Origin of the sequence: Streptomyces sp. NBC_00986, assembly GCF_045162565.1 — a bacterium.
In the GTDB taxonomy this organism is placed as follows: domain Bacteria; phylum Actinomycetota; class Actinomycetes; order Streptomycetales; family Streptomycetaceae; genus Streptomyces.
Genome location: NZ_CP108733.1, coordinates 3,733,206 through 3,790,876, shown reverse-complemented (window position 1 = coordinate 3,790,876; position 57,671 = coordinate 3,733,206). Strand labels below are relative to the sequence as shown.

The window sequence follows — 57,671 nt, the reverse complement described above, 5'->3', positions numbered from 1 at the left end:
GGACGTTGCTGTCTTCGACGTGTCCGAGACTCCTTTCCTCAAGTGGGGTGTGGATCAGCCGAAGTTCGGCTGGTGGATCCAGGCCGTGGCCGTCGACCCGTACGACTCGAAGCACGTCGTGTACGGCACCGGCGCCACGCTCTACGGCACCCGTGACCTCACCCACTGGGCACCGCAGATCCGTGGGCTGGAGGAGGCGTCCGTGATCCAGCTGATCTCGCCCCCGGTCGGGGAGGCGCACCTGATCAGCGCCTCGCGGGACATCGGCGTGATGTACCACGAGCGGCTCACGGCGTCTCCGTCGCGCGGCATGGCGACGAATCCCGTGTTCGGGTCGGCGACCGGGATCGCGCAGGCCGCGGGCAGGCCGTCGTACGTCGTCCGTACGGGCTTCGGCGACAGCGGCAACGGTGCGTACTCCCGCGACGGCGGGCGGAGCTGGGCGCCCTTCGCTGCCCAGCCCGACATCGCCGGGGACTCACCGGGGCCGATCGCCACCAGCGCCGACGGCGGTACGCTGCTGTGGTCCTTCGTGCACTGGGACGGCACGAAGTACCCGGCTCACCGCTCGGCGGACAACGACACGACCTGGTCCGAGGTCTCCTCCTTCCCGAAGGGCGCCACGCCGGTCGCCGACCCGGCCGACCCGACGCTCTTCTACGCATACGACACCGACACAGGAACGCTGTACGCCAGCACTGACAGTGGCCGTTCGTTCGCACAGCGTGCGGGTGGACTGCCCGCCGGCGACAGCCAGTTCCAGCTGGTCGCGGCGCCGGGGCGGTCCGGTGACCTGTGGTTGAGCGTCAAGTGGAACGGGCTCTACCGGTCCCTCGACGGGGGCGTCAGCTTCTCGAAGGTCGCCAGTTGCTGGGCCTCCTACACCCTCGGCTTCGGCAGGGCCGCCCCCGGCGCCGCATACCCGGCCATCTATCAAGTCGGCTCGACCGAGACCATCACCGCCGTCTACCGCTCCGACGACGAGGCGAAGACCTGGGTGCGCATCAACGACGACCAGCACCAGTGGGGTTGGGTCGGGCAGGCCATCGTCGGTGACCCGCGCGTCCACGGCCGCGTGTACCTCGCCACCAACGGGCGCGGCATCCAGTACGGGGAGCAGATCTGATGCCTCAGCTCAGCGATGCCACGCGCGGGCGCATCCTCTTCGGCGGTGACTACAACCCCGAGCAGTGGCCCGAGGAGACCTGGCACGAGGACGTCCGGCTGATGAAGGACGCCGGCGTCAACTCCGTCACCCTCGGTGTCTTCTCCTGGGCCAGGATCGAACCCGAGCCGGGAGCACGGGAGTTCGGCTGGCTCGACCGGCTGATGGATCTGATGCACGGGAATGGGATCGGCGTCGTCCTCGCCACGCCCACCTCCTCCCCGCCGCCGTGGCTGGGGCGCCTGCACCCGGAGACCTTGCCCCGCGATGCCGACGGCCGTATCGAATGGTGGGGCGGGCGGCAGCACTTCTCGCACTCCAGCGCCGTCTACCGCGAGCACGCCGCCGCCATCACCGAGGCCCTGGCCGCCCGTTACGCAGGCCACCCCGCGCTCACGATGTGGCACATCAACAACGAGTACTGCACCTTCGACTACGGCGACGAGGCCGCCGTCGCCTTCCGCCGCTGGCTGCGCGCGAAGTACGACACGCTCGACGCCCTCAACTCGGCCTGGGGAACGGCCTTCTGGAGCCAGGGCTACGACACCTGGGACGGCGTCCTGCCCCCGCGTCACGCGCACTACCTCAACAACCCCACCCACGTGCTCGACTTCCGGCGCTTCACCTCCGACATGCTCCTGGAGTGCTACACCGCCGAGCGTGACATCGTCCGTCGGCACACCCCGCACCTCCCGGTCACCACCAACTTCATGCCGCTGTGGGTGGGGCAGGACGGCTGGCGCTGGTCCGAGCAGGAGGACGTCGTCTCGGTCGACCTGTATCCCGATCCGCGCGATCCGCTCGGCGCCCAAAGTGCCGCACTCGTACAGGACTTGACCCGTTCGCAGGCACACGGGCCCTGGATGCTCATGGAACAGGCCGCTGGACCCGTCAACTGGCGCGGCGTGAACCACCCGAAGCCACGCGGCCTCAACCGCCTCTGGTCCCTACAGGCCGTGGCCCGGGGCGCGGACGCCGTCTGCTACTTCCAGTGGCGCCAATCCCGGCAGGGCGCCGAGAAGTTCCACTCCGGGATGCTCAGTCACGCGGGGGAGCGGGGCCGCACCTTCCGGGAGGTGAAGCAGCTCGGCGCCGAACTCGCGCGGATCGGCAGTGAGGTGACGGACACTCACATCACCGTCGACATCGCGATCCTGCACGACTGGAACGCCTGGTGGGCCGGTGCGCAGGACGGCCGTCCCTCCACCGAGGTCGACTACCCGGACGTCCTCCGCGCCTGGCACCGCGCCCTCTGGGAGTCCCACCTCACCACCGACTTCGCCCACCCCGAACACGACCTGTCCGCCTACAAGTTGGTCGTCGTCCCGCAGCTCTACCTCCTCACGGACACCGCGATCGACAACCTCCTCGCGTACGTCCGAGGCGGCGGCACCCTCGTCTCCGGCTTCCTCACCGGCATAGCCGACGAGGACGATCGAGTACGCCCCGGTGGCATGGACGCCCGTCTCCGCGGACTGTTCGGCATCCGCACCCTGCACGAGTGGTGGCCGCTGGACGCGGGGGAGACGGCGGAGTGCGAGGGGTTCCGCGGGACGCTGTGGTCCGAGGAGATCGAGCCGGAGGACGACGGCGTCGACGAGGTGATTCCCTACAAAGGCGGGGAGTTGGACGGCCTGCCCGCGGTACTGCGCAGGGGCCGGTCCTGGTACGTCTCCACGCTCCCCGAGCCGGACGCGTTGCGAGACCTGCTCGCCCGTGTCGCCACCGACGCGGGGGCGCGTCCGGTGCTCGCCGGGCTTCCGCAGGGCGTCGAGGCCGTACGGCGTGGGGAGTCGCTGTTCCTGCTCAACCACGGCCGCGAACCAGTCACCGTCGATATCCCCGGCACCCACCGGGACTTGCTCACCGACACGACCGCCGAGGGCGAGATCACCCTCGGCCGTTACGGTGCGGCAGTGTTGCGCCCATGATCAGCGAACCCGTACCGGCCACGCCTCCGGCCCCCGGCCCCGCACACGCCACCTGGGAACCTCTCCCCGCCACCCGCTGGGAGGACGCCTTCCTCAGCGGCAACGGTCACCACGGCGTCCTCGTGTTCGGTGATCCGAACGACGACCGTGTCATCGTCACCCACCACACCCTCGTCCGCCCGAACGGCGCCGAACACACCCGGCCCCCACACCTCGCCGCCGAACTCCCCGCGCTCCGGGCCCGGTTGCTCGCCGGGGACCTCGCCGCCGCCGAGGGATTCACGGACGGCCGCCCGCTCCAGTGGGTGCAGCCCTTCCACCCGGCCTTGCAGCTGCGGCTGCGCAGGCAGTCCGGTGCGACAGGCGGTCGCGACTATCGCCGTACCGTCGACTTCACCACCGGCGAGGTCACCGCCATTGGTGAGGCCACCGATACTCACGCGGACTGGTGCAGCCGCGTCTTCGTCTCCCGTGCCGACGACGTGATCGTCCAGCACATCACCGCCCCCGACCTCACCCTCGACCTCGCCCAGGACCATCAACTCCCGGGTGTGCCAACAGGGTTGGGCGTCGGTCACGGCACTCTCCTCACCTCCGACGGTGCCGTTCTCACCCTCCGCGTCCGCTATCCCGACAGCGACCGCGCTTACACCGGAGTCACCCTCGCCGTGGTCTCCGGCGGTACAACACGGCTCACCTCGGCGGGAGTTCGGATCGCCGGGGCCACCGAGGTCCTTCTCCTCACCCGAGTCCGACGCCACACCGGCGAGCTGGACGTCGTAGAAGAGACCCGCGCTCTAAGGGAGTTGGTCGACGAGGGGGCGCACTCCTACGACTCGTTCCTCGACCGGCACCTCGCCCTGCACCGCACCGCCTACGCCCGCGTCACTCTCGACCTCCACGCCGACGACGCCGAACGCGCTCTCCCCGGAAGCGAGTTGCTGAAGCGGCCCCGCAGCACCGCCCTCATCGAACGGCTCTTCGCCGCCGGCCGGTATCACCTCCTCTCCTCCAGCGGACTGTTCCCGCCCCGGCTCACCGGACTGTGGACCGGCGACTGGAACACGGCCTGGTCGGGGGCGTTCACCAATGACGCGAACCTCAACCTCCAGACCGCCTCCGCCGCGAGCGCCGCCCTTCCCGAAGTCACCGACGCCCTCGCCTCCTTGATCCATCGTCAGCTCGACGACTGGCGGGAGAACGCCCGTGCCGTCTTCGGTGCCCGGGGTGTCGTCGCGCCCGCGCACAGCGACGGGGAGTCCGGGCTGTCGTACCACTTCAGCCGTGAGTACCCGCTGCACCTGTGGACCGCCGGCGCCGACTGGCTGCTCAAGCCGCTCGTCGACCACGACGAGACGCGTGGTGCACGTGATCCGCGTACCGCTGCCGTACTCGCCGAAGTCGCCCTGTTCTACGAGGACTTCCTCACCGCGCCTGATACCGCCCCCGAGGGCCACGTGGTTGTCGTCCCCTCCTACTCGCCCGAGAACCGTCCCGCGAACGCCAACGCCAGCTGGGGCGCGATCAACGCGGCGATGGACCTCTCCGCCGCCCGGCACGCACTCCACACGGCTGCCGCCTACCACCCGGGTACGCCGGAGGCCCTCCGGTGGCTCGCTCTCGCCGACCGGCTGCCGCCGCACCGGGTCAACTCCCAAGACGCGCTTGCCGAATGGGCCTGGCCGGGCCTCGACGACACCTACGACCATCGCCACCTCAGTCATCTCTACGGTGTCTGGCCGCTCGACGAGATCAACCCGTACGACACCCCTCAGCTTGCTGCCGCCGCTCACCGCGCGCTCCAACTCCGGGGCGCCGAGAACGATTCCGCGCACGGGCACCTCCATCACGCGCTCGTCGCGGCCCGGCTCCGGGACGGCGAGCGGGTCGCGCACGCTCTCGGGCAGGTTCTCGACGGTGACTTCTTCCATGCCTCGCTGATGAGCGCGCACTACCCGAACCGTGACGTCTACAACGCGGACGCCGCGCACACCCTGCCCGGTGTGCTCGTCGAGGCGCTCGTGCAGTCCACCCCGGACCGGCTGGTCCTGCTGCCCGCGCTGCCTGCGGCGTATCCGCACGGTCAACTCACCGGCGTACGCACGAGGTTCGGGGCGGAGGTCGATCTGAGCTGGACGCCCCACTCCGCCACGGCGCTGATCCGGCCGTCCCGTACCCACCGCGTCGAACTCCGGACTTCCTCCGGCACGGAGCCGCTCGACCTCGTCGCCGGAGAAGACCGCGTCCTCATCCTGGGGCCGCGGTAGCCACTCGCACCTCCCCCCACCCATGGAAGGGACACCATGGCAACACGCAAGCCAGGCCGCGTACTTACGGCCGTTCTCGCCCCCGCACTCGCGCTCGGCGCCACCGTCGCGCTCGCCTCGGCCCCCGCCTCCGCCGCCGTCTGGAGCTCCTGCGACCAGTGGGGCACCACGACCCTGAACGGCTACACGCTCTACAACGACATCTGGGGCTCCGGCGCCGGCAGCCAGTGCATCTGGGCCAACTCCGGTACCAACTGGGGTGTCAACGCCAACCACCCCAACACCGGCGGCATCAAGTCCTACCCCAACGCCAAGAAGGTGATCAACAAGTCGATCACCTCGCTGGGTTCGCTCACCAGCAGCTACAACGTCACGGTCCCGTCGTCCGGCGCGTACAACACGTCCTACGACATCTGGGACACCAACTACGACTACGAGATCATGCTCTGGATGAACAAGACCGGCGCCGTCGGCCCGCTCGGCACCTCGCAGGGCACCCTCACCCTGGGCGGTCACACCTGGACCGTCTACAAGGGCAACAACGGCGCCAACGACGTGTTCTCGTTCGTGCGCACCTCGAACTCCAGCTCCGGCACCGTCAACGTCCTGCCGATCCTGAAGTGGATCAAGGACACCAAGGGCTGGTTCGGCAACGTGACCATCGGGGACCTTCAGTTCGGGTTCGAGATCACGTCCTCGTCCGGCGGCCTGAACTTCACCACCAACAGCGAGAGCGTCAGCAGTAGTTGACCCACCCGGGCACCTCGGTGCCCAGCTCAGCCGCCCGGTCCTCGTACTCCGCGAGGGCCGGGCGGCGCCACGAGGAGCGCGGCGACCCAGCAGCCCAACGCGGCCAGTACGAGGCCGAACACCGCCGGATTTACGTACCCGGGAACGGTGTTCGCGACGTAACTCCCGCCGTCCGACGTCTCGCAGACGAACCGGAGCGGGACGAAATCCACCGAGTAGTCAGTGACGCTCTGGACCTTCTTGTCGTACTGCCAGCCGGTCGTACGGCAGGGCCGTAGCGGCGACGAGTCGGTGCCACCGTCCTTCGCCTCCAGCAGTGCGCCGACGATGTGCAACAGACCCCAGAGATACAGGGCGAACGCGGCGAGGCCCGCAACGATGGCGAGCTTGCGTAACACCATCGGAGGAGTCCAGCAGAACAAGATCGGTACGGCTGTGACGGAGGCCACAGTTCCGCGCAACGGAAGCGTCACGGCCCGGAGGGGAGGCCCGACTCCCCTCCGGACTCCGCTACTCCGTCACCGGCAACGTCGCCCCGTCCCGCAGGAACAGCGGGATCCGGTCCAGCGGCGCGTCGACCGTGACCGCCGTACCGCCCTCGTACGTCTCGCCCGTCCACGCGTCCGTCCACCACGCGCCCGCCGGGAGGTACGCCGTGCGGACCGTGGCGCCCGCCGTCAGCACCGGGGCGACCAGCAGGTCCGGGCCGAAGAGGTACGCGTCGTCCACCGACCAGGTCGCCGGGTCCCCGGGGAATTCGAGGAACAGCGGCCGCATCACCGGCAGCCCCTCCTCGTGCGCGGCGCGCATCACGTCGAGGACGTACGGCTTCAGGCGTTCGCGCAGTCTCAGGTACTTCTCCAGGATCGGCAGGGCCCGATCGCCGTACGACCAGACCTCGTTGGGGCCGCCGGTCATGTCGGGGCCCAGCGGCATGCCCGGGTCGCGGAAGCCGTGCAGACGCATCAGCGGGGACAGCGCGCCGAACTGGAACCAGCGGACCAAGACTTCCTGGTACGCCGGGTCGTCCGGGTCGCCGCCGTGGAAGCCGCCGATGTCCGTGTTCCACCAAGGGATGCCGGAGAGCGCGGTGTTGAGGCCCGCGGCTATCTGGCGGCGCAGGGTCGGGAAGTCGGTGCCGATGTCACCCGACCAGAGCGCGGCGCCGTGGCGCTGACTGCCCGCCCACGCCGAGCGGTTGAGGGTGATGACCTCGTCGTCACCGACGCCTTCGGCGCGCAACCCCTCCGCGAACGTACGGGAGTTCTCGGCCGGGTAGATGTTGCCGACCTCCAGGCCCGGGCCCGCCCAGTAGCGCAGGTTCTCCGGGAAGCCCGGCTTCAGCTCGGGCTCGCACGCGTCCAGCCAGAAGGCCGTGATGCCGTACGGGACAAGGTAGTTGTCGCGGATCTTCGACCACAGGAAGTCCCGGGCCTCGGGGTTCGTGGCGTCGTAGAAGGCCACCTGGACCGTCGACGCGACCCCCTTGTCCGGCCAGTCGGCGTGGGCCATCGGGCCGTACTGGGTGCCGATGAGGTAGCCGCGCTGTTCCAGGACGGAGTGGTTCTCGCTGAGGGGGGAGACGGAGGGCCAGACGCTCACCACCAACTTCACGCCCAACTCGTCCAGTTCACGGACCATCGCCGCCGGGTCGGGCCACTCGGCCGGGTCGAACTTCCAGTCGCCCAGGTGCGTCCAGTGGAAGAAGTCGCAGACGATCGCGGAGAGTGGGAGGTCCCGGCGCTTGTACTCCCTTGCCACGGCGAGGAGTTCGGCCTGGGTGCGGTAGCGCAGCTTGCACTGCCAGAAGCCCGCCGCCCACTTGGGGAGCATCGGCGTACGGCCCGTCACCGCGCTGTAGCGGCGCTGCCCGTCGGCCGGGTCGCCCGCGGTGATCCAGTAGTCGATCTGGCGGGCCGAATCCGCCACCCAGCGCGTGCCGTTGCCGGCCAGCTCCACGCGGCCGATCGCCGGGTTGTTCCACAGCAGGGTGTAGCCCCGGCTGGAGACGAGCACCGGGATGCCGACCTCGGCGTTGCGCTGGACCAGGTCGAGGACCAGGCCCTTCTGGTCCAGCTTGCCGTGCTGGTGCTGCCCGAGGCCGTACAGCTTCTCGTCCTCGTACGCGGCGAAGCGCTGCTCCAGGCGGTGGTGGCCGTTGCCGACCGCCGTGTAGAGGCGCGAGCCGGGCCACCAGAAGTGGGCGCGGGCCTCGGCGAGGAGTTCGCTGGAGTCGTCGGTGCGCAGGAAGCGGATCAGGCCCTCGGCGTCGACCTCGACGGTCAACTCGCCCACACTCAGGGTCCCATGGCCGTCCTCGATCTTGACGGTGGCCTCGGTGGCCGGTGCCTCGTCCAGGAGCGCGCCGGGCAGCCCGTCGAGCAGCGGGCCGCCGAGCCTGGCCCTGACCCGTACCGCGTCCGGCCCCCACGGTTCGATCCGCAGGGTCTCCTGACGGCCGCTCCACTCCAGCGCGCCGTCCCGCTCACGGAAGGTGCCGACAGTGGGCGACGACTGCGCGAGGCTGACCGCACCCGCGCCCTGACTGATCTGGTTTTCGGCAGGCTGATTCACGAGAGGGCTCCTGTGAGGAGAGCAGACGGAGGAGTGCGGACAGGCGAGTTGCGGACATGGCGGTGCCCTGGCGGCGGCACAGGGTGGAGCTCTGAGGTCGGAAAAGGGTCAGGACGACGCGGCGGGCGCCGGCCCCGTACTCGCCCGCATCGTCAACTCCGGGGTGATCAGCACGACTTCGTCGCTGCCGCGGCCGTCCAGCTTGGCCACCAGGTGTTCCACGGCGTAACGGCCCATCTCCTGCGCGGGGATGGCGACGGACGTCAGCCGCACGGAGGCCTGGGTGGCGACCTGGTCGGGGCAGACCGCGACCACCGACACGTCCTCCGGCACGGCCCGGCCCTGCTGGCGCAGCAGGGCGAGCAAAGGCTCGACCGCCGACTCGTTCTGCACGACGAAGCCCGTGGTGCCGGGGCGTTCGTCGAAGATCCGGGCCAGGGTCGTCGTCATCGCGTCGTACCCGCCCTCGCACGGCCGGTGCAGCACGCGCAGGCCCAACTCCCGTGCCCGGGACCGGAGTCCGTCGAGGGTGCGCTCGGCGAAACCGGTGTGCCGTTCGTAGACCGCGGGGGCCTCGCCGATGACAGCGATGTCGTGGTGGCCGAGTTTGGCGAGGTGTTCGACGCAGAGTGCGCCGGTCGCGCCGAAGTCGAGGTCGACGCAGGTCAGTCCGGTGGTGTCGGCGGGGAGGCCGATGAGCACGGAGGGCTGGTCGGTGCCGCGCAGCAACGGCAGCCGCTCGTCGTCGAGTTCGACGTCCATCAGGATCATCGCGTCGGCGAGGCCGCTGCCGGTGACCCGGCGCACCGCGTCGGGACCCTCCTCGCCGGTGAGCAGCAGCACGTCGTAGCCGTGCAGGCGGGCGGTGGTCGCCACGGCGATGGCGATCTCCATCATCACCGGCACGTACATGTCGGTGCGCAGCGGCACCATCAGCGCGATGATGTTCGACCGGCTGCTGGCCAGGGCGCGGGCGCCCGCGTTCGGGTGGTAGCCCAGCTCGCGGATGCTCTGCTCGACCCGCTGCCGGGTGGCTCCGGAGATGGACCGCTTGCCGCTGAGGACATAGCTCACCGTGCTCGCCGAGACTCCGGCGTGCTGGGCGACCTCGGCGAGGGTGACCATCCAGCTCTCCAAGCTTTGTGAAGCGCTTCGACAGTGCGCGTTGCTGACAAGGGCGGGTGAGGGTGGTTCGACATTAGCTTCAGGCGGTGTGGGTGTCCATAGGTTGTCGAAGCGCTTCGACACTTTCTCGAAACACCGGGCTCGACTGTTCGGGAAACCCCGGCCCTGCGAGATTCTCCGCGCCGGGGAGGCAACCTCCGGGCGGGTCGGCGGCCACTGAGAGGTCGTAGACGAACCGTCCCCCGGAAGGACCCCCGATGCAACACCGCAGACCACGCCTGTCCAAGAAGCGGAAGACGCTGGTCGCCACCGCGGTGGCTCTCACGGCGCTCGCCGGTGTCACCGTCGCCCAGGCGGGTGAGTCGAGCGAGAAGTGCACGGCCGACGACACCGTCACGCTCGGCAAGTACTACGTGAACAACAACCAGTGGGGGCGCGACAAGGCCACCGGCAGCCAGTGCGTGTGGGACAACTCCCAGTCGGGGTCCACCATTTCGTGGGGCACGTCCTTCAGTTGGGCCAACAGCGGCAAGGGCACCGACGCCGACGTGAAGACGTTCGCGAGCACCGTCCTCGGCTGGCACTGGGGCTGGAAGGTCGACAAGGCGACCACCGGGCTGCCGGTCCGGGTCGGTGACCGCAAGCCGGTGAAGACGACCTGGGACTTCTCGCTCAGCTCGAACCCGGGCACGCTCGACGTCGCGTACGACCTGTGGCTGCACTCCAAGAACACCGCCGACTGGGCGGACCAGCCCACCGACGAGATCATGATCTGGCTCGACCGGCAGGGCGGCGCTGGCCCGCTCGGCACCAAGTACGGCAGCGTCAGCCTCGACGGCGCGATGTGGGACATCTACCGGGGCAACATCGGCTGGAACGTGTACTCCTTCGTGCGCACCGCCAACACCACCAAGGCGACCCTGAACATCGACGACTTCACCCAGGCACTCGTCCGGCGCAAGCTGCTGAGCAACGACAAGTACCTCTCCGGCATCGAGTCCGGCACCGAGGTCTTCAAGGGCTCGGGGCGCCTTGACACGAAGGCGTACTCCGTCGACATCGGCTGAACGGACGCGCGAAGGGTGGCTGCTTCGCGGTGGATCGGGTACATACGATCGGGTAGCACCCGTCGGTAACCGCCATGGTCCGAGGGCCCGATTCGCGGCGAGGTGAGCCTCATGTCCGCTCCATCCAGCAAACCCACCGTCACCGAGCGAGAAGCCCGGCAGGTGGCGGAAGCGGCCCGGGAACAGGACTGGCGCAAGCCCAGCTTCGCCAAGGAACTGTTCCTCGGCCGCTTCCGGCTCGACCTGATCCACCCCCACCCCCTCCCGCCCGCCGAGGACTCCCGGCGCGGCGAGGAGTTCCTCGCGAAGCTGCGCGTCTTCTGCGAGACGCAGATCGACGCCGCCCTCATCGAACGCGAGGCGCGCATCCCCGACGAGGTCATCAGCGGCCTCAAGGAGATCGGCGCCCTCGGCATGAAGATCGACACCAAGTACGGCGGCCTCGGCCTCACCCAGGTGTACTACAACAAGGCGCTGGCCCTCGCGGGCTCCGCCTGCCCCGCGGTCGGCGTGCTGCTCTCCGCTCACCAGTCGATCGGCGTACCGCAGCCGCTGAAGCTGTTCGGCACGGACGAGCAGAAGGCGGAGTTCCTGCCGCGCTGCGCCCGCACCGCCATCAGCGCCTTCCTGCTCACCGAACCGGACGTCGGCTCCGACCCGGCGCGGCTCGCGACCAGCGCGGTGCGGGACGGGGACGCGTACGTCCTCGACGGGGTGAAGCTCTGGACCACCAACGGCGTGGTCGCCGACCTCCTGGTCGTGATGGCCCGGGTGCCGAAGACCGAGGACAGCAAGGGCGGCATCACCGCGTTCGTCGTGGAGACGGACTCGCCCGGCATCACCGTGGAGAACCGCAACGCCTTCATGGGCCTGCGCGGCATCGAGAACGGCGTCACCCGCTTCCACCAGGTCCGGGTCCCCGCCGCGAACCGCATCGGCCCCGAGGGCGCGGGCCTCAAGATCGCCCTCACCACCCTCAACACCGGCCGCCTCTCCCTCCCCGCGTCCTGCGTCGCGGCCGGCAAGTGGTGCCTGAAGATCGCCCGCGAGTGGTCGGCGGCGCGTGAGCAGTGGGGCTGGCCGATCGCCGAGCACGAGGCCGTGGGCGCGAAGATCTCCTTCATCGCGGCGACGACCTTCGCCCTGGAGGCCGTACTCGACCTCTCCTCGCAGATGGCCGACGAGGACCGCAACGACATCCGCATCGAGGGTGCGCTGGCCAAGCTCTTCGCGTCCGAGATGGGCTGGCTGATGGCCGACGAGCTGGTCCAGATCCGCGGTGGCCGAGGCTTCGAGACGGCGGAGTCCCTCGCGGCCCGCGGTGAGAAAGCGGTCCCCGCCGAACAGGTCCTGCGCGACCTCCGGATCAACCGCATCTTCGAGGGCTCGACGGAGATCATGCACCTCCTCATCGCCCGCGAGGCCGTCGACGCCCACCTCAAGGTCGCCGGCGACCTCATCGACCCGGACAAGTCCCTTCAGGACAAGGCGAAAGCGGGCGCCAACGCCGGCGTCTTCTACGCCAAGTGGATCCCGAAGCTGGTCGCGGGCAGCGGCCAACTCCCGGGCACCTACGGCGAGTTCCGCCACGGCATCGACCTCTCCCGGCACTTGCGTTATGTCGAGCGCAACGCCCGCAAACTGGCCCGCTCCACCTTCTACGCCATGTCCCGCTGGCAGGGCCGCATGGAGACCAAGCAGGGCTTCCTGGGCCGGATCGTCGACATCGGCGCGGAACTCTTCGCGATGAGCGCGGCCTGTGTACGGGCCGAACTCCTGCGTACCCAGGGCGATCACGGCCGCGAGGCCTACCAACTCGCCGACGCCTTCTGCGAACAGTCCCGCATCCGCGTCGAGGAACTCTTCGGCCGCCTGTGGACCAACACCGACGACATCGACCACAAGGTCGTCAAGGGCGTCATGGGCGGCGCGTACACATGGCTGGAGGAAGGCATCGTCGACCCGTCGGGCGAAGGACCCTGGATCGCCGACACGACCCCGGGCCCGTCCAAGGCGGACAACCTCCACCGACCGGTCAACTAGCCGTCGTTCAGCAGTACTTGTCGCTCGGATCCCGCGTCGTCCACGAACAGGTGTCGACCTTGCTGCCGTTGGACTTCGTCAGCGTCGCCGTGTCGCTGGTGTTGTTCCAGATGTAGGCGCCGCTGCCGTGGTACGTGTTCGACGCGGTGTCCGTGCCCTTGCCCGTGTGCACCTTGATGTACTTGCCGGCGCCGATCTTGATGTTCTTGAAGGTGTAGCGGTGGTTCGAGACGTCCTTGAGGACATAGCCCTTGAGCGAGATCGCCGACCGGCTGGTGTTCTTGATCTGCACCCACTCGCCGTTCAGGCTCGTGTTGGACCGGTTGTCCGAGCCCGGGCTGTCGAACCAGACGTGGTAGATCGTGACCCCGCCGGCGGCCTCGGCCGGGGTGCTGAGCAGGGTGCCGGTGAGTATCGCGGCGCCCGCGAGTGCGGGCAGGGCAGCGCGTATCCGCATGGAGAATCCCCCCAGGATGTCGTCCACTGGCCGGTCGTCCACCGGCGCAGGACTGAAGTGTTATCACACGACCTTCACGCCGTATTCACAAAGGGGGATTTCCCTTCAATCACCGACGAGAGCCGATAAGCCACCCGCCCGAGGGAACCGCTGTCCACCCGGGCACCCGTTGCGGCAACAATGGAGGGATGAGCGACAGTCCAGCACCCCTCGCCGACCCACATCTCGTCTACGACCCCGTCGTGGGCGACGGTCCCAAGGCCCTGGTGATCCTCGGGTCCACCGGGTCCATCGGCACGCAGGCCATCGACCTGGTGCTGCGCAACCCGGACCGCTTCAAGGTCACCGCCCTTTCCGCGAACGGCGGCCGGGTCGGGCTCCTCGCCGAGCAGGCGTACCAGCTCAGGGTGCGGACGGTCGGGGTCGCCCGCGAGGACGTCGTGCCGGCACTGCGCGAGGCGCTCGCCGCGCAGTACGGCGCGGGGGAGCCGCTCCCGGAGATCCTCGCCGGTCCTGACGCGGCCACCCAACTCGCCGCCTCCGACTGCCACACCGTGCTGAACGGCATCACCGGGTCCATCGGGCTCGCGCCCACCCTCGCCGCCCTGGAGGCGGGCCGCGTCCTCGCGCTCGCCAACAAGGAGTCGCTCATCGTCGGCGGCCCGCTGGTGAAGGCGCTGGCCAAGCCGGGCCAGATCATCCCGGTGGACTCCGAGCACGCGGCGCTCTTCCAGGCCCTCGCGGCCGGTACCCGCGCCGATGTCCGCAAGCTCGTCGTCACCGCGTCCGGCGGCCCCTTCCGCGGCCGTACGAAGGCGGACCTCGCGCGAGTGACCGTGGAAGAGGCCCTCGCGCACCCCACCTGGGCGATGGGCCCGGTGATCACGATCAACTCGGCGACCTTGGTGAACAAGGGGCTGGAGGTGATCGAGGCGCACCTGCTGTACGACATTCCCTTCGATCGCATTGAGGTGGTCGTGCACCCGCAGTCGTATGTCCACTCGATGGTGGAATTCACGGACGGTTCGACACTCGCCCAGGCGACGCCCCCCGACATGCGCGGGCCGATCGCCATCGGGCTCGGCTGGCCCGAGCGGGTCCCGGACGCGGCGCCCGCGTTCGACTGGAGCAAGGCGTCGACGTGGGAGTTCTTCCCGCTCGACACCGACGCTTTTCCGTCGGTCGGGCTGGCCCGGCATGTGGGACAGCTCGCGGGCACGGCTCCGGCGGTGTTCAATGCGGCGAACGAGGAGTGCGTGGAGGCGTTCCGCGCGGGCGCGCTGCCGTTCAACGGAATCATGGAGACGGTGACACGGGTGGTCGAGGAACACGGGACACCGGCCACGGGAACTTCCCTGACCGTGCCGGACGTCCTCGAAGCGGAGACCTGGGCACGCGCCCGGGCCCGCGAACTGACAGCGCAGACGACCACGGCGAACGCGGAGGCGCGTGCATGACAGCCCTGATGATGATCCTCGGCATAGTCGTCTTCGCGGTCGGCCTGCTGGTTTCGATCGCCTGGCACGAGCTGGGACATCTCTCGACGGCGAAGCTCTTCGGCATCCGGGTGCCCCAGTACATGGTCGGCTTCGGCCCGACCATCTGGTCCAAGCGGAAGGGCGACACCGAGTACGGCTTCAAGGCCATCCCGTTCGGCGGCTACATCCGTATGATCGGCATGTTCCCGCCCGGGCCCGACGGCAGGATCGAGTCCCGCTCCACCTCGCCCTGGCGCAGCATGATCGAGGACGCCCGCTCGGCGGCCTTCGAGGAGCTGGAGCCCGGCGACGAGTCCCGCCTGTTCTACACACGCAAGCCCTGGAAACGGGTCATCGTGATGTTCGCGGGCCCCTTCATGAACCTCATCCTCGCCGTCGCGCTCTTCCTCACCGTCCTGATGGGCTTCGGCATCTCGCAGCAGACCAACACGGTCAGCTCGGTCTCCGAGTGCGTCATCGCGCAGAGCCAGAACCGCGACACCTGCAAGAAGACCGACAAGGCGTCCCCGGCGGCGGCAGCGGGCCTCAAGGCCGGCGACAAGATCCTCAGCTTCAACGGCGTCAAGACGACGGACTGGAACAAGCTCTCCGACCTCATCCGCGCCGCCCCCGGCAAGACGGTCCCGATCGTCGTGGAGCGCAAGGGCCAGGACCTGACCCTCCACGCGAAGATCGCGTCGAACCAGGTCGCCAAGAAGGACTCCAGCGGCCAGATCGTCCAGGGCCAGTACGTCACCGCCGGCTTCCTCGGCTTCAGCGCGGCCACCGGCATCGTCCGCCAGGACTTCGGCGACTCGGTCACCTGGATGGGAGACCGCATGGGCGAGGCCGTCGACTCCATCGCGGCCCTCCCCGGCAAGATCCCGGCCCTGTGGAACGCGGCCTTCGACGGCGCCCCCCGCCAGGCCGACTCCCCGATGGGCGTGGTCGGCGCGGCCCGAGTGGGCGGCGAGATCTTCACCCTGGACATCCCACCGACCCAGCAACTGGCCATGGCCCTGATGCTGGTGGCCGGCTTCAACCTCTCCCTCTTCCTCTTCAACATGCTTCCGCTGCTCCCGCTCGACGGCGGGCATGTCGCGGGCGCGCTGTGGGAGGCGCTGCGGCGGAACCTGGCGAAGGTGCTCAAGCGGCCGGACCCGGGCCCGTTCGACGTGGCGAAGCTGATGCCGGTGGCGTACGTGGTGGCCGGGATCTTCGTCTGCTTCACCCTGCTGGTCCTGGTGGCGGACGTGGTTAACCCAGTCAAAATCTCCTAGCCATTCGTAGTTCGTGGCGGCCCGGCATCTTCTGTGCCGGGCCGCTCTCCATTGAGTGGGTTTACGGCCGGGATGTGCTCGGGCCCGCACGGTTGACGTAATCTCGAAGCCTGGAGCCCGCTGTTCCGGGACCGGGGCCTTGATCCACGACTTGGGGTTGCACAGCAGATGACTGCGATTTCTCTCGGCATTCCGTCCGTTCCGACCCGGCTCGCCGAGCGCCGCAAGAGCCGGCAGATCCAGGTCGGCACCGTGGCGGTCGGCGGCGACGCGCCGGTGTCGGTGCAGTCCATGACGACCACCCGTACGTCGGACATCGGCGCCACGCTCCAGCAGATCGCCGAGCTGACCGCGTCCGGCTGTCAGATCGTCCGCGTGGCCTGCCCCACGCAGGACGACGCCGACGCCCTCGCGACGATCGCGCGCAAGTCGCAGATCCCGGTCATCGCGGACATCCACTTCCAGCCGAAGTACGTCTTCGCGGCGATCGAGGCGGGCTGCGCGGCGGTCCGTGTGAACCCCGGCAACATCAAGCAGTTCGACGACAAGGTCAAGGAGATCGCGCGGGCCGCGAAGGACCACGGCACGCCGATCCGCATCGGCGTGAACGCGGGCTCGCTGGACGCTCGACTGCTGAAGAAGTACGGCAAGGCGACCCCCGAGGCGCTGGCCGAGTCCGCCCTCTGGGAAGCGTCCCTCTTCGAGGAGCACGGCTTCCAGGACATCAAGATCTCGGTCAAGCACAACGACCCGGTCGTGATGGTCGAGGCGTACCGCCAGCTCGCGGCCCAGTGCGACTACCCGCTCCACCTCGGCGTCACCGAGGCGGGCCCGGCCTTCCAGGGCACGATCAAGTCGGCGGTAGCTTTCGGTGCCCTCCTCTCGCAGGGCATCGGCGACACCATCCGCGTCTCGCTCTCCGCCCCGCCGGTGGAGGAGGTCAAGGTCGGCAACCAGATCCTGGAGTCCCTGAACCTCAAGCCCCGCCGCCTGGAGATCGTGTCCTGCCCGTCCTGCGGTCGCGCCCAGGTCGACGTGTACAAGCTGGCCGAGGAGGTCACGGCGGGCCTTGAGGGCATGGAGGTTCCGCTGCGGGTCGCGGTCATGGGCTGTGTCGTCAACGGCCCCGGCGAGGCCCGCGAGGCCGACCTCGGCGTCGCCTCCGGCAACGGCAAGGGCCAGATCTTCGTCAAGGGCGAGGTCATCAAGACCGTGCCCGAGTCGAAGATCGTGGAGACGCTGATCGAGGAGGCGATGAAGATCGCCGAGCAGATGGAGGCGGACGGCGTCGCTTCCGGCGAACCCACGGTGGCTGTCGCCGGCTGAGGGACGAGGGTAGTTGGAAAAGTGTGACACTTTCGCCGAAAGTGTCACACTTTTTTTAGGTACCTAGGTCGGACCAGACGGACTTGCCGGGAGCGCGCGCGACGACACCCCAGCGCGAGGAGAGCGCCTCGACCAGCAGCAGCCCCCGCCCGGACTCACCGTCCCCTTCGCCCCGCCCCATCGGCTCGGGCAGCCGCTCCCCGCGCGTGTCACTGACCACCAGACGGAGGGTGTACGACGTTCCGGGCGCCCCCGCCTCGATAAGACCCAGGTGAAAATCCCGCCCCGGCACATGCCCGTGCCGCACCGCGTTGGCGGCCAACTCGGCCGCGATCAGCGTGACCGCCTCGTTGACGGCGTCGCCGTACGGGTAACCCCAGTCGTGCAGCCTGTGTGAGACCAGCCGTCTGGCCAGCCGCGCCCCGCGCGGGGTGGACGTGAACCGCATCGTGAACTCGTGCAGGGGAACCGGGAGTTGTGGCGTATCCCAGTTCAGAGAAGTCGGTGACTTCATGCCACCACGGTCCCGTGACATGCGTAGCGTTGAACAGCGGCGACGCGACGACCGTCACGCGTTGTACGCGTACGGCTGCCAGTTGTACGCGGTTGCGCCGTGACTGGTGGTGGGGCGAGGGCAATGAGGTGTGCATGAGCGAAGAAGCAGCGGAAGCTGAAGCGGATGTGCCGGAGGCGGGGTCGGGGGTACTGCACGTCTTCGGGCGGCAGTTGAAGAGGTTCCGGGTACGGGCGGGGATGGAACGCGCCCAACTCGGCGCCCGCACAGGCTATTCGGCGTCGAGCATCGCCTCCTTCGAGCAGGGCAGACGCATTCCACCGGCGAGGTTCATCCTCAAGGCCGATGAAGTGCTGGGCGCGGAGGGGGTGTTGGCCGAGTTCGTGGAGGAGATGGAGAGGGCCCAGTATCCGGCTTTCTTCCAGGACGCCGCCGAGCTGGAGAAGAAGGCGGTCACCCTCCACTTCTTCGCTGTGCAGGGGGTTCCCGGTCTGTTGCAGACGGAGGAGTACGCGCGGGCGGTGTTCACCATGTGGCGTCCCCTGCTGACCGAGGCGACCATCGAGCAGCGGGTGGAGGCGAGGTTGGCGTGGCAGAAGGTCTTCGCCCGGAAACCGGCACCCACCATGTCCTTCGTGATGGAGGAGTCCGTCGTGCGCAAGCGTCTGGGCGGATCGGCCGTCTGGCGGGGGCAGTTGGAGCACATCCTGCTCGTCGGTGAGCGGCGGCATGTGCAGATCCAGATCATGCCGGATGTCCGTGAGGAGCATGCCGGGATGGATGGCCCATTCAGCTTGATCGAGACGGGAGAAAGGGCGCAGGATCGCCTATGCGGAGGTTCACCAGTACAGCCGCCTCTTCACTGACCGTAAGACGGTCAGGGAGCTGGAGGAGCAGTACAGCCTCCTGCGTGCCCAGGCTCTGACCCCGCGCGAATCGCTGGCCCTTGTAGAGAAGTTGCTTGGAGAGACATGAACGTCGAAGAGCCGTCCAGGCTGATGTGGTTCAAGAGCAGCTACAGCAGCGGCGAATGTGTCGAGGTCGCTCTCGCCTGGCACAAGTCCAGCTACAGCAGCGGGGCTGGTGGCGAATGCGTAGAGATCGCCGCCTGCCCCACCACGATCCACGTACGGGATTCCAAACACCTCCCCGAACGCGGCGGAGCCACCCTCACCCTGGCCCCCGCCAGGGGGGACGCGTTCGTCGGGTTAGCTGTCCAGAGGTGACGCGCGGCGCTGCGTGCCTCTGCCGGGTAAGGTGCAGAGATCCGCAGAACCCAGGGTGAGGCTCCTGACCGTGTTGACGCAGACCACCTCCCGGGTCCTCGAACCGAGCGACCTGGACGCCGCGCTCGCCGTGCTGGACCGCGAGCCGGTCACGAACGCCTTCGTGACCTCGCGGGTGCAGGTCGCGGGCCTCGACCCCTGGCGGCTCGGCGGCGAGATGTGGGGCTGGTACGAGGACGGCATGCTGACGTCCCTCTGCTACGCGGGCGCCAACCTCGTCCCGATCTGCGCGACCCCCAGGGCAATCCGCGCCTTCGCCGACCGCGCCCGCAGGGCAGGGCGCCGCTGCTCCTCGATCGTCGGCCCGGCCGAGGCGACCGCCCAGCTCTGGCGCCTCCTCGAACCGAGCTGGGGCCCGGCCCGCGAGGTCCGCGCCCGCCAGCCCCTCATGGTCGCCGACCGCATGCCCACCGACATCGCCCCCGACCCGTACGTCCGCCGTATCCGCAAGGACGAGATGGACACGATCATGCCGGCGTGCGTGGCGATGTTCACCGAGGAGGTGGGCGTCTCTCCGCTGGCAGGAGACGGCGGCCTCCTCTACCAGGCCCGAGTCGCCGAACTCGTGGGCTCCGGGCGCTCGTTCGCCCGCCTCGACGAGTACGGCAAGGTCGTCTTCAAGGCGGAGATCGGCGCGGCAACCCCGAAGGCCTGCCAGATCCAGGGCGTCTGGGTGGCCCCCGAGTACCGGGGGAGGGGCGTGGCGGCCCCCGCGATGGCGTCCGTACTGCGGTACGCGCTCGCGGACGTCTCCCCGATGGTCAGCCTCTACGTGAACGACTTCAACACCCCGGCGCGACGGGCATACCTGAGGGTCGGCTTCCAAGAGGTCGGCGCATTCATGAGCATCCTGTTCTAGAGGCTTTCAGGGGCGCGAGGAACTGCGCGACCAGCCACATACGACCGGCACCCGAAAGACAACCGTCACACCCCTGTACTCTCCCCACATGCGATTTCCCGGTCACGGTCACCGCCACCCCCAAGACGTCGTGATCGGCCCCCTGGACCTCTCGGCCCACGTCGACGAAGCCCTCGCCGTACAGGCCCTCGCATTCGGCCTCGGCCCGGACGAGGTGGCGGTACGACGCCAGATCGTCCTGCGCCACATGACCTACCCCGGTGCCCGCGCCCTCGGCGCCACCACCGAGGGCCGACTGGTCGGTTTCGTCTATGGCATGCCCAACCACCGCACCCACTGGTGGTCCACGGTCGTGGAGCCGTACCTCCGGGCCCAGGACCACGACGACTGGCTCGACCACTCCTTCGTGATCACCGAGCTGCACGTCCACCCGCACTACCAGAACCGCGGCGCGGGCCGTTCCCTCATCACCACGATCACGGACGCCGCCACCGAACCCCGCTCGATCCTCTCCGCGATCGACACGGACAGCCCGGCGCGCGGCCTCTACAGATCGCTCGGCTACGAGGACCTCGCCCGCCAGGTCCTGTTCCCGAGCGCCCCGAAGCCGTACGCGGTGATGGGCGCCCCACTGCCCCTGCGCCACCGCTAGGGCCTGTCCGGCGGATCATGCCGCAGACGCGGGGCGTGGCACGCACTCCCCCACTGCCGTAAAGGCGTGGGGGGACCCCAGCGGCGTCGTCGGTCGCCGACGCTCCGCGTCGACTCCCTCCTCCGCCTTGCAGCTGCACGCGCCACGCCCCGCTCAACGGTGCTGATCAGGCACCGCCGATTTCCTGCGACCTGATCCGCCGGACAGGCCCTAACCGATTTCCACCGGCACAGCACGCCCGGCTAACCTCCTAGCCATCACCCTTTCCCGGCAGGAGTACAGGAACCATGGCGAACGCACCGGTCCAGCGCATGTCCCAGTTGATGGCGAAGACGCTGCGCGACGACCCGGCGGACGCCGAGGTCCTCAGTCACAAGCTGCTCGTGCGGGCCGGCTACGTCCGCCGTACCGCGGCCGGTATCTGGTCCTGGCTGCCCCTGGGCAAGAAGGTCCTCTCCAACGTCGAGCGGATCGTGCGTGAGGAGATGGACGCGATCGGCGCCCAGGAGGTGCTGCTCCCCGCGATCCTGCCCCGCGAGCCGTACGAGGCGACCGGCCGCTGGGAGGAGTACGGCCCCGAGCTGTTCCGCCTCCAGGACCGCAAGGGCGGCGACTACCTCCTGGGCCCGACCCACGAGGAGATCTTCACGCTGATCGTGAAGGACCAGGCGTCCTCCTACAAGGACCTGCCGGTCATCCTCTACCAGATCCAGAACAAGTACCGCGACGAGGCCCGCCCGCGCGCCGGCATCCTCCGCGGCCGCGAGTTCCTGATGAAGGACTCGTACTCCTTCGACACGGAGGACGAGGGCCTCGCCAAGTCCTACGCCCTGCACCGCGAGGCCTACCAGAAGGTGTTCGCGCGCCTCGGCCTCGACTACCGCATCTGCGCCGCGACCGCGGGTGCGATGGGCGGCTCCAAGTCGGAGGAGTTCCTCGCCCCGGCCGAGGCCGGCGAGGACACCTTCGCGGACTGCCCGAACTGCGACTTCGCCGCCAACACCGAAGCGATCACCTACGAGTTGAAGCCCGTGGACGCCACCGGCGTGCCCGCGCTCGAAGAGATCCCGACCCCCGACACCCCCACCATCGAGACCCTCGCCGCCCACCTCGGCGTAGCGGCTTCCGCCACCCTCAAGAACCTCCTCGTGAAGGTCGACGGCGAGATCGTGGCCGTAGGCGTCCCCGGTGACCGCGAGGTCGACCTCGGCAAGGTCGAGGCCCATTTCGCCCCCGCAGCGGTCGAGTTGGTGACGGCGGAGGACTTCACCGGCCGTCCCGACCTGGTGCGCGGCTACGTCGGCCCGCAGGGCCTGGGCGAGAAGGTCACGTACATCGCCGACCCCCGCGTGGCCCCCGGCACTTCGTGGATCACCGGCGCCAACAAGGAGGGCACGCACGCCAAGAATGTCGTCGCGGGCCGTGACTTCGAGGTCGACGAGTACGTCGACGTCGTGGTCGTGCAGGAGGGCGACCCCTGCCCCAAGTGCGGCACCGGCCTCAAGCTCGACCGCGCCATCGAGATCGGCCACATCTTCCAGCTCGGCCGCAAGTACGCCGACGCCCTCAAGCTCGACGTCCTCGGCCAGCACGGCAAGCCGGTCCGCGTGACCATGGGCTCCTACGGCATCGGCGTCTCCCGCGCAGTCGCCGCCCTGGCCGAGCAGACCGCCGACGACAAGGGCCTGTGCTGGCCCGCCGAGGTCGCCCCGGCCGACGTGCACGTCGTAGCCGCCGGCAAGGCCCTCCAGACCGAACTCGCCCTGGACGTATCGGAGAAGCTGCGCGCGGCCGGCCTGCGCGTCCTGGTCGACGACCGCGCCGGAGTCTCCCCGGGCGTGAAGTTCACCGACTCGGAGCTGATCGGCGTACCGAAGATCCTGGTCGCGGGCCGCCGCTCCGCCGAGGGCGTCCTGGAGCTGAAGGACCGCAGGACCGGCGAGCGCGAGGAACTGACGGTCGACGAGGCGATCGCCCGCCTCACCGCACACTGAGTTATTGAAGCCTCAAGCAATTTAAGATTCCTCTCAGAGAGTTCTCGGGAGGCGTATGGGCGCCTCACAGACTTCTCTCAGGCTGGTCCCCGACCGTAGGACGTGACAGAGCGTCACTGCGGAGGGGAACGGTCATGACAGTCAAGGAGCGTGGGGCCGCTACGGCGGTCCGCAGAGGAAAGCGGCGCATCGCGGCCGCCACGGCAGCCATCACGCTGGCCGCGGCGGCCGGGGTGTTCGCCCTGGTCGGCACGATGCAGTCGGACGCGGAGGCGGACACGGCGGCGAGCAGCACCGGCACGACGAGTTCGTCGTCGCCCTCGCCGTCCACCTCCTCCAACACCTCGTCCACGTCGGACAGTTCGACCTCGTCGTCGTCCTCATCCTCCTCATCTTCGTCTTCGTCCTCGTCTTCGGACCTCCAGTCGTCCTCGTCCGGCGTGACGTCGTCCTCCGGCGGTTCCACCGACTCCACGTCGGGAGCGTCGTGATGAGTACGAGTACGGCGACCCCGCGTACGACGGCCGCCGCCGACTGGCGTGCCCTCGGGACCAGCGTCCGGCTGGTCGTCACCGACCCGGCCCTGCTGGACTCCTGCAACCTGCTCCTCGCCCGGCACCTCGCCGAGGTCGACGCGGCCTGCAGCAGGTTCCGTACCGACTCCGAACTGACCGCGCTGGACGCCGCGTCGGGCCGCCCGGTCACCGTCAGCCCGCTGCTCGCCGAGGCGTTGGCGGTCGCGCTGCGCGCCGCCGAGGCGACGGACGGCGCGGTCGACCCGACGGTCGGCTCGGCCATGAACGCCATCGGCTACGACCGCGACTTCACCCTCGTCCAGGAGGACGACCGCCCGATCCGGCTCACCGTGAAGCGCGCCCCGGGCTGGCGCACGATCGACCTGGACCGTACGACGGGCACGGTCACCGTCCCGGCCGGCGTCCGCCTGGACCTCGGCGCCACGGCGAAGGCCTGGGCCGCCGACAAGGCGGCGGCCATGCTCGCCCAAGTGGCGGGCTGCGGAGTCCTGGTGAGCCTCGGCGGCGACACGGCGGTCGCGGGGGAGCCCCCGGCCGGCGGCTGGAACATCCGCGTCCAGGACGTCACGGGTTCCGTCGACGAGACGCCCACGCACGGTACGTACGCCACGATCGGCCTGCGCTCCGGCGGCCTCGCCACCTCGGGCACGGCGGCCCGCCGCTGGCGCCGGGGCGGCTACGAGCTGCACCACATCGTCGACCCGCGCACCGGCCTCCCCGTCCGCAGCCCCTGGCGCACGGTCTCGGTCGCCGCCGCGACGAGCGCCGACGCCAACGCGGCGAGCACGGCGTGCCTGGTCAAGGGGGCAGGCGCGGAACGCTGGTTGACCCGCCTGGGCCTCCCCGCGCGCCTGGTCGCCCAGGACGGCACGGTCGTCACGACCCCGGGCTGGCCCACGCATCCGGTGGCCGCCGCATGAGCTCCGAGATCCTCTGGTACGCGAACCGCGCCACCGGAGCCGTCTGCCTCGTCCTGTTCACGGTCGTGGTCCTGCTCGGCATCGCGGTCCGCCTGCGCACGCGGCTCCCAGGCCTGCCCCGCTTCGGCACGGTGAACCTGCACCGCACCCTGTCCCTCTCCGCGACGGCCTTCCTGGCCCTGCACATCGCGATGGCGGTGATCGACGGATACGTCAACATCACCGTCGTCGACGCGGTCGTCCCCTTCGTCTCCGACTACGAGCCGTTCTGGCTCGGCCTCGGCACGGTCGCCTTCGACCTGATGCTCGCGGTCCTGGTCACCAGCCTCCTCAGGGAACGCATCGGTCACCGCACCTGGCGGGCCCTCCACTGGCTCGCGTACGCCTCCTGGCCGGTAGCCCTGATCCACGGCATCGGCATCGGCACGGACACCGGCACCGACTGGATGACCTGGCTGACGGTGTCCTGCGTGGCCGCCGTGCTGGCCGCCTTCGGCATCCGCCTGGCCCACTCCGCCCGCGAGTCCCGCCGCACCCCCGCAGCCCTGCTCCGCACAGCCGAAGGAGCCCGCTCATGACCACGACCACGACCTTCACCGACGTCTACATGTCCCCGCGCCTCCTCGCCCCCGGCGGCACCGCGGCCGACCTCTCCACCCACGAACTCCGCTACGGCACACTGCAGTACGGAGATCCCGACACGCTCCTGAGAACGGTCGCCGAGTCCGGCCTCACCGGACGCGGAGGCGCCGCGTTCCCGACGTACCGCAAACTCGTCGCGGTGGCCGACGCGAGCCGACGCACGGGCCGCGCCCCCGTGGTCGTGGCGAACGGAGCGGAGGGCGAACCGGCCAGCCGCAAGGACAAGACGCTGCTCCGTCTGTCGCCCCATCTGGTCCTGGACGGGCTGCAGTTGGCGGCGCGGGCGGTGGGCGCGGGGGAGGCCCACCTGGCGGTGGAGGACGGCGCGTCGTATCTGGAGTCGGCCCTCGCCCAGCGCAATGACCCGGTGAGCGTGCGGGTGGTCCGCCTGCCCAAACGCTTCCTGTCCGGGCAGGCATCGGCACTCGCGCAATACGTCTCCGGAAACACCCCGTTGCCCCGCCACCAGCACCCGCCGGTCCGCGAACACGGGGTGAACCGGGCCCCCACCCTCATCCAGAACGTGGAAACCCTGGCCCACCTGGCCCTGGTCGCCCGCTACGGCGCCGACTGGTTCCGCAGCGCCGGCACGCCCACCCAGCCGGGCAGCACCCTGTGCACCCTGCACGTCCCGGGCCGCGAAGTCCGGGTGGTGGAAGCCCCGTTCGGCCTCCCCCTGAACCGCCTCCTGCCCCTGGACGGCATGTCCGCGGTCCTCGTCGGCGGCTACCACGGCACCTGGATCCCGGCCGCGGAAGCATCCCAACGCACCCTGGACGCAACCGACTTGGGAGCGGGCGTCCTCGCCGCACTACCGACAGACCGCTGCGGTGTAACCGAAACCGCGCGCGTCCTCCGCTACTTGGCCCTGCAGTCAGCGGGCCAGTGCGGCCCCTGCCTCAACGGCCTCCCGCGCATAGCCGCCGCCTTCCAGACCCTGGCCACCCCCGGCCCCCAGTCCAACACCCGCCAGGACGTGGCCCGTTGGTCCGGCCTGGTAGAGGGCAGAGGAGCCTGCCACCACCCCGACGGCACGGTCCGCCTGGTCCGCAGCGCGCTCACTACTTTCGCGGCCGAACTGGACGCCCACGCAAGGGGTTTGTGCACAGCAACCGACCCCACCCCGTTGCTCCCGATCCCGAACGAGGCCCACTGACCATGGACCAGCAACAACTCGACATCGACTGGACGGCCTGCCAGGGACACGGCCTGTGCGCGGAGTTGCTTCCGGACCACATCACCCTGGACGAATGGGGCTACCCCCTGGTGGACGGCACCCCGATCCCGCCCCGCACGATAAAAAGGGCTCGCCGAGCGGCGTCCGACTGTCCCGTCCTGGCCCTAAAACTAACGCCCAGGGCAACTCCCTAAGGGGCGCGGGGAACCGCGCGACCAGCCCCAACGCACCCGCAGTCAAAAACGAGACCTAGAGCCACCCGGCAAATTCCAGCAACAACTCAGCATCCCGAGGCCGCCCAACCCGCAGTGCCCGTACCCCAGACTCCACAGCCCGGAACAACGTCCACCCCCGCAACCGCTCCTGATCAACATCCAAGGACTCAGCAAGTCGCTTGATCCGCCGCCGAGTTGTAGACGCCCCCGAGGGCGTAGCAATCAGATCCTCAACCCGATCCCGAACCAACCGAGCCAGATCAAACGCACATTCACCAACGACCGGATCCGGACCGACGGCCAGCCACGGCACCCGCTCAGCAGCCAACACCTTGCTCTGCCGAAATGTCCCATGCAGCAACCGAACCTCAGGCGGCGCAGCCAACAACGCCTCCCGAGCCTCCAACGCGGCCGAGACCAACGAGGCAACCTCGGCCCCGCCACCGCCGTCGCCCCGCATGACCCGAGCCTGCCGCCCCGTCCGCTCGGCCACGGTCTCAAACGCGTGATCACCGGGCGGCTCCACCCACAACCGCCGCAACGTCCCCGCCGCTTCGAGCAACGCCTTCGCCTCGGGCAACGACCGCACCGACACATCGGGATGCAACCGCTCCAGCACCAGCACACCCTCGGCGGCGAACGGCTCGACAAGCTGCACGGCACCCAGCCCACCCCACCGCGCAAGCGCGGCCCGCTCACTCTCCGGGCGGGCCCGACGCGGGGCCAGCTTCAACACGGCCGGAGTCCCATCAGCCCGCCGCACCAGCACGACCAGACTGCTGCGCCCGCCGGGAACCTGCACCCGCTCAACGGTCAACTCGCGTAGATCAACGGCCTGTTGAGCCACCTCGGGCAGCTTCTCCAACCAGTCGTCACCGCTCGGTGCCGTCTCCCCGAGCGCCCTCACCAGACGCTGCGGCGGTTCGAAAGCCATGCGCGAGTTGTTCCCTTCCTACGGTCCTGCGGTCTTGCGTCCCGGTGCGGATCACGCCGTGGGTGTCGCCGGGGCCGTGGGGGTCGCGGCCCGCTCGGCGAGACCAGGGAAGGCTACGCTCCCGCCGCGCCAGCGCACCGCGCGGACCGCCGCTTCCCGCAGCGCCTCCGTGGCCGTAGCACGCACACCGCCCGTCGACGCCCGCACGAGGTCGGAGTAGACCCCGGCCACCCGGTCCTCCAGCTCCGCGGCGAGGAGTACGGCCGCCGCCGAGTCCGGCACCGGGAACGGCAGCGCGTACCCGGCGGACGCGGCCACCGGTGTGCCGCCCAGGTCCCGCACCTCGCGGACCAGCGCGTCGCGCCGGGCGCGGTGGGCGTCGTAGGCCGCCTTGGCCTCGGTGCGCCGGCCCTCGCGGATGCGGCCGCCGACGACGCCGTAGCCGTACACCGCCGCGTGCTCGGCGGCCAACGCGGCCTGCAGCGCGGTCAGTTCCGCGGCCTTCTCCTCGCTGCTCACTTGGCATCCTCCGTGAGTAGATACGCGTGCGCGGCCCCCGCGGCGGCCACCGAGGCCAGCAGCCGGGCCAGCTCGCCGGGCAGATCGAGCAGCGCCCTGGCCCGCCGGTCGGCGAGGGCCCGCTCGGCGGCGGCCAGCCCGGCGAGGGCGTCGCTCGGGGCCGCGGGTACGGCCGTGGCCGAGGCCGACGGTGACGCAGTGGCCGTAGCGGAGGGTGTCGAGCTGCCGCCGCCGAAGGCCGTCGCGTGCCGTACGACCTCCGCCCGCAGCGGGTCCAGGCGCTCCGCCAGCGTCGGGTGCGCGGCGAGTACCGCGTCGTAGTGCTGGAGGAGGGTCTCGCTGTCGGTGGCCGCACGCGCGCGTGCGTGCTCGGCGGCGGACTCGCTGCCGCCCGTGGTCCCGGAGTCGTCCCCGTCGGTGGAACAGCCCACCAGGAGGGCGGCCCCGGCGGCCGATGCGAGCAGGCTCCTTCTGCGCGGCCCCAGAAGGGTGCGCGAGGGCGGGGGGAACGGCACGGCAGATCGTCCTCGGGGGCTCGTACGAACGAAAAGGCGAGAAGGGCGGCGCGGCCCGTGATCACGGTACCCGCGCATCCCCCCGACTCATGTCACCGGCTCGTAGACCTACCCAAGGGGCGCGGGGAACGACGCGATCAGCCCCCCCCACCGACGCACACCCGCCAGACCACCGCAACCACCCGAGCTCAAAGGCGCCCCGCTCCACCGCCGGAGGCAGAGGTGCACGTGGACGGCAACACACCCCGGGACCGGATACCCTTTGACCAGACACGCGCCCTACCCACAACAGCACACGCGGCCGAGGAGTCACCCGGATGAGCACGACCCAGAGCGAGAGGCTGCGAGAACTGCTGGAACCGCTCGTCGGCTCCCAGGGACTCGATCTCGAAGAGGTCGCGGTGGATTCCGTCGGACGCAAGCGGGTGCTGCGCGTGGTCGTCGATTCGGATACGGGTGCCGATCTGGACCAGATCGCCGATGTGAGCCGCGCGCTCTCGGCGAAGCTCGACGAGACCGACGCGATGGGTGCGGGCGAGTACACCCTGGAGGTCGGTACCCCCGGTGCCGAGCGCGAGCTCACCGAACACCGTCACTACGTACGTGCCACCGACCGGCTGGTGAAGTTCCAGCTGGCCGAGAGCGGTGAGCTGGTCGCCCGGATCATCACGGTGGACGACGACGGCATCGACGTCGAGGTGCCCGGCGTGAAGGGGCGCAAGCCCACCGCCAAGCGGCTCGCCTTCGCGGACGTCGTCAAGGCCCGCGTCCAGGTCGAGTTCAACCGCAAGAGCAAGAACGACGACGTCGAAGACGTCACGGACACCACAGACAACGAAGAGAACGCAGAGGAGGCGTAGCCGTGGACATCGACATGAGTGCCCTGCGGGGCTTGGTGCGGGAGAAGGAGATCTCCTTCGACCTGCTGGTCGAGGCGATCGAGTCGGCGCTCCTCATCGCCTACCACCGCACCGAGGGAAGCCGCCGCCACGCGCGCGTGAAGCTCGACCGGGAGACCGGTCATGTGACCGTGTGGGCGAAGGAGGACCCCGAGGACCTGGAGGAGGGGCAGGAGGCGCGCGAGTTCGACGACACCCCGTCCGACTTCGGCCGGATCGCCGCCACCACCGCCAAGCAGGTCATCCTGCAGCGCCTGCGGGACGCGCAGGACGACGCGACGCTCGGCGAGTACGCGGGCCGCGAGGGCGACATCGTCACAGGAGTCGTCCAGCAGGGCCGCGACCCGAAGAACGTGCTCGTCGACATCGGCAAGCTGGAGGCCATCCTGCCGGTGCAGGAGCAGGTCCCCGGCGAGACGTACCCGCACGGCATGCGCCTTCGGTCGTACGTCGTCCGGGTGGCGAAGGGTGTGCGCGGTCCGTCCGTGACGCTGTCCCGTACGCATCCCAATCTGGTGAAGAAACTGTTCGCCATGGAGGTGCCGGAGATCGCCGACGGGTCGGTGGAGATCGCCGCCATCGCGCGCGAGGCCGGCCACCGTACGAAGATCGCCGTCCGCTCCACCCGCAGCGGTCTGAACGCCAAGGGCGCCTGCATCGGCCCCATGGGCGGCCGGGTGCGCGCGGTGATGGGCGAGCTGAGCGGCGAGAAGATCGACATCGTCGACTGGTCGGACGACCCGGCCGAGATGGTCGCCAACGCGCTCTCCCCGGCGCGGGTCTCCAAGGTCGAGGTGGTGGACCTCGCGGCCCGCTCCGCGCGCGTGACGGTGCCGGACTACCAGCTGTCCCTGGCGATCGGCAAGGAAGGGCAGAATGCCCGGCTTGCGGCCCGGCTGACGGGGTGGCGCATCGACATCCGTCCGGACACCGAACAGCCGTCCGACCAGGCAGGGGAATAGATCTCGGCCGCGAGTGGCTTAGATCACGACAACAACCGTTCGATTCTTCCCCCGAAGGGGTGAGGTCGGTGCGGGGAGGTAGACTTAGCAGTGTCTGGCCGGACGCGAGCCCGCGCATGCCCTGAACGCACCTGTGTGGGGTGCCGGGAGCGAGCGGCCAAGAAGGAACTGCTGCGGATCGTGGCGGTCGAGGGCGAATGCGCTCCCGATCATCGCGGTACGCTGCCCGGCCGGGGTGCGTATCTGCACCCCGCCCTGGTCTGTCTCGACCTGGCGGTACGCCGCCGGGCGTTCCCACGGGCGCTGCGTGCCCAGGGAACGCTCGACACAAAGGCGTTGCGCCTCTACGTCGAGCAGGCGACACAGTAAGAGCGAGTCGTACGGAGCCTCCGTGCGGCCCGGTATTCCGCGAGTTGGAAGTAGGTCGAGATTGCGATGAGCACTCGATGAGCACGCGATGAGTACGCCCATGAAGTAGCGACGGTCCGGACGCACCCGGACCTAAAAGGAGCGAAGTGGCTAAGGTCCGGGTATACGAACTCGCCAAGGAGTTCGGGGTGGAGAGCAAGGTCGTCATGGCCAAGCTCCAAGAACTCGGTGAATTCGTCCGTTCGGCGTCCTCGACGATCGAGGCGCCCGTTGTACGCAAGCTGACAGACGCCCTCCAGCAGGGCAGCGGAGGCGGCAAGCCCGCCCCCGCACGTAAGGCTGCCCCGGCACGTCCGGGTGCCCCCTCTCCGGCGCAGGGTGCCCGTCCGGGTCCTGCCGCCCCGCGCCCGCCGGCCCCGAAGCCGGCCGTCGCCGAGAGCGCCCCCGCGGCTCCCGCAGCCCCGGCCGCGCCCGCCGCACCGGCCTCCGCCGGCGGTCCCCGTCCGGGCCCGCGGCCCGCGCCGCGTCCGGCTCCGGCCTCGCCGGCGCCGACCACGCCCGAGTTCACCGCCCCCCCGGCGGCTCCCGCGGCTCCGGCCGCGCCTGCCTCCAACGGCGGTTCCAGTTCTGCCCCGCGTCCGGGCGCCCCGCGTCCGGCCAGCCAGGCTCCCCGTCCGGGCGGTGCCCGTCCGGCCGGTCCCGGCCAGGGTGGTCAGGGTCGTGGCGACCGTCCCGAGCGCAGTGACCGCGGCGACCGTCCCGGCGCTCCGCGTCCGGGTGGCCAGGGCGCGCGTCCCGGTGCTCGTCCGGCCGGTCCCCGTCCGGGCAACAACCCGTTCACCTCCGGTGGTTCCACCGGCATGGCGCGTCCCGGGGCCCCCCGTCCCGGTGCTCCGCGTCCCGGCGGTCAGGACCGTCCGGGCGGTGCTCCCGGTGGCGCTCCGCGTCCCCAGGGTGCCGGTCAGGGCGGTCCCCGTCCCCAGGGCGCTTCGGGCGGTGCCCGTCCGGGTGCTCCCGGCGGCGCGCGTCCGAGCCCGGGCGGCATGCCCCGCCCGCAGGGCGGCGCTCCGCGTCCCGGCGGTGGCCCCGGTGGCAACCGTCCGAACCCCGGCATGATGCCGCAGCGTCCCGCTGCCGGTAGCCCCCGTCCCGGTGGTGGCCCCGGTGGCCGCGGTCCCGGTGGCGGCGGCGGTCGTCCCGGTGGTCCCGGTGGCGGTGGCGGCGGTCGTCCCGGTGGCGGCGGCGGCTTCGCCGGTCGTCCGGGTGGCGGCGGTGGCGGTTTCGCCGGTCGTCCCGCGGGTCCCGGTGGCGGTGGCGGCGGTTTCGCCGGCCGTCCGGGTGCTCCCGCCGGTGGCGGCGGTGGCCGTCCCGGCTTCGGTGGCCGTCCCGGTGGTCCGGGTGGCCGCGGTGGCACACAGGGCGCCTTCGGTCGTCCGGGTGGTCCCGCGCGTCGTGGCCGCAAGTCGAAGCGGCAGAGGCGCCAGGAGTACGAGGCCATGCAGGCCCCGTCGGTCGGCGGTGTGATGCTGCCTCGTGGCAACGGACAGTCCGTCCGTCTGTCGCGCGGTGCGTCCCTCACCGACTTCGCCGAGAAGATCAACGCCAACCCGGCGTCGCTCGTCGGCGTGATGATGAACCTCGGCGAGATGGTCACTGCCACGCAGTCCGTCTCCGACGAGACGCTGAAGCTCCTCGCGGACGAGATGAACTTCGTCCTCGAGATCGTCAGCCCCGAGGAGGAGGACCGCGAGCTGCTCGAGTCCTTCGACATCGAGTTCGGCGAGGACGAGGGTGGCGAGGAGTTCCTCGTCGCGCGTCCGCCGGTCGTGACCGTCATGGGTCACGTCGACCACGGTAAGACCCGACTGCTGGACACCATCCGCAAGACGAACGTCATCGCGGGCGAGGCCGGCGGTATCACGCAGCACATCGGTGCGTACCAGGTCGCGACCGAGGTCAACGGCGAAGAGCGTCGCATCACCTTCATCGACACCCCGGGCCACGAGGCGTTCACCGCCATGCGTGCCCGTGGTGCCAAGTCGACCGACATCGCGATCCTCGTGGTGGCGGCCAACGACGGTGTGATGCCCCAGACGATCGAGGCGTTGAACCACGCCAAGGCGGCCGACGTGCCGATCGTGGTCGCGGTCAACAAGATCGACGTCGAGGGCGCCGACCCGACCAAGGTGCGCGGTCAGCTCACCGAGTTCGGTCTGGTGGCCGAGGAGTACGGCGGCGACACGATGTTCGTCGACATCTCCGCCAAGCAGGGCCTCAACATCGAGAGCCTGCTGGAGGCCGTGGTCCTCACCGCGGACGCCTCGCTCGACCTGCGGGCCAACCCGGAGCAGGACGCGCAGGGCATCGCGATCGAGTCCCACCTGGACAAGGGCCGCGGCGCCGTCGCGACCGTCCTGGTCCAGCGCGGCACCCTGCGGGTCGGCGACACCATGGTGGTCGGCGACGCGTACGGCCGTGTCCGCGCGATGCTCGACGACAAGGGCGACAACGTGGAAGAGGCGGGTCCCTCGACCCCGGTCCTCGTCCTCGGACTCACCAACGTCCCGGGCGCCGGCGACAACTTCCTCGTCGTCGACGAGGACCGCACGGCACGTCAGATCGCCGAGAAGCGCGCGGCGCGCGAGCGCAACGCCAACTTCGCCCGGCGCGGAGTCCGGTTCTCCCTGGAGAACCTGGACGAGGCCCTCAAGGCCGGTCTGGTGCAGGAACTCAACCTCATCATCAAGGGCGACGCGTCCGGTTCGGTGGAGGCTCTCGAGTCCTCGCTGCTCCAGCTCGACGTCGGCGAAGAGGTCGACATCCGCGTCCTGCACCGCGGCGTGGGTGCGGTCACCGAGTCGGACATCGACCTGGCGACCGGCTCCGACGCGATCGTCATCGGCTTCAACGTCCGCGCTGCGGGCCGCGCGGCGCAGATGGCGGAGCGCGAGGGCGTCGACGTCCGGTACTACTCGGTGATCTACCAGGCCATCGAGGAGATCGAAGCAGCGCTCAAGGGCATGCTCAAGCCGGAGTACGAGGAGGTCGAGCTCGGCACGGCGGAGATCCGCGAGGTCTTCAAGTCGTCCAAACTGGGCAACATCGCCGGTGTCCTGGTCCGCTCCGGAGAGGTCAAGCGCAACACCAAGGCGCGCCTCGTCCGCGACGGCAAGGTCATCGCGGAGAGCCTCAACATCTCCGGTCTGCGTCGCTTCAAGGACGACGTCACCGAGATCCGCGAAGGGTTCGAGGGCGGTATCAACCTCGGCAACTTCAACGACATCAAGGTCGACGACGTCATCGCGACGTACGAGATGCGCGAGAAGCCTCGCGGCTGATCGACACAGCACGCGATCGGGGCCGGTCGGCGGAGAGAATTTCCGTCGATCGGCCCCGGCCGTTGCGTGTACGGTTCCTGTATCGGCGTCCGAGCGCGGCGCCCGTACCCCGAACCGGCGGGACATCCGGACACACATGTATGTGGGGACTCTGTCCTTCGACCTGCTCCTCGGCGACGTCCACTCGCTGAAGGAGAAACGCTCTCTCGTCCGTCCGATCGTGGCCGAACTCCAGCGCAAGTACGCGGTGAGCGCGGCCGAGACGGGCAGTCAGGACCTCCATCGCAGGGCCGAGATCGGGCTCGCGGTGGTCTCCGGGGACACGGCACACCTCACGGACGTACTGGACCGCTGCGAGCGACTCGTCGCCGCGCGGCCCGAGGTGGAACTGCTCTCCGTTCGACGCAGACTCCACAGCGACGAAGACTGAAGCCGGACGAAGACCGAAGCCGGACGAAGACCGAAGCAAGCGGCAAGACGTAGTTGCAGCACGACGTAGTTACTAAGGAGACGGACCAGTGGCCGACAACGCGCGTGCCAAGAGGCTGGCGGACCTCATCCGAGAGGTGGTGGCCAAGAAGCTGCAGCGCGGGATCAAGGATCCGCGGCTCGGCACGCACGTCACCATCACGGACACCCGCGTGACGGGTGACCTGCGGGAGGCGACCGTCTTCTACACGGTGTACGGGGACGACGAGGCGCGGGCCGAGGCGGCTGCCGGACTGGAGAGCGCCAAGGGCGTGCTCCGTTCCGCGGTGGGCGCCGCGGCGGGCGTGAAGTTCACGCCGACCCTCACCTTCGTCGCGGACGCCCTCCCGGACACCGCCAAGACCATCGAGGACCTCCTCGACAAGGCACGGCAGTCCGACGAGAAGGTACGCGAGGTCTCGGCGGGCGCCGCGTACGCGGGTGACGCGGACCCGTACAAGAAGCCGGACGACGAGGACGACGACGAGGACGACACCGCCGAATGACCGAGAAAACCCCGACGCCCGACGGCCTTGTCATCGTGGACAAGCCGTCGGGCTTCACCTCGCACGACGTGGTCGCCAAGATGCGCGGCATCGCCCGCACCCGCCGCGTCGGGCACGCGGGCACCCTCGACCCGATGGCGACGGGCGTACTCGTCCTCGGTGTCGAGAAGGCGACAAAGCTCCTGGGGCATCTCGCCCTCACGGAGAAGGAGTACCTGGGCACGATCCGCCTCGGCCAGAGCACCCTGACCGATGACGCCGAGGGCGAGATCACGGGGTCGACAGACGCCTCGAAGGTCACCCGGGACGCCGTCGACGCCGGGATCGCCAAGCTCAGCGGCCAGATCATGCAGGTCCCGTCCAAGGTCAGCGCCATCAAGATCAACGGCGTCCGCTCGTACAAACGGGCCCGCGACGGCGAGGACTTCGAGATCCCCGCCCGCCCCGTCACCATCTCCTCCTTCGCGGTCCACGACGTCCGGGACGCCGTCGCCGAGGACGGCACCCCCGTCCTGGACCTGGTGGTCTCGGTGGTCTGCTCGTCCGGCACCTACATCCGGGCCCTGGCCCGCGACCTGGGCGAGGACCTCGGCGTGGGCGGCCACCTGACCGCTCTCCGCCGCACCCGCGTCGGCCCGTACAAGCTGGACACGGCGAAGACCCTGGACCAGCTCCAGGAGGAGCTGACGGTGATGCCGATCGCCGAGGCGGCCGAGGCCGCGTTCCCGCGCTGGTCCGTGGACAGCAGGCGGGCCAAGCTGCTGCTCAACGGCGTCCGCCTGGACATCCCCGAGGAGTACATGGGCGTCGGCGCGGTCGGTGTCTTCGACCCCGAGGGCCGCTTCCTGGCGCTCGTGGAGGAACAGAAGGGCAAGGCGAAGAGCCTCGCGGTCTTCGCCTGAGAGACGCTCCCCGGGCGGGGCGGGATCTCAAGTCCCGCCCGTGGAGCGGCGGTCACGGGGTCTACGTTCCCGCCGCTCCACGGTCCCCCCTCGGTTCCCCCACCCCTAGGGTGTATCCAACCCTCCGCTTCTATTCACCCGTCCGGGCAGGCGCTCGGAGTGAACCGAGGGAGCGGAAGGGGGCGCGTTCACCACGCGATCTGTCCCGCTGATCACGCCACGCCTACCGTCGAACACAGGGCATGGGTACGGCGGGGAGGTTCGACCATGGCGGGACGTGGCCCGCGGACGGGCGGCGGCCGTCGGACGCGGGAAGACGTACGGGCAGAGCGATCGACGCGGGGCGCCGTGTCGGCTGTTGGTGACGCGCCAGGTACCGCGCCCGCTGCCGGTGACGAGTCCCTGGTACGCATCCGCGACCTCGCCGGGCGCCCACGCGGCACCGGCTTCGTCGCCGACCACCACGGCACGGTCATCACCAGCCACGAGGCGGTCGACGGCCTGCCCCGCCTCGTCCTGCACGCCGCCGGCGACCGTACCTGCCTGGTGACGGCCGACGCGGTGACCCCGCTACCTGCCCTCGACCTGGCGCTGGTCCGCACCGAGGGCCTCGGCGTGGACCCGCTCCCCGTCACGGTCCGGGACCGCGTCGAGACCGGCACGTACGTCCGCGTCGCCGCGGACCGCTGGCGCGAGGCCCGCCTCCTGGGCGCGACCTCCGTGACCTACACGGCCACCGACCGCTTCCATCTCCTCGACGACGCCCTGGAGTTGGCGATCGGCACGGCGGGCCGGGACGCGCTGCGGCTGGGCGGGGGAGCGGCCGGGGGGCCGGTCCTCGACGCGGTGACCGGAGCGGTCATCGGTGTCCTCGGCACGGCGCTGCAATCCGGGCAACGGGACACGGGGTTCGCGGTACCGCTGCGCCAAGTACCGGATGAGGAGCGCCGGTTGGAGGACATGCGCGGCCCACTGGGTGACCTCCTCGCACGGAACTCGGCGACCGTGCCCGCGTACGGCGCCGACCTCAACCTGGCGGGAGTCCTGGAACTGACGGCCACCTCGGTGGGCTCGGACGGCCCGCCGGGGGCACTCGCCGGCTTCGTCGGCCCCGGGCGTGACGGCGACGGTGCGTGTCTGGTGGAGCCGGTCGAACGTCCCTCGCTGGTACGGGAGTTCGCCGCCTTCGCGGGGAGCCCGGCCGCTGTGCTCGGGCTCGTCGGGGCACCGGGCAGCGGCCGTACGACGGAACTCGCGGCGCTCGCCGCACGGCGCAACGGGGGTGCGGAACCGGCTCCCACGCTGTGGTTGCGCGGCGCCGATCTGCGCGACGGGGACGCGTCGGTGGCGGACGCGGCGCGCAGGACGGTGGAGCGCGCGGCACGGATCGTCGCCGCGTCGGTCTTGCCGCCGGGGGACCCCGGTGACGTCGACGACCTCGGTGATGTCGGCCCCGAGCGGCTGGCGCGGGTCGCCCGTGACGCCGGGCGGCCCTTGCTGTTGCTGCTCGACGGGCCCGAGGAGATGCCCCCTGTGCTGGCCCATCGGCTGGCCGAGTGGACCCGGGGGACGGGGGAGTGGTTGCGGGAGACGGGGGCCCGGTTGGTGGTGGGGTGCCGGGCGGAGTACTGGGAAGGGGCGGGGTTTTCAAGGGAGTTGCTGTACGGCGGGGGTGTTGCTGGGGCGGTTCCGCCGACATGTGTTCACCTTGGTGACCTCGGCCCGCACGAAGCCCGCCGAGCCCGCGCGGCTTACGGCGTTCCGGAGGGTGTCCTCACCGGATCCGACGCCCGTCACCCCCTCACCCTGCGACTCCTCTCCGAGGTACTCGCCGCGCTGCCAGCCGCCCCCGACACCCAGCTCGACCGGGACGACGTGTTCTCCGCCTACCTGGACCTCATGTGCCTGCGGATCGCGGTCCGGCTCGCCGCCGAGAACGGCCTGCGCGGCACCCCCGTACGGCGCCTCGCGGCGAAGGTGTCCGGGCAGGTGCACGAGGCGGCGCGGCGCAGTCTCGGGCCGGGGCAGGGGGAGTTGGACCGGGAGTCGTTCGAGGCGGTGTTCCCGTGGGGACCCGCACCGGCCCGGCTCGGCGGCGGAACCGGGTGGGCGTCCGCCGTCCTCACCGAGGGTCTGCTCGTGCCGGCCGGGACCGGATACCGGTTCGCCCACGAGGAGTTGGCCGACTGGATCCAGGGCACCCACCTCGACCTCGACGAGGCCCTGCGCGCCCTGGTCCACCGGTCCAGGACTCCGCGGGCCGGGCATCCGCTCCCTGTGCCACATCACCGCATCGGCCCCGTCGTACAGGCCCTGCTGCTCCTCGTCAGGCAACACGGCTCGCACCAACTGGCCGTACGCCTGGAGGAGTTGGTGGACGCTCTGGACACCGACCCGGACTCCTGGTGGGCCGCACGCCTGCTCGCCGAGGTGTTGCTCCGGGTCCCGGACGCGACGCCGTACGGCAACGTGTTGCGCCTGCTGTCCGACCAGTTGGTGACCCGGAGGCAGCAACGGGCAGCCGTACCAGAGGAGTTCGCACCGGAGTTCTGGACCGCGCTGCACCTCCCACAGGCCGACCGATTCGAGCTGCTACGGCGTCTCGTGCTCGCCGACGACGCCCCGCAGGACGCCACCGCCCCGCCCCGATTCCTCGACGCCGCCGCCGAGTTGCTGGCCGCGGACCCCACCGCCGTACAGCCGCTGCTGACCCGTTGGTTCGACGACGAACGGGCGTTGCCCGCGACGCCGGAGGCGACCGTGGCGACGGCCGCGCAGGCCTTGCTGCACACACATCGGCGGCGGGCGCTGGACGATCTGACGGAGGTGCTCGTCGGGTGTGCGCACGGGCGGGCCGACGAACTCCTCGCCGTGCTCGCCGAGGAGGAGCCGTCTGCGGTGTGCCGAGCCGTGGACCGGTGGGCGCACGACGAGCGGCCGGCGCGCAGGGTGGCGGCGGTGGCGTACGGACTGCGGGCCGCGCCGCACGTACGGACCGAGGCCGATCGTGAACTCCTGCGCTACGCGGCCCAGTTCCTGCTCGCCCGCCCCGCCGACTCCACCCTGCACGGCGGCGCGCTCGCCCTCCTCGTCCGCGATCCGCACACCCGCACCCGCCATCTCCCGCAGGCGCTACGGCACTTCGCGTCCGGCGACCCGCAGTTCCCGCCGAGCGCGCTGGCCGCCGCGCTGACCACGCACCCCGAACCGGTCCTGGAGGCTTTCCGCGCCCGGCTGCACGGACCGCACGCGAGCGAGGCGGTCCGCACGCTCGCCGACGTGGCGACCCCGTCCCTCGTGAGCCGGGCCGCCGCCCTGGTCCGCGAGACCGCCGTACGGTGGCCGGAGACGGCCGCGTACCTCGGCGTGTACGTCGACCGGTGCCTCGACCACGGCCCCGCGGCCCGCGCGATCCTGTTCCCCCTGGTCACCGGCCTGCTGGACGGCGGCCCCGCGTCGGTGCGGACCGTCCTCGCGGCCGTGCTCGCCGCCCCCGGCACCCCCGCCTCGCGCCCCCTGCGCCGCGAACTCCTGGAGTTCCTGCTCGCGCACGAGCACGACCCCGCCGTACTGGACGCGCTCCTGCACACGGCAGGGCGGCGCGACGACGACGAGATCCGCGACCTCGTCCACCGCACCGGCCGGCTGCTGGTCCGTACCCCCGCGGGCGCGACCCGTTTCGACCGCGGGCTCGTCGACCTGGGCCGCCACGTGCCCGGCTTCGCCGCGCTGATGGCCCGCTGGCTGGCCGACACCCCGGAGGACTGGGCCGCGGTGGTCGGACCCGGCACCCGCCGCATGATCGAGAACCTGGCCGGGGTGGGGGTTCCCGCATAGCGGCTCTGGTACGTGCGCCCGGTCACAGCCTCCAGGCCGATGCGGGTCGGAGGCCCCCGGCATGGCACCCTTAGACCTGCGTAAGAGGTCAATGACACAGGTCTACATACGGACACGGGTTCGATGAGGAGCGGTCACAGTGCAGCGCTGGCGTGGCTTGGAGGACATCCCTGAGGACTGGGGGCGCAGTGTCGTCACCATCGGTTCTTATGACGGGGTCCACCGCGGGCACCAGCTGATCATCCGGCATGCCGTGGAGCGCGCCCGTGAGCTGGGCGTTCCCTCGGTCGTCGTCACCTTCGACCCGCACCCCAGCGAGGTCGTGCGCCCCGGCAGCCACCCGCCGCTGCTCGCCCCGCACCACCGCCGAGCCGAACTGATGGCCGAGCTGGGGGTCGACGCGGCGCTGATCCTGCCGTTCACCAAAGAGTTCTCGAAACTGTCCCCGGCCGACTTCGTGGTCAAGGTCCTGGTGGACAAGCTGCACGCGAAGGCGGTCGTCGAGGGCCCCAACTTCCGCTTCGGCCACAAGGCCGCGGGCAATGTGGCCTTCCTGATCGAGCAGGGCAAGACATACGACTTCGAGGTAGAGGTGGTGGATCTTTACGTGAGCGGTGCGGCGGGCGGTGGCGAGCCCTTCTCCTCCACACTGACCAGGCGCCTGGTCGCCGAGGGCGACGTCGAGGGCGCCCGCGAGATTCTCGGCCGCCCGCACCGGGTGGAGGGTGTCGTCGTGCGCGGCGCCCAGCGCGGTCGCGAAATGGGCTTCCCGACGGCCAACGTCGAGACCCTGCCCCACACGGCGATCCCGGCGGACGGCGTCTACGCCGGTTACCTCCACGTCGAGGGAGAGGCCATGCCGGCCGCGATCTCCGTCGGCACCAACCCGCAGTTCGACGGCACCGAGCGCACGGTCGAGGCGTACGCGATCGACCGCGTCGGCCTCGACCTGTACGGCCTGCATGTCGCCGTCGACTTCCTCGCCTTCGTGCGCGGCCAGGCGAAGTTCGACTCGCTTGAGGGCCTGCTGGAGCAGATCGCGCAGGACGTGAAGCGCTGCCGAGAGCTGATCTCGGCGGACACGGGCGACGCGGACAGCGCCGGGGACGCCGGGTAACCGGTCGCGTTCCTGTCTCTGTTTCTACGACGACGAAGGGCGGCCGGTGCCTGTTGGCACCGGCCGCCCTTCGCGTTACTGCTGCGGGGGTGCGGGCGGCGGAGGCGGAGTCTGGTCACCGTCCGGCTGCGCGTAGCCCGGGTGCTGCGGGTACGGCGGCGGGGGCTGCTGACCCGGGTGCTGCGGGTACGGCGGGGCCGGTTGCTGCGCCGGGGGCTGACCCTGCTGGGGGTAGGGCTGCTGGCCGTACAACTCCTGGCCGGGGTGCGGCGGTTGTGGTTGTTGCTGTTGCTGCTGGGGGTAGGGACCCGGCTGGCCGGGAGCCTGCTGGCCCGGGTACTGCTGCTGGCCCGGATAGCCCTGCTGCGCGGGCTGGCCCGGGTACCCCGGGTATCCCTGCTGGCCCGGCATCGGCGGGGCCAGTACCGGCGGGGGGTTGCCGTCGCTCGTCCACAGGCCGTGCATCTGCTGGTGGCGGACGAAGTCCTCGGCGACCAGGGCCGCGAGGTTGAAGTACGACTCCCTGACCTTCGGCCGCATCATGTCGAGGTCGACCTCCGCACCGGCGGCGAGATGCTCGTCGAACGGCACGACCACGACACCACGGCAGCGCGTCTCGAAGTGGCTGACGATGTCCTCCACCTTGATCGTCTTGCCGGTCTCGCGGACACCGGAGATGACCGTGAGCGAACGTGAGACCAGGTCGGCGTACCCGTGCGCCGACAGCCAGTCCAACGTCGTACTGGCACTGCTCGCACCGTCCACGGACGGCGTCGAGATGATGATGAGCTGGTCGGCGAGGTCGAGCACACCGCGCATCGCGCTGTAGAGCAGACCGGTACCGGAGTCGGTGAGGATGATCGGGTACTGGTTGCCCAGGACGTCGATCGCGCGGCGGTAGTCCTCGTCGTTGAACGTGGTCGAGACGGCCGGGTCGACGTCGTTGGCGATGATCTCCAGACCGGAGGGCGCCTGGGACGTGAACCGGCGGATGTCCATGTACGAGTTGAGGTACGGGATCGCCTGGACCAGGTCGCGGATGGTCGCGCCGGTCTCGCGGCGCACGCGGCGGCCGAGGGTGCCCGCGTCCGGGTTGGCGTCGATCGCGAGGATCTTGTCCTGGCGCTCGGTGGCGAGGGTGGAGCCGAGCGCGGTGGTGGTCGTGGTCTTGCCGACACCGCCCTTGAGGCTGATCACCGCGATCCGGTAGCACGACAGCACCGGCGTACGGATCAGCTCCAACTTCCGCTGCCGCTCGGCCTCTTCCTTCTTGCCGCCGAGCTTGAACCGCGAGGGCGCGGCACCCGGCCGACCGCTCTTCGCCTTCTGCTTCTTGTTGCTGAGCAGCCGGTCCGACGACAGCTCCACAGCAGCGGTGTAACCGAGCGGTGCGGCACCGGGGTTGGTCGGCTGCCGCTGGTCGTGCTGGATGGGCTGCGGCCAGGCGGCACCGGTGCGGGGGTCCACCGGGGGTTGGGCGGGGGGCTGGGACTGGGGGTGCGGCTGCGCCTGCGGCTGGGGTGCGTGCGGGGGCTGCGGTCCCTCGGGGTGAGCCCGCTGCGCGGGAGCGGGGGGCGCCGGGGGGAAGCCGTAGCCGCTCTGGGGGTTGGGCGGGCCTGGCTGTGCGGGTGCCGGGGGGAAGCCGTAACTGCCCTGCTGGTCCGGCGCGTTGGGGGCGGGCTGGGCCTGCTGGGCCGGTCCCTGGGGGAAGCCGTAGCCGCCCTGTTGGTTCGGGGGGGCCGGGGTGGGCTGGGCCTGCTGCGCGGGCGGGAGCGGGAAGCCGTAGCCGCCGCCTTGCTGGTTCGGTGCGGCGGGGTTGGGCGGGCCCGGCTGTGCGGGTGCCGGGGGGAAGCCGTAACTGCCCTGCTGGTTCGGTGCGTTGGGGGCGGGCGGAGTCTGCTGTGCCGGTGCCGGTGCCGGTGCCGGTGCCGGTGCCGGTGCCGGTGGGGGCGGGAAGCCGTAGCCGCTCTGCTGGTTCGGCGCGGGGGCCGGGGGCGTGGTGGGCGGAAAGCCGTAGCCGGTGGGGCCCGCCATGGGTGTGGGCGCCGGGCCCTGCGGGGTCGGCGTCGGTGGTGCGTCCCAGGCTGCCGGGGCCGGCTGCGGTGGGTGCGGCTGGAACGGGGCCTGCTGCTGGGGCGGCAACGGCGGCTGAGCCGGGGCCGCGGCCGGCTGCTGCGGTACGGGCGGTTGGGGCGCGGCGGGGTCCACCGACGGGGCCTGAGCCTGGGGGTGGGGCTGCGCGGGCCACTGGTCGGCCGGGGCCGGGGCGGCAGGCTGGTAGGAGGGCGGCAGCGGCGGGACACCGCTCTGCGGGGCCGGCGGGGGAGCCCAGGCGGGCGGGGCTTCCTGTACGTCAGCCTGTACGTCCCCGGTGGCACCCGTGGCCGGGTCGGCGGCCTGGGGGGAGTCGGCCTCGGGTGTGGATGGCGTCGCCGGTGTGGACGGTGGGGCGTCGGCGTTGGTCGACTCGTGCTCCGGGGGGCCGGCCTCGTCACCGGACGCGTCGTCCGCCGGGGCGTCGGCCGGGTCGGTGGCGGGGTCCGTGTCGGGGGCTGCCGTAGGGGCGGAAGCGTCGTCGGTGCTCTCGCCGTCGGCGGGGTTCGCGGGGTTCGCGGGGTTCGCGGGGTTCGCGGATTCCGTGGAGTTTCCGGTGTCCGTGTCGGCGACCGGGCTGTCCTCGTCCTGCGTGCTCACCTCGGCGTCGGTGCCCTGGGTGTCACCGTTCTCCGGCACTCCGCCCTCGAACTCCGGCTCCCCGGAACCCGGGTCCGCGTCGCCGGCACCTTCGACGGAACCCTCGGCCGCGGCCGCCGGGGTCTCCGCATCGGTCTGCTCAGGGTCGGCCGGCGCCTCCGCGCCCCGCTCCGTGATCTCCCGCTTCAGCGCTGCGGAAGAGATCCGCATCGTCGCCCCGCTCACGAGGTCGCCGTTCTCAGGCTCCTCCTCGGGGACCGCGGGCGGCGGAACCGCGGCCGCGGGCGCCCAGCCGGCCTGGAAGCCGGAGCTGTCCGGCGGTGCGGGCACCGGGAACGCGGGGCCGACCGGGGGTGCCGGAGGCGGGGGCGGCATCGCCGTACCGCTCGCCGGGGTCGGCTGCGGCGAGGCCTGAGCGGACGCGCCCGACGCGCCGGACGAGTTCTGCGTGTACCAGGCCGGCGGCGCGTAGTCGATCGTGAACTCGCCCGTCATCTCGATGGCGGACTCGTCGTCGGGCTGGTCATCGCCGGGCGTGGCCCAGCCCCCGCGGATCCCGTCCCGATCGCTGCTCACAATTCCTCCTGGTGTGGTCGAGCACCCTCATGTCGTGCCGGGGCGACCGCTCGTGTCGTACAGGGCCCGGTCCGTCGAAAGCGTCGGGAACGGTCGGTCGGCGGCCCGAATCGATCGGATCCGCCCGGCCCGTCCCCCGAAGCGCTGTCGGCCCGGCCGCGGGCCCTGACGCGGCGCCCGGTCCCAGCCTAATCACCACAAGCAACCTCACGGCAGGCCCGTCCACCTCTCCGCGTCCGTCCAACGCGCCACACGACGCCCGGAACCGGCACACCTGCCCACCAACTCGCCGAACAAAACGGGTGTTAGTGGCGCGGATCCTCGACAGGAGAGGGGGCGAAAGGGGCCCAATCGTTCAATGTCGGTCAGTGGTCCGCCGGTTCAGTCCATTCGACGTGGTGTACCCAACAATCCGATCTCGGCGTCCGTGGGCTGTGTCATCACATACTGCCGGTCTCGGTCGCCGCACCAGAGTGTGACGCCGTCCGGAAGCGTGGGCAGGGAGTCGACGTCGGCCCGGGGGAGCGCCATGGCGCGGCCCAGCTCCGCCGCCTCGTCCGGCGAGATCCGCTGCACCCCGACGAGCCGGGCCTGCCGTATGAGCCGGGGTGCTACGGGACTGAGATACGGCAGGAGGGTCAGCACCGACTGCCAGGGCCCGGACACGACCCGCCCCCGCGGTGGACGCATGCCGCAGTCGCGCACCACGAGCACGGGTGTGCCCGCCGAGGCGCCCTGGGGTTGGACGCGGCCCACGTCGTACACCGCCAGGCCGTTCTGTCCGCCGCCCATGGCGTGGACCATCTGCATCCAGGCCTGCGGCCGGCCGGTCTCCACGGCGACGCGCGCTCCGGTCGCCGCCGCTCTGAGGGCGATGACCTGTGCGGTCCACAGACCGCCGATGAGGACGACGTCGTACGGAGTGGGCCGGTTGAGGCCCAGCACCGCGGGCTGTCCCTCGGTGTCGACGCCGATCACGACGCCGTCGTCCCCGATGGGCAGAGCGAGCGCGTCCACCTGCTCGGGGGAGAGGACATGCCGTCCGTGCCGCGGGCCGATCAGGCCGAGGCCGCTGCGCAGCATCGTCAGTGCGGTCATCGGGCACCTCCGAGGGGCAGCGTGGCGAGCACACCGGGGAGCTGTTCGCGGTCGAGGCGGGCGAGAGCGAGGCCCGTGTGCCGGGCCGCGCCCTCCAACGCGCGCCGCGCCGCGACCAGTTCGTCGTCGCTGCGGCCCGTCACCCGCAGGTGCCCGCACATCGACACCTCCTGGCGCTCCCCGCGCGCGAGCGTGAGGCTGAACGTCGTGGCGAGCGCAGGTGTGGCCGTGAGCAGGGCGATCAGCTGCGGCAACGACGGGCCGCGGCCGCCCAGTTGGGGCCAGCGGCGGATCCAGTACGTGGTGTGTCTGCGGTTGTCGCAGCGCCAGCTCCGGCTGGACTCCTCGGTGCGGCGCTCCCGCGTCTCGGTCCGTCCGGCCTCCGCCGTCACCAGGGGGTTCGCGCAGGCGGAGGTGGCGAGGGCCGCGGTCAGCTCCTCCTCGCTGAGGATCGTCGTGCGGAAACCGGCACCGGTGAGGCGGCTCGCGAGATGGTCGGCGACGCGCACGACGCACTTCTGCGCTCCGGTGAGCCCGCCACCCCGGGCGGCCACGGCCTCCAGGCACTGCTCGGGGTCGAGCTTCAACGCGATCCAGGTGATGCGCACCGCCGGGGCGCCGGTCTGCTCCTGCAGTGGCGCGTAGTTGGTGACGGCCACCGAGTGCTGGGGCAGGTGGAGCGCGGGCGCGGGCTGGGTGTGCAGCACGAGCTGCGCCGACTCCAGCCGGATACCGTCCACTTCGAGCGCGTCCCGCACCAGCGCGAGCGGCAGCGGATGCCGGCTGCGGTCGGCCCGCAGCGCGGTGACGTCGGCCTCGACCTGCACGACGGCGGTCACGAAGGTGCCGTCCCCGACCAGCCCGATCGGGCGCCGGTCCCGGCCGCCGTAGGAATACGTCCTCAGGGTGGGGTCGCACTCCAGGGCCGGTGCGAGACCGGGCTCGGTGCCCGGCGGTGTCTCCGCGGTGGCGGCGCTCTTCCGGCGTGCCTTCAACGCCCGCGCGGTGCCCAGCCATTCGGGCAGGGAGCGGCCGCGCCGGCGGACGAAGGCGAGCAGCACGAGCGCCACGGCGACGACGCCCGCGGGCACCAGCGCCATGGGGTCGATCGCCCAGCCGACGAGGAGGACGGCCGCCGCGATCTCCAGCAGGACGAGCCGTTGCAACCGGAATGCCCCGCCCTGTCCGCGGCGCGTCCTGAGATGAAGTCCGCCCGGCGCCTGGGGAGGTGTGCCCGCCGCGGACCGCGGCTGCGCGGACCCCGGCCCTGGCGTCCCGAAGCCCCTCGTGCGCGACCGGTCACGAGACCGCGTCCGCGTTCCGGAAGCCATCACTCCATCCCCCCGTATTACTCACAACTCACCGCTGTTCCAGCACCACATAGGGCCCCTGAAGGTCCAGGTACCCTACCCGCTCCCCACGTCATCACGGATACCAGGCATAGTAGGTGCCCGGTCTGACATCGATGGGCGGGGGACGGCGAACCCCCGAGCGCTGCCCAGGCGGAACACGGGGAGAGACAGACACAGATGGCATCTCGGCGGGACCAGCTCAACGCCTACACCTTCGCGAAGCGGCGCATGCTGGCGTCCTTCGTGCAGTCGTCCCCGGACGGTTCGGAGGAGGGGGCACCGCGACCGCTGCGCGGAGTGGTGCCCGGCGTCATCGTGGGCGTGGTCGTCATGGCGGTCTTCGGCGCCTGGGGCATGTTCAAACCGACCGCGCCCGAGGGCTGGGCCACCCCCAAGTCGAAGGTGATCATCGCCAGCAAGTCGACCACCCGCTACGTCGTCCTGACGACCGACGGCAAGGCCCAGCTGCACCCCGTCCTCAACATGGCGTCCGCGAAGCTGCTGCTCAACGCCGGCCAGGGCGAGGTCGTCACCGTCGACGAGTCGGTCCTCGACGGCGGCAAGATCCCGCACGGCGTCACCGTCGGCATCCCGTACGCCCCCGACCGTCTCCCCTCGGCGAGCGAGGCGGGCGCCGGCAAGCGCTGGGCCGTCTGCGAGCGCCCGAGCGCGGGCGGTGGTTCCATCCAGAAGGCGGCGCTGGTCCTCGCCAAGCGCGACATGAAGAAGACCGAGGGCAAGCAGCGGCTGCGCGGCGGGGAACTGCTCTACGTCGTGGACCCGGACAAGAACCGCTACGTGGTGGACGCGAGCGGCACGGCGTACCCCGTGGACAAGAGCGACGAGCTGCTGCTGCGCGCCGTCGTCGGCTCCGGCCGCGTGCCCGAGCGCGTCTCCCCGGAGTGGCTGGCCACCCTGCACCAGGGCGACCCGATCGCCTTCCCTGACGTCGGCGCCGCACGCGGTACGGCCGCCGGCGCCCCGGGCGAACTGGACGCGGCGGCCAACAAGGTGGGCATGGTGCTCACGGCGTCCGACGCCAGCGGTGAGCACTACTACGTAGTGCTTCCCGGCAAGGTCGCGCAGGTCTCCGCCTTCGTCGCCCAACTCCTGCTGTCCAGCAAGGACTTGGCCCCGCTCGGCCAGGCCGGTCACGCCACCGGGGTGAGCGCGGGCGAGATCACCCCGGAGGGGACCTTCGGCGCCGAGCACCGCTGGCCCACCAAGGCACCCGAGGCGGTCAACGAGGCCTCGGACGCGTCCGGCAGCCGCAGCACGATCTGCAACGTCCTGCAGAAGGTCGGCGCCAAGGGCGCCACCACCCTGACGACCTGGGCGGGCACCGACTTCCCCGCCCCGCTCCCCACCGACTCCACCAGCGCCTACGTCACGCCCGGCTCCGGGCAGCTCTTCCGCCAGTTCCAGGGCGAGGAGACCAAGGCCGGCCCCGTCTTCCTGGTCACCGACACGGGGCTGCGGTACGTCCTGCAGTCCAATGCCGACAGCGCCACGAACGACGCCGGCATCGGTACGACGGCCAAGGAACGCCAGCAGGAGCAGCAGGAGGCCGAGCAGGCCCAGATCCGCCTCGGCTACGCCGACGTCGACCCGGCGCCGATCCCCGCCTCCTGGTCCGAGTTCCTGCCCACGGGCCCCCGCCTGTCGACGGCGGCGGCACGTCAACCACAGGGTTCTTAGGGGGAGTTGGGCATGCCGTACACGACTTCCCCCCGCCCCCTCCGCGCTACGGCGGCTCTGGCCGCCGTAGCCGCGACCCTGGCCGTGTCCACCGTCGTGCTCGCGCCCCCCGCGGCGGCGGACGACAGTTTCTCGGACCAGTGCACGTTCCCCAACAAGGAGTACCCGGGCCGCCCTTGGGCCCTGCAACGCGTCCTTCTCGACGAGTTGTGGAACCAGTCCAAGGGCAAGGGCGTACGGGTGGCGGTGATCGACACCGGCGTGGACGTGAAGAACCCCCAGCTCACCCACGCGGTGGACGTGAAGAGCGGCCGTAACCTCCTGCCCAGGAACCTCAAGGACAGCAACGGCGACAAGATCGCGCGGGGCAGCGAGAACGGCACGACCGACACCGTGGGACACGGCACCAAGGTCGCCGGCATCATCGCCGCCCGCCCCGTCAGCGGCACCGGTTTCGTGGGCCTGGCCCCCGAGGCGACCATCATCCCGATCCAGCAGAACGACGCGGACGGCCACGGCACGGCGAAGACGCTCACGGACGCGATCAACTACGCGATCCAGGCCAAGGCCGACGTCATCAACATCTCCCAGGACACGTCGAACGCGGTGAAGCCCGATCCCTCCCTGGAGACGGCGATCGACTCGGCACTGTCGCGAAAGATCGTGGTGGTGGCGTCGGCGGGCAACGACGGCCAGGGCGGCAACGTCAAGAAGACGTACCCGGCGTCCTTCCCGGGCGTCCTCGCCGTCGCGGCCTCCGACCGCAACAACGAACGCGCGTCCTTCTCGCAGTCCGGCGACTTCGTCGGCGTCGCGGCACCCGGCGTCGACATGATCTCCACCGTCCCCAAGGGCGGCCACTGCTCCGACAACGGTACGAGTTTCTCGGCGCCGTACGTCGCCGGCGTCGCCGCGCTGATCAAGGCGAAGCATCCGGACTGGACCGCCCGCGAGGTCGTCGCCCAGATCGAGCAGACCGCCGAGCGCACCATCGCCGGCCACGACCGCCTCGTCGGCTGGGGCGTCGTAGACCCGGTCCGCGCCCTCACGGAGGACGACCACCCGATCGAGTCCCCCGACCCCCAGGACGGCCTCACCAAAGCCCAGGCCCCGTCCGCCGCGAAGCTCCAACTCGGCGAGACGGCCGACGAACACAACGCCCGCCTCGCGACCTACGTCGCCCTGGGCGCGGCCGTACTGGTGGCGGGACTCGGCGGCACGGCGGTGGCGACGCGGGACGCGCGCAAGCGGGCACGGAGGGTCGCAGGGCTGGACTGACCTCCGGCGGATCCACGGGTGCCGCCTTCACACCCTCCGCCTGTCTGTCAAGATGCCGCGACCTGCGAAGGAGCAGACCCACGGCGGGAGTTGACGGAACCGGACGCCGCCATTCGCAATGGCCACGCAGCAACGACGGCTCCGCTTCACCCCTCAACTCGCCCTGACGCTCGGTCACATGTGTGCGCCGCGGCGACTGAGTAGCCGTACTCAGGCCGCCGCTCCGCAGGTCACGTAGCGTCAGGGGCGGCAGTTGCCCAGGTGGGCGCGAGAGCACGCGGTGAAGGTGCGGTGAAGCTTGGCCGAGTGGTAGCACAGCTGTCGCATAAGGCAGTTGGGACTGTCACAGGAAGCGACTAGAGTGATTGCGTTGCGGAGAGGAACGCTCACGGGGTGCGGTCACTCAGGGGCGTGCGACGAAAACGGGGAGGGAAGGCATCATGCTTCCTGCGGACATGACAGGCGGAGCATCACCGAAGACGGCTGCCGACCTCAAGGTCGGCGCCGACGTGCTGATGACGTTCAAGCAGCGCATCGACACATTGCTGTCCGAGTTCGAGGACTCGGCGGGCAGCGCTTCCAAGCTGGGCGCGCAGCGTGTCTCACGGGCGTCCCTCAGCGGGCACGGCCTCGCCTTCCACGAGGCGGACGCCCTGTTCGACCAGTACCAGTCGGTCCACGAGCACATCACGCAGCTCTCCAAGACGCTGGGGCTGCAGATCGAGGCCATGGGCATCGCGACGCAGGGCGCGCAGAACGGCTTCGACAACCTCGACGACGACCAGCGACGCCGCTTCTGGGAGATCCAGGTCGAGACGGACCGCCTGTACACCGAAGCCCAGGAGAAGAAGTCCGGCGAGGGCGAGCGGAAGCTGAGTGACGCCAAGAAGTCCACGAAGGGACTCCAGTAGTGAGCGGGGACGACAAGGCGCCCAAGGAGCTGACCGACCAGCAGCGTGTCGACCTCCAGGTCGGCCAGGTCGACGCGCTGGCCGGGGCGTCGGAGCTGATGCACGACGCGTTCGGATCGAAGCGTGTCCGCCTGCTGACGAACGGCAGGGTCACGGACTTCGAGGACCACAGCCTCAACCCCATGATCGACCTGGTCCACCAGTCGAACCCCGCCGACCTGGAGCACGCGGGCGAGACCTTGGCGAAGGCCGGCAAGGCGATCAACGAAGCCGCCGTGGAGCTCAGGCGTCATCTCAAGTACGCGGGTGAGGACTGGGAGGGCGACGCCGGTAGGGCGTTCCAGAAGTGGGGCGAAGGCCTCGCCACGCACACCGAGAGCCTGGCGACGTACGCCGACGGCGCCGGCGTACAGGTCACGGCCGCCGCGACGGGGCTCGCCTCTGTGCGCAGCTCCCTGCCGCCCCGAGACCCGCGCCCCGTCCTCGACCAGAAGAAGCCGGGACAGCTCCCGGTGCTCCAGCAGTTCGAGGGCAACAAGCATTACACCGAGGCGGTCCAGGTCGAGAAGGACCGCCAAGAGGCGATCAACCAGATGAACCGGCTGGCGTCGTTCTACTCGGTTTCGGGGTCGGAACTGGCGAAGTTGGAGAAGGCGGCGCCGGAGCCGTATCGGGCGATGCCCGACGTGGGAGTGATACGGAACCCTATCGAAACCCCGGGTCAGGGTGACTCTGGTTCCACAGGTAACTCCGATTCAGGACCAGTCCACCGAGCAGTTGTCCATGAGAGTGGAGGCGGCCACGGCGGTGTGCGGAGCGACGCTTCTGGAGACAATCTGCCAGCTGAGCATCATCCCGCGAACACGAATCTCGACGTGCATCGGCCCACTGTCGGTACCGAGATCAACAGCGTCGGCACGCTGCCACCGGAAACCGTGAAACCGACGCCAGTGACTCTCACGCCGTCTGTGACAGGGCCCAGCGGTCCTTCGGGAGGGATGCTGCCTCCCACGGGGGCCGGCGTGGTACCTCCCGCCTTGGGGGGACCGGTCGGGCGCGCTGTCGGGCTTGGCGGCAGGACTCCTGGATCGGCTCAAGGGCGGGTTGCCGCATCTGAGGGGACCACTGCCGGAGGCCGCACCGGACGTAGCCCTGCGGAACCGGTGGGCCGTGCATCCGCAGTGGGCCAACAGGGTGCCCGTGGGCCCGCATCGGCGACGGGCAGGTCGCCCATGGGGCGGGGTGTCACCGGCGGTGTGCCCAGGAGTGCGGGCACGACCGGTTCACGCACAGGCGGTGCGCCGGGGGGACGTGTGGGCGGCGTACCAGGGCAGCCTGCGGCACGGACGGGACCGGGAGCCACGGGCGCGGCGCGTACGGGTGGTGTGGTCGGCGGGAGGCCCACTTCTGAAGTCGGCCCGAATGCGACGGGTGCCAAGGTTCCGCGTGGCACGGTCATCGGCGGCGAGGGAGCATCCGGTGCTCGCCCGAATGGTGAAAGGCCAGGCCAGCGCGGAGTGATCGGAGTGAACAATCCGGCGCGGGGCACGAAGCAGGGGCAGACTCAGCGTCGGTTTCCAGGTAATACGGAGGGCGTTGTCGGCGAGCCCGCGAGTCGAGGCAGCGGCAAGGGTAACGGAGCAGCGTCCCGTGGTTCTGGCCTGGTGTCCGGTTCCACCGAGGGCAGCAGCCCGGATCGTGCCACTGGCAGGACAACGCGGCGTCAACAGCACCCTGCCGAGGACAAGAAGCGCTCACGTGATGACGCGCGGCGCGGCGATGCGCCGTCGGCGACCGACTGACCGAAACGACCGAGGACGTACAGAAGCATGAAGTCAGGGACTGGCGTACGCCGCATCCGGGCCGCGCTGTGGGTGAGGAGTGCCCGGAGGCATGTGACCACCGTGGGCGCGACGCTCGGTGCTTTGGCCGTCATGTCTGTTGGGCTCGCCCCTTCGGCGGCTGCCGACGACATCCAGTCGCAGCAGTGGTACTTGGACGCGATGAACGCCCAGGGGCTGTGGAAAGTCAGCACAGGTAAGGGCATCTCGGTCGCAGTAGTCGACACTGGTGTCAACCCGGACACGAGTTCACTGAAGGGGCAGGTGCTCCCTGGAGTCGATGTCACGAAGGCCGTCGGCGATGAAACGGATGACTATCTGGGCCACGGCACTTCAATGGCCGAACTGATCGCAGGGACGGGCAGCGGGGGCGGCCTGAAAGGTGTTGCGCCGGGGGCCAAAATTATCCCGATCCGCACTGCACTTACTGGAATCGACAAGAAGACTGAGAAGCAGGGCGATACTTTGGTGAAGGCCATCCGTGCCGCTGCCGATTCCGATGCGAAGATTATTAGTATGTCACTCAGTGGCGATTTCCCGGTTGACGGCGAGCTTGAAGCCGTGCAGTACGCACAAAGTAAGGGAAAGCTTCTCATCGCCGGTGTGGGAAACGGTGCTGATCAAGGCGAGAATTACATCGGTTATCCCGCCAAAGACCCGGGTGTGGTTGGTGTCTCAGCCATCAACGAGAACGGCGAGGTGGCAAAGTTCTCGGAGAGCGGTGCTTACGTTGACCTGGCCTCGCCCGGCGTGGACGTGCCGGTCTGGTGCGACAACAAGTTCAAGTCCTACTGCTCCCAGCGCAGCGGCACCAGCCAAGCCACCGCCATCGCCTCCGGCGCCGCCGCCCTCATCTGGTCCGCCCACCCCAAGTGGACCGCCAACCAGGTCCTCCGCGTCATGATCGACACTGCGGGCCGGGACTGGCCGAAGAACACTCCGAGCCGGTACCTCGGTTACGGCACGATCCGGCCGGCGCAGGTTCTCCTGAAGGGCAAGGGAGACCCCGGAGCCGCCGACATCGATCCCGTCAGCAACAAGAAGACGCCCGGGCTGTCCACCGGCACCGCCGCCTCGCCCTCCGCCTCCGCGTCAACCTCGTCCCAGGCCCCCAACTCCACATCAGGCGGCCAGACTTCAGCCGCAGCGTCGACCTCCGACTCGTCCGGCAACACCACCCTGTGGGTCGCTCTCGGCGCCGCGGCGGCGGTCGTCGCGGTCGGTGGTGGAGCCTTCGCGGTGGCTCGTTCGCGGCGAGGCGCATGAGGGCTCGTACACCGGGCTCACTCGACCAACCAGCGCTTCACCACTCGGTGTCGCGTCCCAGAAACACCAACCTCTCTCGCGAAAGGGAGTGCCGAGATGGCTGACGGCCGCAAGCTTGATGACGCACATGTACAAAAGCTCCAGACGAACGTCATCGACAGGTACGACAACGTCAAGAAGCACCTGCAGAAGCTCCAGGGCTGCATCGACATGATCGAGGCGAACTGGACGGGCCACGGTGCCAACGCCTTCAAGACCAAGCAGCACGAGATCAACGACCACATGGTCGGCATCGGCCGCATGCTCGACGACTTCCTGAACGGAATTCACCTCACCAAGCAGGACAAGGACAAGCTCGAGGACGAACTCCACTCCACGATCTCCAGCATCGAAGTGGACGCCGGTGCGAACACCTCGGCGCTCAACCTCTACTGACCGCCCCGAGCGTCGCACCCCGGACCGCGAGGTCCCTCTCACATCGTCAAGGAGATGAGGAAACATGACCGGCACGCCGCACATGCAGGATCTCGCCGTCAAGTACGGCACCCTGGACGCGCTCGCCACTGAACTCGGCAACCTGGCCAAGCAGTTGGAGAGCGACCTCACGGCGCTGAAGAAGGGCGTCCACGACGCGGCCGAGGGCTGGGCCGGTGACGCCTACGAGTCCTTCAACCGGAAGTCGAGGGAGTGGGACGGCCACACCACCGCCATTCACCAGGCGCTGCTGTCCATCACGCAGAAGGTGCACCAGGCCGGCGGCGACTACCGCGGCGGTGACAAGAAGGCGGCCAGCTTCTTCGAGTAGGACAGGCTGACAACAGCAACACCGGGGTGGGCACGCACGGGAGGTGCCCACCCCGGTGTTTGCGTTCCGGGCTGAGCTCACAGCTTGCCGAAAACCACGCCCCGCCAGGTCCACCCCGACTTCAGGACGGTGTTCTGCAGGGGGTCGTGCAGTTCCGCGCTGTCGAAACGGAATGTCTCGGTCGCCCGCCGCCGTAAAGGATGACGTACGGAACGTCGGGTTGATTGAGGCCGAACAGAGCCGTCCGCAACTCCTCGCCCGTAACCGGCGAAACTCCCTCGGAAACCGCTACGACGTCGTACCGTCGCCCGGCCACGGCAACGCGAAGTGCGAGGGTATCGGCCGCATGACCAAGCTCATGCGCTCGCACCACCCACGGCTTCCGTAAGCCCGCCAACGAGCGCCACGCACACGAACCCGTCGTCTTTCATCAGTCGCTCTCGTAACGGGGGAGTTCCTTGGGAAAGTCGCGGGGTTCCTTGCACTCGGCCAGCTTGTAGGCGTGTTGGGCGAGCTGATACGCGAAATCGGTCAGGGTCTGTCGTAGCGGCATGCTCTTGGTGTTGGCAGGATTGCTGACCCAGGTCTCACCGACCACTGAGTACGGTTGGGAGGAGTTGTACGAAGGGACGCTGAGCGGAGTACAGGGCACGTACACCGATGAAGCGTTTTCGCTGGAATCGATCTGGGCCAGGGCTTATATGTTTCCCACGGAGACGTGGATGATCTGATTCCGCTTACCGGAGCCTCGATAGTGTTCGAGCCATTGATCACGGGATACCGGATCGACCTGCGCCGTCCCGTACAGAATCGAATCATTGCTGATGGTCATGTGACACCAGAATGTGAGCTTGTGCCCCGCGCCTTGGCTATTGAAGTCACTGTCGGCCGATCGGGCCTTTGGTAGCACTTGCTTGACCGTGTCCCGCTCAAGGGTGCCGTCGCACATTTTGTTCGGGAGTAGATAGAGGCCTTTGTTCAGGAAAGTCCAACCAGCGCCGCAGAACAGCCCGATAACCAACAGGATTAGGAGGGCAGCTTTTACGCTTGGCCAGATGGGGGGTTGCGTTCTGCTCGTCTGCGACGTCTCCATCAGGGACGCTCCTTCGTGTTGCTCAGGTACTCACTACTGGCGTCCCATCCTTCGTTGACGGCGTTGCCGACGATATCGGCGGTGCCATCGTTGGGCAGGTCCGCATGGTGCCGAGCGAGTGCGTCGTCAGTCGACCACTGCGTTTGCTGGTTGACGGAGTCTCGCATGGCGTACAGGTCCTTGGCGCTCGCGTACAGCCCTTCATCCTTGGCTCCATGCATCTGCTGGCCTTCAAGGAGACGGTCAACGGCCCCACCCGCAACGGCTCCGGCTGCTCCGCCGACCACGGAACCCATGACTTCGCCGCCCAGATGTTCGGGGAGCTTGAGGCCTGTGAAAGCGATGTTGACCCAACTCTTGGCGGCATTTCCCTTCTGGGCCAGGGCATTGTTGTAGTCCGCCTCGCCGTCGACCGCAGCCTTGACATCGCCGTCTGCCACGGTATGTCCGACGATACCCTCGATGACGCCCGCATTCTTGCCGATATCCGCGAGAACCTGCTCGTGGGGGCCGTCGAACAAGGACGGGTCGGCAAGGTGTGATTCGAGTAGGCTGCCGGTGTAAATACTTTCCCCGTAGATAATCCCGGCCCTGCCCGCAGGGTCTGCGGATGTCGCGGAAAGGAACCTCACAACATCTGCCACGTGTTCCCCCTGGAAGGCGTCGGGCCATTCGCTGTTCGTAAGGAAAACAGCGTTCGAGTGAGGACCGGCCAGGGCCTGGCTGATCTCCGGCATATAAGCAGCAGCCATGTCTCCGAAGCTCTCGCCCAGACCGTTGGCCACCAGGTCCGCGCCCCCGCCAGGCTGCGCCACCGCCTCCACGATGTTCGCCATGATCCGTACTTGAGCCACGCTGTGTCCCGGTGCCTTGGTGGTGGTGTCACCGTCGGCAACTCCAGTGACGGCGCCTTCCAGGGCGCGACCGAGGGACTCACCTCGGTCCGTGTAGCCGGTGGTGCCGAGCATGTGCTCCAGATCCGACTTGGACTCGAAGGCGTGCTCCGCTGCCTCGGGATTGGGGGAGAGGCCGTCGAACAGCCCCTCCAGTGGGTCTCTGCCGTTGCCGTCGCCGAAGACGAGATCCACGGCGTCGTACCCCTTGACCCACAGGTCACGGGTGCCCGCGTCCCCTGCTGCCTTGTCCGCCTTGAACAGCTTCTCCCGGTAGTCGTCGAGGAACTCGGTGTCGTACTCGCCCTTGCCCATGAGGCTGCTGATGATCTGAGAGCCCAGGGCGCCGACGGGGTTGGGCGAGTCGGCGGCGCGGAAGTTCGTGTTGCGCTCGGCGATGAGGTCCTTCTTCCAATCCTGCATGGCATCCGAATCCGAGAAGGACGCGGTGGCCAGGGTGAGGCTCAGGTTTGTCTGCAGGTCCTTCATCGTCTCGAGTTCGGAGCCCCTGGCGCCGGCATGAGAGGAGGTCATCTCGGTCCAGAACTGGAGTGTCCCCTTGGCCCCCAGACGGGTCGCGAACTGCTCAGCGAAGAGGGAGTCGTCGTGGTACTTCTCCATCGCGCGGTTGAAGGCTGCGATGTCGGCGAGGCTCATGTCGGCCGGGTCCTTGGCCATCTTCGCCAGTTTCTCCGCAGCCGCGACGGCGTTTGCCGCCTCGTCCCGGTCCGCGTAGGAGGCGTCGGCGAAGCCGTACTTGGCCTCGTCGACAAGAAGCCTCAGAACCTTCGCGGCGCTCTGGTCGCTCTGTGTCGCCTTGGTCAGGATGCCTTGGATCTCGTCGCGGAAGTCGTCCACCGTTCCCTGATCCGTCACGCCGGTTTTTCCGTTGGGGTCGGACGCCCCGTCGGGCCGGGTGTTGCCGGCGACGCTGAATGTGCCGTCGCCGGTGTCGATCACGCTGAGGTTCTGCTGCGAGGCCCGCGTGATCGCGTCGTTCAACTGGGTGCGGAAACCGATGAGTTCGCCACGGGTGTCGGCGAGGATCTTGGTGATGGAGTCGGCCTGGGTATGGGCGTCGGCGAACTCGGTGGCGGTCTTGTCGACGAACTCGCGGGTGACAGTGGCGTTGACGCCGGACCAGTTGGCTTGTCCGCCCTGCCCTTGAGGTTGCGCTCCGCGTCCTCCTTGAGGGGCGCGAGCTTTGTCGCCATCTGTTCCCAGTCGGTGATCGCCTCGCCGAGCTTCGAGAAGTTACCGAAGCGGAGAGCGTCGAGGTCCATCAGCGGCCCGTCCTGTGGTCGAAGCCCTTGTCCAGCAGGGAGATGCTGCTGAGAGTGCCCGCGATGAAGCTTTCGTCGGCCGCGTGCTGGTTCCTGGTGAACCGCAGGTGGTTCGAGATGTGCGCGCAGGCGTCCAGCAGGGACTGCACCTGGTCGCCCCAGCGCTCTGCGACATGATCGAGAGCCCCACCGAGCGCGAAGCCTTCGTCCTTGAGTCCGCCGGCGGCAGTCATGGAGGCGACACGGGCGTAGTCCCTGT

At 69.8% G+C, this 57,671-nt stretch carries 49 protein-coding genes and 1 pseudogene (1 of these 50 only partly in view); 34 read left to right on the top strand and 16 right to left on the bottom strand.

Going from position 1 to position 57,671, the window contains the following annotated elements:
- The 4 genes in view from OG504_RS16185 to OG504_RS16170 are tightly spaced (at most 36 nt apart) and all read left to right on the top strand, a layout consistent with a single transcriptional unit that may run on beyond the window.
- Nucleotides 1–1,126: the 3' portion of a 1,4-beta-glucanase gene (locus OG504_RS16185; protein WP_405990470.1), read on the top strand. It extends 1,085 nt beyond the left edge of the window; the window shows 1,126 of its 2,211 coding nt (coding positions 1,086–2,211); its start codon lies off the left edge, out of view; it ends in the stop codon at nucleotides 1,124–1,126.
- A complete protein-coding gene (locus OG504_RS16180) occupies nucleotides 1,126–3,096 on the top strand; it encodes a beta-galactosidase (protein ID WP_405990469.1) in 1,971 nt (656 codons plus the stop codon). The genes OG504_RS16185 and OG504_RS16180 overlap by 1 nt, the downstream gene beginning before the upstream one ends.
- Nucleotides 3,093–5,363, top strand: a complete 2,271-nt coding sequence (locus tag OG504_RS16175) for a glycosyl hydrolase family 95 catalytic domain-containing protein (RefSeq protein ID WP_405990468.1) — start codon at nucleotides 3,093–3,095, stop codon at nucleotides 5,361–5,363. Before OG504_RS16180 ends, OG504_RS16175 begins: the two co-directional genes overlap by 4 nt.
- A 36-nt stretch (nucleotides 5,364–5,399) precedes the next feature.
- Nucleotides 5,400–6,113, top strand: coding sequence for a glycoside hydrolase family 12 protein (locus tag OG504_RS16170; protein WP_405990467.1), 714 nt, complete (start codon nucleotides 5,400–5,402; stop codon nucleotides 6,111–6,113).
- Between the two features lie 26 nt (nucleotides 6,114–6,139).
- Here OG504_RS16170 and OG504_RS16165 read toward each other — a convergent pair whose 3' ends face one another.
- From OG504_RS16165 to OG504_RS16155, 3 genes are all read right to left on the bottom strand, one after another.
- Nucleotides 6,140–6,514, bottom strand: coding sequence for a hypothetical protein (locus OG504_RS16165; RefSeq protein ID WP_405990466.1), 375 nt, complete (start codon nucleotides 6,512–6,514; stop codon nucleotides 6,140–6,142).
- Nucleotides 6,515–6,623: 109 nt separating this feature from the next.
- A complete protein-coding gene (locus OG504_RS16160; RefSeq protein ID WP_405990465.1) occupies nucleotides 6,624–8,687 on the bottom strand; it encodes a TIM-barrel domain-containing protein in 2,064 nt (687 codons plus the stop codon).
- Between the two features lie 108 nt (nucleotides 8,688–8,795).
- Entirely contained in the window at nucleotides 8,796–9,812 is a 1,017-nt protein-coding gene (locus OG504_RS16155) for a LacI family DNA-binding transcriptional regulator (protein WP_033284930.1), read from the bottom strand.
- 257 nt (nucleotides 9,813–10,069) lie between these two features.
- Between OG504_RS16155 and OG504_RS16150 the strand changes: the two genes are divergently transcribed.
- Both OG504_RS16150 and OG504_RS16145 read left to right on the top strand, forming a co-directional pair.
- Nucleotides 10,070–10,879 carry a GH12 family glycosyl hydrolase domain-containing protein gene (locus tag OG504_RS16150; protein ID WP_405990464.1) on the top strand — a complete coding sequence of 270 codons (810 nt, stop codon included), beginning with the start codon at nucleotides 10,070–10,072 and terminating at the stop codon, nucleotides 10,877–10,879.
- Between the two features lie 111 nt (nucleotides 10,880–10,990).
- Complete coding sequence (locus OG504_RS16145) at nucleotides 10,991–12,922, top strand: acyl-CoA dehydrogenase family protein (RefSeq protein ID WP_405990463.1); 1,932 nt, start codon at nucleotides 10,991–10,993, stop codon at nucleotides 12,920–12,922.
- Between the two features lie 7 nt (nucleotides 12,923–12,929).
- On the opposite strand, the gene OG504_RS16140 is transcribed toward OG504_RS16145, so the two are convergent.
- Nucleotides 12,930–13,379 (bottom strand): lamin tail domain-containing protein, encoded by a 450-nt coding sequence (locus OG504_RS16140; RefSeq protein ID WP_405990462.1) that lies wholly within the window; start codon nucleotides 13,377–13,379, stop codon nucleotides 12,930–12,932.
- Nucleotides 13,380–13,567: 188 nt separating this feature from the next.
- Between OG504_RS16140 and dxr the strand changes: the two genes are divergently transcribed.
- The 3 genes from dxr (at nucleotide 13,568) to ispG (ending at nucleotide 17,463) form a co-directional block, all read left to right on the top strand.
- A complete protein-coding gene (dxr, locus tag OG504_RS16135) occupies nucleotides 13,568–14,836 on the top strand; it encodes a 1-deoxy-D-xylulose-5-phosphate reductoisomerase (RefSeq protein ID WP_393764846.1) in 1,269 nt (422 codons plus the stop codon).
- A gap of 8 nt (nucleotides 14,837–14,844) precedes the next feature.
- Nucleotides 14,845–16,137: a site-2 protease family protein gene (locus tag OG504_RS16130; protein WP_366436988.1), complete on the top strand. Its 1,293-nt coding sequence runs from the start codon at nucleotides 14,845–14,847 to the stop codon at nucleotides 16,135–16,137.
- A gap of 168 nt (nucleotides 16,138–16,305) precedes the next feature.
- Nucleotides 16,306–17,463 (top strand): flavodoxin-dependent (E)-4-hydroxy-3-methylbut-2-enyl-diphosphate synthase, encoded by a 1,158-nt coding sequence (ispG, locus tag OG504_RS16125; protein ID WP_033284935.1) that lies wholly within the window; start codon nucleotides 16,306–16,308, stop codon nucleotides 17,461–17,463.
- Between the two features lie 55 nt (nucleotides 17,464–17,518).
- Here ispG and OG504_RS16120 read toward each other — a convergent pair whose 3' ends face one another.
- Nucleotides 17,519–17,977, bottom strand: coding sequence for an ATP-binding protein (locus OG504_RS16120; RefSeq protein WP_405990461.1), 459 nt, complete (start codon nucleotides 17,975–17,977; stop codon nucleotides 17,519–17,521).
- Between the two features lie 134 nt (nucleotides 17,978–18,111).
- Between OG504_RS16120 and OG504_RS16115 the strand changes: the two are divergent.
- From OG504_RS16115 to OG504_RS16095, 5 genes and pseudogenes are all read left to right on the top strand, one after another.
- Nucleotides 18,112–18,952: pseudogene (locus OG504_RS16115) on the top strand (helix-turn-helix domain-containing protein).
- Nucleotides 18,949–19,203 carry a DUF397 domain-containing protein gene (locus OG504_RS16110; protein ID WP_405990460.1) on the top strand — a complete coding sequence of 85 codons (255 nt, stop codon included), beginning with the start codon at nucleotides 18,949–18,951 and terminating at the stop codon, nucleotides 19,201–19,203. Before OG504_RS16115 ends, OG504_RS16110 begins: the two are co-directional and overlap by 4 nt.
- Before the next feature lie 70 nt (nucleotides 19,204–19,273).
- Nucleotides 19,274–20,122 (top strand): GNAT family N-acetyltransferase, encoded by an 849-nt coding sequence (locus OG504_RS16105; RefSeq protein WP_405990459.1) that lies wholly within the window; start codon nucleotides 19,274–19,276, stop codon nucleotides 20,120–20,122.
- A gap of 88 nt (nucleotides 20,123–20,210) precedes the next feature.
- The gene (locus OG504_RS16100) at nucleotides 20,211–20,774 is read left to right on the top strand and encodes a GNAT family N-acetyltransferase (protein ID WP_405990458.1); all 564 of its coding nucleotides are present in this window, start codon (nucleotides 20,211–20,213) and stop codon (nucleotides 20,772–20,774) included.
- 287 nt (nucleotides 20,775–21,061) lie between these two features.
- Nucleotides 21,062–22,768, top strand: coding sequence for a proline--tRNA ligase (locus OG504_RS16095; protein ID WP_405990457.1), 1,707 nt, complete (start codon nucleotides 21,062–21,064; stop codon nucleotides 22,766–22,768).
- 64 nt (nucleotides 22,769–22,832) lie between these two features.
- Here OG504_RS16095 and OG504_RS16090 read toward each other — a convergent pair whose 3' ends face one another.
- Complete coding sequence (locus OG504_RS16090) at nucleotides 22,833–23,243, bottom strand: hypothetical protein (RefSeq protein WP_405990456.1); 411 nt, start codon at nucleotides 23,241–23,243, stop codon at nucleotides 22,833–22,835.
- Nucleotides 23,244–23,258: 15 nt separating this feature from the next.
- Between OG504_RS16090 and OG504_RS16085 the strand changes: the two genes are divergently transcribed.
- The 4 genes from OG504_RS16085 to OG504_RS16070 are packed head-to-tail and all read left to right on the top strand — an operon-like array spanning nucleotide 23,259 to nucleotide 26,237.
- Entirely contained in the window at nucleotides 23,259–24,224 is a 966-nt protein-coding gene (locus tag OG504_RS16085) for an FAD:protein FMN transferase (RefSeq protein WP_405990455.1), read from the top strand.
- The gene (locus OG504_RS16080) at nucleotides 24,221–24,802 is read left to right on the top strand and encodes a ferric reductase-like transmembrane domain-containing protein (protein ID WP_405990454.1); all 582 of its coding nucleotides are present in this window, start codon (nucleotides 24,221–24,223) and stop codon (nucleotides 24,800–24,802) included. Before OG504_RS16085 ends, OG504_RS16080 begins: the two co-directional genes overlap by 4 nt.
- Nucleotides 24,799–26,022: an NADH-ubiquinone oxidoreductase-F iron-sulfur binding region domain-containing protein gene (locus OG504_RS16075; RefSeq protein ID WP_405990453.1), complete on the top strand. Its 1,224-nt coding sequence runs from the start codon at nucleotides 24,799–24,801 to the stop codon at nucleotides 26,020–26,022. Before OG504_RS16080 ends, OG504_RS16075 begins: the two co-directional genes overlap by 4 nt.
- A gap of 2 nt (nucleotides 26,023–26,024) precedes the next feature.
- Nucleotides 26,025–26,237 (top strand): ferredoxin, encoded by a 213-nt coding sequence (locus OG504_RS16070; protein ID WP_405990452.1) that lies wholly within the window; start codon nucleotides 26,025–26,027, stop codon nucleotides 26,235–26,237.
- Between the two features lie 55 nt (nucleotides 26,238–26,292).
- Here OG504_RS16070 and OG504_RS16065 read toward each other — a convergent pair whose 3' ends face one another.
- From OG504_RS16065 to OG504_RS16055, 3 genes are read right to left on the bottom strand one after another with little or no spacing between them, the layout of a single operon-like run.
- A complete protein-coding gene (locus tag OG504_RS16065; RefSeq protein ID WP_405990451.1) occupies nucleotides 26,293–27,192 on the bottom strand; it encodes an aminoglycoside phosphotransferase family protein in 900 nt (299 codons plus the stop codon).
- Between the two features lie 51 nt (nucleotides 27,193–27,243).
- A complete protein-coding gene (locus OG504_RS16060; RefSeq protein ID WP_405990450.1) occupies nucleotides 27,244–27,711 on the bottom strand; it encodes a ferritin-like domain-containing protein in 468 nt (155 codons plus the stop codon).
- Entirely contained in the window at nucleotides 27,708–28,226 is a 519-nt protein-coding gene (locus OG504_RS16055) for a hypothetical protein (protein ID WP_405990449.1), read from the bottom strand. Before OG504_RS16055 ends, OG504_RS16060 begins: the two co-directional genes overlap by 4 nt.
- A gap of 317 nt (nucleotides 28,227–28,543) precedes the next feature.
- Between OG504_RS16055 and rimP the strand changes: the two genes are divergently transcribed.
- The 9 genes from rimP to OG504_RS16010 all read left to right on the top strand — a co-directional run bounded on the left by rimP (nucleotide 28,544) and on the right by OG504_RS16010 (nucleotide 40,624).
- Complete coding sequence (gene rimP / locus OG504_RS16050) at nucleotides 28,544–29,086, top strand: ribosome maturation factor RimP (RefSeq protein WP_405990448.1); 543 nt, start codon at nucleotides 28,544–28,546, stop codon at nucleotides 29,084–29,086.
- A gap of 2 nt (nucleotides 29,087–29,088) precedes the next feature.
- On the top strand, nucleotides 29,089–30,087 hold the full coding sequence (gene nusA / locus OG504_RS16045) for a transcription termination factor NusA (protein ID WP_033284955.1): 999 nt from the start codon (nucleotides 29,089–29,091) through the stop codon (nucleotides 30,085–30,087).
- 90 nt (nucleotides 30,088–30,177) lie between these two features.
- On the top strand, nucleotides 30,178–30,456 hold the full coding sequence (locus OG504_RS16040; protein ID WP_328678218.1) for a YlxR family protein: 279 nt from the start codon (nucleotides 30,178–30,180) through the stop codon (nucleotides 30,454–30,456).
- Nucleotides 30,457–30,602: 146 nt separating this feature from the next.
- The gene (gene infB, locus OG504_RS16035) at nucleotides 30,603–33,794 is read left to right on the top strand and encodes a translation initiation factor IF-2 (RefSeq protein ID WP_405990447.1); all 3,192 of its coding nucleotides are present in this window, start codon (nucleotides 30,603–30,605) and stop codon (nucleotides 33,792–33,794) included.
- Nucleotides 33,795–33,930: 136 nt separating this feature from the next.
- On the top strand, nucleotides 33,931–34,224 hold the full coding sequence (locus tag OG504_RS16030) for a DUF503 domain-containing protein (protein WP_405990446.1): 294 nt from the start codon (nucleotides 33,931–33,933) through the stop codon (nucleotides 34,222–34,224).
- An 88-nt stretch (nucleotides 34,225–34,312) separates the two neighbouring features.
- Complete coding sequence (gene rbfA, locus OG504_RS16025; RefSeq protein ID WP_019064766.1) at nucleotides 34,313–34,768, top strand: 30S ribosome-binding factor RbfA; 456 nt, start codon at nucleotides 34,313–34,315, stop codon at nucleotides 34,766–34,768.
- Nucleotides 34,765–35,670, top strand: coding sequence for a tRNA pseudouridine(55) synthase TruB (truB, locus tag OG504_RS16020; protein ID WP_405990445.1), 906 nt, complete (start codon nucleotides 34,765–34,767; stop codon nucleotides 35,668–35,670). Before rbfA ends, truB begins: the two co-directional genes overlap by 4 nt.
- A gap of 267 nt (nucleotides 35,671–35,937) precedes the next feature.
- Nucleotides 35,938–39,507 carry a trypsin-like peptidase domain-containing protein gene (locus OG504_RS16015; RefSeq protein ID WP_405990444.1) on the top strand — a complete coding sequence of 1,190 codons (3,570 nt, stop codon included), beginning with the start codon at nucleotides 35,938–35,940 and terminating at the stop codon, nucleotides 39,505–39,507.
- 139 nt (nucleotides 39,508–39,646) lie between these two features.
- The gene (locus tag OG504_RS16010) at nucleotides 39,647–40,624 is read left to right on the top strand and encodes a bifunctional riboflavin kinase/FAD synthetase (RefSeq protein WP_405990443.1); all 978 of its coding nucleotides are present in this window, start codon (nucleotides 39,647–39,649) and stop codon (nucleotides 40,622–40,624) included.
- A gap of 75 nt (nucleotides 40,625–40,699) precedes the next feature.
- On the opposite strand, the gene OG504_RS16005 is transcribed toward OG504_RS16010, so the two are convergent.
- The 3 genes from OG504_RS16005 to eccE form a co-directional block, all read right to left on the bottom strand.
- Nucleotides 40,700–43,894, bottom strand: coding sequence for an SCO5717 family growth-regulating ATPase (locus OG504_RS16005; protein WP_405990442.1), 3,195 nt, complete (start codon nucleotides 43,892–43,894; stop codon nucleotides 40,700–40,702).
- 381 nt (nucleotides 43,895–44,275) lie between these two features.
- The gene (locus OG504_RS16000) at nucleotides 44,276–44,992 is read right to left on the bottom strand and encodes a hypothetical protein (protein ID WP_019064771.1); all 717 of its coding nucleotides are present in this window, start codon (nucleotides 44,990–44,992) and stop codon (nucleotides 44,276–44,278) included.
- Complete coding sequence (gene eccE / locus OG504_RS15995) at nucleotides 44,989–46,323, bottom strand: type VII secretion protein EccE (RefSeq protein ID WP_405990441.1); 1,335 nt, start codon at nucleotides 46,321–46,323, stop codon at nucleotides 44,989–44,991. Before eccE ends, OG504_RS16000 begins: the two co-directional genes overlap by 4 nt.
- Before the next feature lie 198 nt (nucleotides 46,324–46,521).
- Here eccE and eccB point away from each other — a divergent pair, with 198 nt between their 5' ends.
- The 7 genes from eccB to OG504_RS15960 all read left to right on the top strand — a co-directional run bounded on the left by eccB (nucleotide 46,522) and on the right by OG504_RS15960 (nucleotide 54,143).
- Nucleotides 46,522–48,042: a type VII secretion protein EccB gene (eccB, locus tag OG504_RS15990; protein WP_405990440.1), complete on the top strand. Its 1,521-nt coding sequence runs from the start codon at nucleotides 46,522–46,524 to the stop codon at nucleotides 48,040–48,042.
- Nucleotides 48,043–48,054: 12 nt separating this feature from the next.
- The gene (mycP, locus tag OG504_RS15985) at nucleotides 48,055–49,320 is read left to right on the top strand and encodes a type VII secretion-associated serine protease mycosin (protein ID WP_405990439.1); all 1,266 of its coding nucleotides are present in this window, start codon (nucleotides 48,055–48,057) and stop codon (nucleotides 49,318–49,320) included.
- 455 nt (nucleotides 49,321–49,775) lie between these two features.
- Nucleotides 49,776–50,231, top strand: a complete 456-nt coding sequence (locus tag OG504_RS15980) for a hypothetical protein (RefSeq protein WP_405990438.1) — start codon at nucleotides 49,776–49,778, stop codon at nucleotides 50,229–50,231.
- Nucleotides 50,231–52,033, top strand: a complete 1,803-nt coding sequence (locus OG504_RS15975; RefSeq protein WP_405990437.1) for a hypothetical protein — start codon at nucleotides 50,231–50,233, stop codon at nucleotides 52,031–52,033. Before OG504_RS15980 ends, OG504_RS15975 begins: the two co-directional genes overlap by 1 nt.
- A gap of 93 nt (nucleotides 52,034–52,126) precedes the next feature.
- Entirely contained in the window at nucleotides 52,127–53,338 is a 1,212-nt protein-coding gene (locus OG504_RS15970; RefSeq protein WP_405990436.1) for a S8 family serine peptidase, read from the top strand.
- 96 nt (nucleotides 53,339–53,434) lie between these two features.
- The gene (locus tag OG504_RS15965; protein WP_405990435.1) at nucleotides 53,435–53,773 is read left to right on the top strand and encodes a WXG100 family type VII secretion target; all 339 of its coding nucleotides are present in this window, start codon (nucleotides 53,435–53,437) and stop codon (nucleotides 53,771–53,773) included.
- A 64-nt stretch (nucleotides 53,774–53,837) separates the two neighbouring features.
- Nucleotides 53,838–54,143, top strand: coding sequence for a WXG100 family type VII secretion target (locus tag OG504_RS15960; RefSeq protein ID WP_019064779.1), 306 nt, complete (start codon nucleotides 53,838–53,840; stop codon nucleotides 54,141–54,143).
- A 430-nt stretch (nucleotides 54,144–54,573) separates the two neighbouring features.
- Here OG504_RS15960 and OG504_RS15955 read toward each other — a convergent pair whose 3' ends face one another.
- The 4 genes from OG504_RS15955 to OG504_RS15940 all read right to left on the bottom strand — a co-directional run bounded on the left by OG504_RS15955 (nucleotide 54,574) and on the right by OG504_RS15940 (nucleotide 57,645).
- Complete coding sequence (locus tag OG504_RS15955) at nucleotides 54,574–54,801, bottom strand: hypothetical protein (protein WP_405990434.1); 228 nt, start codon at nucleotides 54,799–54,801, stop codon at nucleotides 54,574–54,576.
- Nucleotides 54,802–54,840: 39 nt separating this feature from the next.
- Nucleotides 54,841–55,236 carry a hypothetical protein gene (locus OG504_RS15950; RefSeq protein ID WP_405990433.1) on the bottom strand — a complete coding sequence of 132 codons (396 nt, stop codon included), beginning with the start codon at nucleotides 55,234–55,236 and terminating at the stop codon, nucleotides 54,841–54,843.
- Complete coding sequence (locus OG504_RS15945) at nucleotides 55,236–57,131, bottom strand: hypothetical protein (protein WP_405990432.1); 1,896 nt, start codon at nucleotides 57,129–57,131, stop codon at nucleotides 55,236–55,238. The genes OG504_RS15950 and OG504_RS15945 overlap by 1 nt, the downstream gene beginning before the upstream one ends.
- A gap of 280 nt (nucleotides 57,132–57,411) precedes the next feature.
- Nucleotides 57,412–57,645 (bottom strand): hypothetical protein, encoded by a 234-nt coding sequence (locus OG504_RS15940; RefSeq protein ID WP_405990431.1) that lies wholly within the window; start codon nucleotides 57,643–57,645, stop codon nucleotides 57,412–57,414.
- Nucleotides 57,646–57,671: the final 26 nt, after the last annotated feature.

Coding starts and splice junctions, on each gene's coding strand:
- OG504_RS16180 (WP_405990469.1), top strand. CDS start 1,126: ATGCCTCAGCTCAGCGATGCCACGCGCGGGCGCATCCTCTTCGGCGGT.
- OG504_RS16140 (WP_405990462.1), bottom strand. CDS start 13,379: ATGCGGATACGCGCTGCCCTGCCCGCACTCGCGGGCGCCGCGATACTC.
- eccE (WP_405990441.1), bottom strand. CDS start 46,323: ATGGCTTCCGGAACGCGGACGCGGTCTCGTGACCGGTCGCGCACGAGG.
- ispG (WP_033284935.1), top strand. CDS start 16,306: ATGACTGCGATTTCTCTCGGCATTCCGTCCGTTCCGACCCGGCTCGCC.
- OG504_RS16070 (WP_405990452.1), top strand. CDS start 26,025: ATGGACCAGCAACAACTCGACATCGACTGGACGGCCTGCCAGGGACAC.
- OG504_RS16000 (WP_019064771.1), bottom strand. CDS start 44,992: ATGACCGCACTGACGATGCTGCGCAGCGGCCTCGGCCTGATCGGCCCG.
- OG504_RS16175 (WP_405990468.1), top strand. CDS start 3,093: ATGATCAGCGAACCCGTACCGGCCACGCCTCCGGCCCCCGGCCCCGCA.
- OG504_RS15940 (WP_405990431.1), bottom strand. CDS start 57,645: ATGACTGCCGCCGGCGGACTCAAGGACGAAGGCTTCGCGCTCGGTGGG.
- OG504_RS15980 (WP_405990438.1), top strand. CDS start 49,776: ATGACAGGCGGAGCATCACCGAAGACGGCTGCCGACCTCAAGGTCGGC.
- OG504_RS16170 (WP_405990467.1), top strand. CDS start 5,400: ATGGCAACACGCAAGCCAGGCCGCGTACTTACGGCCGTTCTCGCCCCC.
- OG504_RS15950 (WP_405990433.1), bottom strand. CDS start 55,236: ATGGAGACGTCGCAGACGAGCAGAACGCAACCCCCCATCTGGCCAAGC.
- OG504_RS16155 (WP_033284930.1), bottom strand. CDS start 9,812: ATGGTCACCCTCGCCGAGGTCGCCCAGCACGCCGGAGTCTCGGCGAGC.
- OG504_RS16075 (WP_405990453.1), top strand. CDS start 24,799: ATGACCACGACCACGACCTTCACCGACGTCTACATGTCCCCGCGCCTC.
- truB (WP_405990445.1), top strand. CDS start 34,765: ATGACCGAGAAAACCCCGACGCCCGACGGCCTTGTCATCGTGGACAAG.
- OG504_RS16120 (WP_405990461.1), bottom strand. CDS start 17,977: ATGAAGTCACCGACTTCTCTGAACTGGGATACGCCACAACTCCCGGTT.
- eccB (WP_405990440.1), top strand. CDS start 46,522: ATGGCATCTCGGCGGGACCAGCTCAACGCCTACACCTTCGCGAAGCGG.
- OG504_RS16065 (WP_405990451.1), bottom strand. CDS start 27,192: ATGGCTTTCGAACCGCCGCAGCGTCTGGTGAGGGCGCTCGGGGAGACG.
- OG504_RS16150 (WP_405990464.1), top strand. CDS start 10,070: ATGCAACACCGCAGACCACGCCTGTCCAAGAAGCGGAAGACGCTGGTC.
- OG504_RS16145 (WP_405990463.1), top strand. CDS start 10,991: ATGTCCGCTCCATCCAGCAAACCCACCGTCACCGAGCGAGAAGCCCGG.
- OG504_RS16015 (WP_405990444.1), top strand. CDS start 35,938: ATGGCGGGACGTGGCCCGCGGACGGGCGGCGGCCGTCGGACGCGGGAA.
- rimP (WP_405990448.1), top strand. CDS start 28,544: ATGAGCACGACCCAGAGCGAGAGGCTGCGAGAACTGCTGGAACCGCTC.
- OG504_RS16095 (WP_405990457.1), top strand. CDS start 21,062: ATGGCGAACGCACCGGTCCAGCGCATGTCCCAGTTGATGGCGAAGACG.
- OG504_RS15960 (WP_019064779.1), top strand. CDS start 53,838: ATGACCGGCACGCCGCACATGCAGGATCTCGCCGTCAAGTACGGCACC.
- OG504_RS15965 (WP_405990435.1), top strand. CDS start 53,435: ATGGCTGACGGCCGCAAGCTTGATGACGCACATGTACAAAAGCTCCAG.
- OG504_RS16110 (WP_405990460.1), top strand. CDS start 18,949: ATGAACGTCGAAGAGCCGTCCAGGCTGATGTGGTTCAAGAGCAGCTAC.
- dxr (WP_393764846.1), top strand. CDS start 13,568: ATGAGCGACAGTCCAGCACCCCTCGCCGACCCACATCTCGTCTACGAC.
- OG504_RS16100 (WP_405990458.1), top strand. CDS start 20,211: ATGCGATTTCCCGGTCACGGTCACCGCCACCCCCAAGACGTCGTGATC.
- OG504_RS16130 (WP_366436988.1), top strand. CDS start 14,845: ATGATGATCCTCGGCATAGTCGTCTTCGCGGTCGGCCTGCTGGTTTCG.
- OG504_RS16165 (WP_405990466.1), bottom strand. CDS start 6,514: ATGGTGTTACGCAAGCTCGCCATCGTTGCGGGCCTCGCCGCGTTCGCC.
- OG504_RS16080 (WP_405990454.1), top strand. CDS start 24,221: ATGAGCTCCGAGATCCTCTGGTACGCGAACCGCGCCACCGGAGCCGTC.
- OG504_RS16030 (WP_405990446.1), top strand. CDS start 33,931: ATGTATGTGGGGACTCTGTCCTTCGACCTGCTCCTCGGCGACGTCCAC.
- OG504_RS16085 (WP_405990455.1), top strand. CDS start 23,259: ATGAGTACGAGTACGGCGACCCCGCGTACGACGGCCGCCGCCGACTGG.
- mycP (WP_405990439.1), top strand. CDS start 48,055: ATGCCGTACACGACTTCCCCCCGCCCCCTCCGCGCTACGGCGGCTCTG.